Annotated in this window: 55 protein-coding genes, 1 tRNA gene and 1 pseudogene (1 of these 57 running past the window's edge); 29 read left to right on the top strand and 28 right to left on the bottom strand. The window is 68.9% G+C overall.

Features of this window, described 5'->3' with window-relative positions; translation table 11 throughout:
* Together ACO1BU_RS18160 and ACO1BU_RS18155 are read right to left on the bottom strand one after the other, a co-directional pair.
* On the bottom strand, positions 1-2,008 hold the 5' portion of the coding sequence (locus tag ACO1BU_RS18160; RefSeq protein ID WP_424137381.1) for an MHYT domain-containing protein. 308 nt of this gene lie to the left of the window's left edge; the window shows 2,008 of its 2,316 coding nt (coding positions 1-2,008); its start codon is at positions 2,006-2,008; its stop codon lies off the left edge, out of view.
* Positions 2,009-2,178: 170 nt separating this feature from the next.
* The gene (locus tag ACO1BU_RS18155; RefSeq protein ID WP_424137380.1) at positions 2,179-3,384 is read right to left on the bottom strand and encodes an MFS transporter; all 1,206 of its coding nucleotides are present in this window, start codon (positions 3,382-3,384) and stop codon (positions 2,179-2,181) included.
* Between the two features lie 71 nt (positions 3,385-3,455).
* On the opposite strand from ACO1BU_RS18155, the gene ACO1BU_RS18150 reads away from it, so the two are divergent.
* The 4 genes from ACO1BU_RS18150 to ACO1BU_RS18135 all read left to right on the top strand — a co-directional run bounded on the left by ACO1BU_RS18150 (position 3,456) and on the right by ACO1BU_RS18135 (position 8,363).
* The gene (locus ACO1BU_RS18150) at positions 3,456-6,395 is read left to right on the top strand and encodes a helicase-related protein (RefSeq protein ID WP_424137379.1); all 2,940 of its coding nucleotides are present in this window, start codon (positions 3,456-3,458) and stop codon (positions 6,393-6,395) included.
* Between the two features lie 10 nt (positions 6,396-6,405).
* Positions 6,406-6,699, top strand: coding sequence for an RNA-binding S4 domain-containing protein (locus ACO1BU_RS18145; RefSeq protein ID WP_424137378.1), 294 nt, complete (start codon positions 6,406-6,408; stop codon positions 6,697-6,699).
* 165 nt (positions 6,700-6,864) lie between these two features.
* Positions 6,865-7,197, top strand: a complete 333-nt coding sequence (fdxA, locus tag ACO1BU_RS18140; RefSeq protein WP_424137423.1) for a ferredoxin FdxA — start codon at positions 6,865-6,867, stop codon at positions 7,195-7,197.
* 260 nt (positions 7,198-7,457) lie between these two features.
* Positions 7,458-8,363: a CarD family transcriptional regulator gene (locus ACO1BU_RS18135; protein ID WP_424137377.1), complete on the top strand. Its 906-nt coding sequence runs from the start codon at positions 7,458-7,460 to the stop codon at positions 8,361-8,363.
* Between the two features lie 139 nt (positions 8,364-8,502).
* On the opposite strand, the gene ACO1BU_RS18130 is transcribed toward ACO1BU_RS18135, so the two are convergent.
* From ACO1BU_RS18130 to ACO1BU_RS18120, 3 genes are all read right to left on the bottom strand, one after another.
* Entirely contained in the window at positions 8,503-9,300 is a 798-nt protein-coding gene (locus ACO1BU_RS18130) for a Bax inhibitor-1/YccA family protein (protein WP_424137376.1), read from the bottom strand.
* Between the two features lie 316 nt (positions 9,301-9,616).
* Positions 9,617-12,133, bottom strand: a complete 2,517-nt coding sequence (locus tag ACO1BU_RS18125; RefSeq protein ID WP_424137375.1) for an ABC transporter permease — start codon at positions 12,131-12,133, stop codon at positions 9,617-9,619.
* On the bottom strand, positions 12,130-12,873 hold the full coding sequence (locus tag ACO1BU_RS18120; RefSeq protein ID WP_424137374.1) for an ABC transporter ATP-binding protein: 744 nt from the start codon (positions 12,871-12,873) through the stop codon (positions 12,130-12,132). Before ACO1BU_RS18120 ends, ACO1BU_RS18125 begins: the two co-directional genes overlap by 4 nt.
* Positions 12,874-12,952: 79 nt before the next feature.
* Here ACO1BU_RS18120 and ACO1BU_RS18115 point away from each other — a divergent pair, with 79 nt between their 5' ends.
* The 4 genes from ACO1BU_RS18115 to ACO1BU_RS18100 are packed head-to-tail and all read left to right on the top strand — an operon-like array spanning position 12,953 to position 15,482.
* Positions 12,953-13,552, top strand: a complete 600-nt coding sequence (locus ACO1BU_RS18115; protein WP_424137373.1) for an arylesterase — start codon at positions 12,953-12,955, stop codon at positions 13,550-13,552.
* A 17-nt stretch (positions 13,553-13,569) separates the two neighbouring features.
* Positions 13,570-14,106: an RNA 2',3'-cyclic phosphodiesterase gene (thpR, locus tag ACO1BU_RS18110; RefSeq protein ID WP_424137372.1), complete on the top strand. Its 537-nt coding sequence runs from the start codon at positions 13,570-13,572 to the stop codon at positions 14,104-14,106.
* A gap of 18 nt (positions 14,107-14,124) precedes the next feature.
* Entirely contained in the window at positions 14,125-14,847 is a 723-nt protein-coding gene (gene cobB / locus ACO1BU_RS18105) for a Sir2 family NAD+-dependent deacetylase (protein WP_424137422.1), read from the top strand.
* Complete coding sequence (locus tag ACO1BU_RS18100; RefSeq protein WP_424137371.1) at positions 14,844-15,482, top strand: uracil-DNA glycosylase family protein; 639 nt, start codon at positions 14,844-14,846, stop codon at positions 15,480-15,482. Before cobB ends, ACO1BU_RS18100 begins: the two co-directional genes overlap by 4 nt.
* On the opposite strand, the gene ACO1BU_RS18095 is transcribed toward ACO1BU_RS18100, so the two are convergent.
* The 4 genes from ACO1BU_RS18095 to ACO1BU_RS18080 all read right to left on the bottom strand — a co-directional run bounded on the left by ACO1BU_RS18095 (position 15,479) and on the right by ACO1BU_RS18080 (position 20,289).
* A complete protein-coding gene (locus ACO1BU_RS18095; RefSeq protein WP_424137370.1) occupies positions 15,479-16,366 on the bottom strand; it encodes an NAD(P)H-hydrate dehydratase in 888 nt (295 codons plus the stop codon). The genes ACO1BU_RS18100 and ACO1BU_RS18095 overlap by 4 nt on opposite strands.
* Positions 16,363-17,136 carry a histidine phosphatase family protein gene (locus ACO1BU_RS18090; protein WP_424137369.1) on the bottom strand — a complete coding sequence of 258 codons (774 nt, stop codon included), beginning with the start codon at positions 17,134-17,136 and terminating at the stop codon, positions 16,363-16,365. The genes ACO1BU_RS18095 and ACO1BU_RS18090 overlap by 4 nt, the downstream gene beginning before the upstream one ends.
* A 95-nt stretch (positions 17,137-17,231) precedes the next feature.
* Positions 17,232-19,589 (bottom strand): hybrid sensor histidine kinase/response regulator, encoded by a 2,358-nt coding sequence (locus ACO1BU_RS18085; protein ID WP_424137368.1) that lies wholly within the window; start codon positions 19,587-19,589, stop codon positions 17,232-17,234.
* A 292-nt stretch (positions 19,590-19,881) separates the two neighbouring features.
* Positions 19,882-20,289: a metallopeptidase family protein gene (locus ACO1BU_RS18080; RefSeq protein ID WP_424137367.1), complete on the bottom strand. Its 408-nt coding sequence runs from the start codon at positions 20,287-20,289 to the stop codon at positions 19,882-19,884.
* Between the two features lie 62 nt (positions 20,290-20,351).
* On the opposite strand from ACO1BU_RS18080, the gene ACO1BU_RS18075 reads away from it, so the two are divergent.
* From ACO1BU_RS18075 to ACO1BU_RS18050, 6 genes are all read left to right on the top strand, one after another.
* Positions 20,352-20,642 carry a 4a-hydroxytetrahydrobiopterin dehydratase gene (locus tag ACO1BU_RS18075; protein WP_424137366.1) on the top strand — a complete coding sequence of 97 codons (291 nt, stop codon included), beginning with the start codon at positions 20,352-20,354 and terminating at the stop codon, positions 20,640-20,642.
* Between the two features lie 193 nt (positions 20,643-20,835).
* On the top strand, positions 20,836-21,903 hold the full coding sequence (locus ACO1BU_RS18070) for a M42 family metallopeptidase (protein WP_424137365.1): 1,068 nt from the start codon (positions 20,836-20,838) through the stop codon (positions 21,901-21,903).
* Positions 21,904-22,015: 112 nt separating this feature from the next.
* A complete protein-coding gene (locus tag ACO1BU_RS18065) occupies positions 22,016-23,002 on the top strand; it encodes a tripartite tricarboxylate transporter substrate binding protein (RefSeq protein ID WP_424137364.1) in 987 nt (328 codons plus the stop codon).
* A gap of 46 nt (positions 23,003-23,048) precedes the next feature.
* On the top strand, positions 23,049-23,849 hold the full coding sequence (locus ACO1BU_RS18060; RefSeq protein WP_424137363.1) for an ABC transporter substrate-binding protein: 801 nt from the start codon (positions 23,049-23,051) through the stop codon (positions 23,847-23,849).
* A gap of 39 nt (positions 23,850-23,888) precedes the next feature.
* Complete coding sequence (locus ACO1BU_RS18055) at positions 23,889-24,776, top strand: PhzF family phenazine biosynthesis protein (protein WP_424137362.1); 888 nt, start codon at positions 23,889-23,891, stop codon at positions 24,774-24,776.
* A 72-nt stretch (positions 24,777-24,848) separates the two neighbouring features.
* Entirely contained in the window at positions 24,849-26,942 is a 2,094-nt protein-coding gene (locus ACO1BU_RS18050) for a PAS domain S-box protein (protein WP_424137361.1), read from the top strand.
* Between the two features lie 17 nt (positions 26,943-26,959).
* Here the strand turns inward: ACO1BU_RS18050 and gluQRS are convergent, their stop codons facing one another.
* Positions 26,960-27,820, bottom strand: coding sequence for a tRNA glutamyl-Q(34) synthetase GluQRS (gene gluQRS / locus ACO1BU_RS18045; RefSeq protein ID WP_424137360.1), 861 nt, complete (start codon positions 27,818-27,820; stop codon positions 26,960-26,962).
* Positions 27,821-27,864: 44 nt separating this feature from the next.
* Between gluQRS and ACO1BU_RS18040 the strand changes: the two genes are divergently transcribed.
* The 4 genes from ACO1BU_RS18040 (at position 27,865) to ACO1BU_RS18025 (ending at position 30,257) form a co-directional block, all read left to right on the top strand.
* Entirely contained in the window at positions 27,865-28,530 is a 666-nt protein-coding gene (locus tag ACO1BU_RS18040; RefSeq protein ID WP_424137359.1) for an alpha/beta hydrolase, read from the top strand.
* Between the two features lie 165 nt (positions 28,531-28,695).
* On the top strand, positions 28,696-29,307 hold the full coding sequence (locus tag ACO1BU_RS18035; RefSeq protein WP_424137358.1) for an HNH endonuclease: 612 nt from the start codon (positions 28,696-28,698) through the stop codon (positions 29,305-29,307).
* Between the two features lie 7 nt (positions 29,308-29,314).
* Entirely contained in the window at positions 29,315-29,506 is a 192-nt protein-coding gene (locus ACO1BU_RS18030; protein WP_424137357.1) for a hypothetical protein, read from the top strand.
* A gap of 46 nt (positions 29,507-29,552) precedes the next feature.
* Positions 29,553-30,257, top strand: coding sequence for a hypothetical protein (locus ACO1BU_RS18025; RefSeq protein ID WP_424137356.1), 705 nt, complete (start codon positions 29,553-29,555; stop codon positions 30,255-30,257).
* A 33-nt stretch (positions 30,258-30,290) separates the two neighbouring features.
* Here ACO1BU_RS18025 and ACO1BU_RS18020 read toward each other — a convergent pair whose 3' ends face one another.
* Positions 30,291-30,878, bottom strand: a complete 588-nt coding sequence (locus ACO1BU_RS18020; RefSeq protein WP_424137355.1) for a demethoxyubiquinone hydroxylase family protein — start codon at positions 30,876-30,878, stop codon at positions 30,291-30,293.
* Complete coding sequence (locus ACO1BU_RS18015) at positions 30,875-31,354, bottom strand: disulfide bond formation protein B (protein ID WP_424137354.1); 480 nt, start codon at positions 31,352-31,354, stop codon at positions 30,875-30,877. Before ACO1BU_RS18015 ends, ACO1BU_RS18020 begins: the two co-directional genes overlap by 4 nt.
* 232 nt (positions 31,355-31,586) lie before the next feature.
* Between ACO1BU_RS18015 and ACO1BU_RS18010 the strand changes: the two genes are divergently transcribed.
* The 3 genes from ACO1BU_RS18010 (at position 31,587) to ACO1BU_RS18000 (ending at position 33,056) form a co-directional block, all read left to right on the top strand.
* Positions 31,587-32,405 (top strand): DUF2189 domain-containing protein, encoded by an 819-nt coding sequence (locus tag ACO1BU_RS18010; RefSeq protein ID WP_424137353.1) that lies wholly within the window; start codon positions 31,587-31,589, stop codon positions 32,403-32,405.
* 93 nt (positions 32,406-32,498) lie between these two features.
* Entirely contained in the window at positions 32,499-32,900 is a 402-nt protein-coding gene (locus ACO1BU_RS18005) for a cupin domain-containing protein (protein ID WP_424137352.1), read from the top strand.
* A 70-nt stretch (positions 32,901-32,970) separates the two neighbouring features.
* Positions 32,971-33,056, top strand: a tRNA-Leu gene (locus tag ACO1BU_RS18000).
* A gap of 65 nt (positions 33,057-33,121) precedes the next feature.
* Here the strand turns inward: ACO1BU_RS18000 and ACO1BU_RS17995 are convergent.
* The gene (locus tag ACO1BU_RS17995) at positions 33,122-33,775 is read right to left on the bottom strand and encodes a hypothetical protein (protein ID WP_424137351.1); all 654 of its coding nucleotides are present in this window, start codon (positions 33,773-33,775) and stop codon (positions 33,122-33,124) included.
* Positions 33,776-34,168: 393 nt separating this feature from the next.
* Here ACO1BU_RS17995 and ACO1BU_RS17990 point away from each other — a divergent pair, with 393 nt between their 5' ends.
* The 6 genes from ACO1BU_RS17990 to ACO1BU_RS17965 are packed head-to-tail and all read left to right on the top strand — an operon-like array spanning position 34,169 to position 39,279.
* Positions 34,169-34,462 (top strand): acyl carrier protein, encoded by a 294-nt coding sequence (locus ACO1BU_RS17990; protein WP_424137350.1) that lies wholly within the window; start codon positions 34,169-34,171, stop codon positions 34,460-34,462.
* A 12-nt stretch (positions 34,463-34,474) separates the two neighbouring features.
* The gene (locus ACO1BU_RS17985) at positions 34,475-34,933 is read left to right on the top strand and encodes a 3-hydroxyacyl-ACP dehydratase FabZ family protein (protein ID WP_424137349.1); all 459 of its coding nucleotides are present in this window, start codon (positions 34,475-34,477) and stop codon (positions 34,931-34,933) included.
* The gene (locus ACO1BU_RS17980) at positions 34,930-36,096 is read left to right on the top strand and encodes a beta-ketoacyl-ACP synthase (RefSeq protein WP_424137348.1); all 1,167 of its coding nucleotides are present in this window, start codon (positions 34,930-34,932) and stop codon (positions 36,094-36,096) included. The genes ACO1BU_RS17985 and ACO1BU_RS17980 overlap by 4 nt, the downstream gene beginning before the upstream one ends.
* Positions 36,096-37,358 (top strand): beta-ketoacyl-ACP synthase, encoded by a 1,263-nt coding sequence (locus ACO1BU_RS17975; protein ID WP_424137347.1) that lies wholly within the window; start codon positions 36,096-36,098, stop codon positions 37,356-37,358. The genes ACO1BU_RS17980 and ACO1BU_RS17975 overlap by 1 nt, the downstream gene beginning before the upstream one ends.
* Positions 37,358-38,380 (top strand): zinc-binding dehydrogenase, encoded by a 1,023-nt coding sequence (locus ACO1BU_RS17970; RefSeq protein WP_424137346.1) that lies wholly within the window; start codon positions 37,358-37,360, stop codon positions 38,378-38,380. Before ACO1BU_RS17975 ends, ACO1BU_RS17970 begins: the two co-directional genes overlap by 1 nt.
* Before the next feature lie 2 nt (positions 38,381-38,382).
* Positions 38,383-39,279 (top strand): lipid A biosynthesis lauroyl acyltransferase, encoded by an 897-nt coding sequence (locus tag ACO1BU_RS17965; RefSeq protein WP_424137345.1) that lies wholly within the window; start codon positions 38,383-38,385, stop codon positions 39,277-39,279.
* Between the two features lie 18 nt (positions 39,280-39,297).
* Here ACO1BU_RS17965 and ACO1BU_RS17960 read toward each other — a convergent pair whose 3' ends face one another.
* The 4 genes from ACO1BU_RS17960 to ACO1BU_RS17945 all read right to left on the bottom strand — a co-directional run bounded on the left by ACO1BU_RS17960 (position 39,298) and on the right by ACO1BU_RS17945 (position 42,763).
* Positions 39,298-39,492, bottom strand: coding sequence for a hypothetical protein (locus tag ACO1BU_RS17960; protein WP_424137344.1), 195 nt, complete (start codon positions 39,490-39,492; stop codon positions 39,298-39,300).
* Positions 39,493-39,707: 215 nt separating this feature from the next.
* Entirely contained in the window at positions 39,708-40,598 is an 891-nt protein-coding gene (gene mmsB / locus ACO1BU_RS17955) for a 3-hydroxyisobutyrate dehydrogenase (RefSeq protein ID WP_424137343.1), read from the bottom strand.
* An 83-nt stretch (positions 40,599-40,681) separates the two neighbouring features.
* Positions 40,682-42,277, bottom strand: coding sequence for an alkaline phosphatase D family protein (locus ACO1BU_RS17950; protein ID WP_424137342.1), 1,596 nt, complete (start codon positions 42,275-42,277; stop codon positions 40,682-40,684).
* 15 nt (positions 42,278-42,292) lie between these two features.
* A complete protein-coding gene (locus ACO1BU_RS17945; protein WP_424137341.1) occupies positions 42,293-42,763 on the bottom strand; it encodes an Lrp/AsnC family transcriptional regulator in 471 nt (156 codons plus the stop codon).
* 121 nt (positions 42,764-42,884) lie between these two features.
* Here ACO1BU_RS17945 and phhA point away from each other — a divergent pair, with 121 nt between their 5' ends.
* Complete coding sequence (phhA, locus tag ACO1BU_RS17940) at positions 42,885-43,745, top strand: phenylalanine 4-monooxygenase (protein ID WP_424137340.1); 861 nt, start codon at positions 42,885-42,887, stop codon at positions 43,743-43,745.
* Between the two features lie 3 nt (positions 43,746-43,748).
* Here phhA and ACO1BU_RS17935 read toward each other — a convergent pair whose 3' ends face one another.
* Complete coding sequence (locus tag ACO1BU_RS17935; protein WP_424137339.1) at positions 43,749-44,162, bottom strand: flagellar FliJ family protein; 414 nt, start codon at positions 44,160-44,162, stop codon at positions 43,749-43,751.
* A complete protein-coding gene (locus ACO1BU_RS17930) occupies positions 44,159-45,478 on the bottom strand; it encodes a FliI/YscN family ATPase (RefSeq protein WP_424137338.1) in 1,320 nt (439 codons plus the stop codon). The genes ACO1BU_RS17935 and ACO1BU_RS17930 overlap by 4 nt, the downstream gene beginning before the upstream one ends.
* A 140-nt stretch (positions 45,479-45,618) precedes the next feature.
* Between ACO1BU_RS17930 and ctrA the strand changes: the two genes are divergently transcribed.
* Complete coding sequence (gene ctrA, locus ACO1BU_RS17925) at positions 45,619-46,356, top strand: response regulator transcription factor CtrA (protein WP_424137337.1); 738 nt, start codon at positions 45,619-45,621, stop codon at positions 46,354-46,356.
* 176 nt (positions 46,357-46,532) lie between these two features.
* Here the strand turns inward: ctrA and ACO1BU_RS17920 are convergent, their stop codons facing one another.
* The 9 genes and pseudogenes from ACO1BU_RS17920 to ACO1BU_RS17880 form a co-directional block, all read right to left on the bottom strand.
* A complete protein-coding gene (locus ACO1BU_RS17920) occupies positions 46,533-47,351 on the bottom strand; it encodes a CheR family methyltransferase (protein WP_424137336.1) in 819 nt (272 codons plus the stop codon).
* Entirely contained in the window at positions 47,348-48,436 is a 1,089-nt protein-coding gene (gene cheB, locus ACO1BU_RS17915) for a chemotaxis-specific protein-glutamate methyltransferase CheB (protein ID WP_424137335.1), read from the bottom strand. The genes ACO1BU_RS17920 and cheB overlap by 4 nt, the downstream gene beginning before the upstream one ends.
* Positions 48,433-48,813 (bottom strand): response regulator, encoded by a 381-nt coding sequence (locus tag ACO1BU_RS17910; protein WP_424137334.1) that lies wholly within the window; start codon positions 48,811-48,813, stop codon positions 48,433-48,435. The genes cheB and ACO1BU_RS17910 overlap by 4 nt, the downstream gene beginning before the upstream one ends.
* A 14-nt stretch (positions 48,814-48,827) precedes the next feature.
* On the bottom strand, positions 48,828-49,319 hold the full coding sequence (locus tag ACO1BU_RS17905) for a chemotaxis protein CheW (protein WP_424137333.1): 492 nt from the start codon (positions 49,317-49,319) through the stop codon (positions 48,828-48,830).
* 10 nt (positions 49,320-49,329) lie between these two features.
* Positions 49,330-51,969: a hybrid sensor histidine kinase/response regulator gene (locus tag ACO1BU_RS17900; protein WP_424137332.1), complete on the bottom strand. Its 2,640-nt coding sequence runs from the start codon at positions 51,967-51,969 to the stop codon at positions 49,330-49,332.
* 73 nt (positions 51,970-52,042) lie between these two features.
* The gene (locus tag ACO1BU_RS17895; RefSeq protein WP_424137331.1) at positions 52,043-52,642 is read right to left on the bottom strand and encodes a histidine phosphotransferase family protein; all 600 of its coding nucleotides are present in this window, start codon (positions 52,640-52,642) and stop codon (positions 52,043-52,045) included.
* A gap of 723 nt (positions 52,643-53,365) precedes the next feature.
* Entirely contained in the window at positions 53,366-53,875 is a 510-nt protein-coding gene (locus tag ACO1BU_RS17890) for a hypothetical protein (protein ID WP_424137330.1), read from the bottom strand.
* Positions 53,872-54,102, bottom strand: a complete 231-nt coding sequence (locus tag ACO1BU_RS17885) for a hypothetical protein (RefSeq protein ID WP_424137329.1) — start codon at positions 54,100-54,102, stop codon at positions 53,872-53,874. The genes ACO1BU_RS17890 and ACO1BU_RS17885 overlap by 4 nt, the downstream gene beginning before the upstream one ends.
* A pseudogene (locus tag ACO1BU_RS17880) lies at positions 54,102-54,530 on the bottom strand (hypothetical protein); the annotation flags it as partial. The pseudogene ACO1BU_RS17880 and the gene ACO1BU_RS17885, both read right to left, overlap by 1 nt.

Below are 54,530 nucleotides of genomic sequence, written 5' to 3'. Positions count from 1 at the left end.
GCCCCGAGGAAGCTGCCAGAACCCGGTGCCCGAGATCTTCCAGCATGGCCACCGTATTGGCCAGCACCAGCGGATCGTCATCGACTGCCAGGATCAGGAACGACGCCGACTGGGGCATGGCTGGCGCAGTGCCAGCACCGGCTTCCATGGGCTGCCCCAGCAATTCCTCCTTCCCCACGGGCAGCCACAGCTCCGCGGTCGTCCCTTGTCCCGGCCGGCTCCGCAGCACCAGCCGTCCACCCGACTGCGCCGCCAGGCCCTGCACCATGGGAAGTCCGAGCCCCGTTCCCTGGCCCACCCCCTTCGTGGTGAAAAAGGGCTCCGTCGCGCGGCCCAGGGTGGCGGCGTCCATTCCGGACCCGGTATCCGTTATGGACAGGCAGACATACCGTCCGGGCTTGAGGCCTTCCGCGGCGCCGGGCATGAGCTCCTGCTCGGTGGCCGAGATGCTGAGCGTGCCGCCCTCCGGCATGGCGTCGCGTGCGTTCACCGCAAGGTTGAGCAGCGCGAGTTCCAGCTGGTTCGCATCCACATGCGCGAGCGGCAGGCCCAGCGGAAAATGCGTGTCGATCCGCACCATCGGCCCGATCGAGCGTTGCAGCAGCTCCGCCATGCCCCGCACCAGTTCCGGCACATCCACGGCCCGCGGCTTCAGGTCCTGCTTGCGCGCGAAGGCCAGCAGGCGCTGCGTCAGTCCCGCGCCGCGCCGTACCGCCTGCAACGCGTTCTCCACCAGCCGCAGGGCCTTCGCATTATCGGGCACCTGCTTGCGCAGCAGCTCCAGATTGCCCATCACCACGGCCAGCAGATTATTAAAGTCATGCGCCACGCCGCCTGTGAGCAGGCCGATGGCCTCGATTTTCTGTGACTGGCGCAGCGCCTCCTCCGTTCGCCGGCGCTGCGTCACATCGGTCAGCCCACCCAGCACCCGCAACACGGTCCCGTCCTCGGCCCGTTCCACCCGCGCGGAGGCCAGGACATCCAGGAACTCGCCCTGCCGGGTCACGACCCGGTATTCCACGTTCTTCAGCTCGCCTTCCCGCAGCAGATCGGGCCAGTCGGATTGCAGGAGCTGGCGGGCGGAAGCCTCGGTCATGAAGTTGATCAGTGGCCGGCCGATCACCTCCTCGCGCCCGTAGCCCAGCAGATCCTGCCAGGCCTCGGTCACGTTCTCGATGCGCCTTTCGGCATCCAGCGAATGAAGGGGCAGCGGCGTCCGTTGATAAAGCGAACGGAAGCGCTCCTCGCTCTCGCGCAACGCCATGGCCTCGCGTTCGGAAAGCAGGGCGAAGCGCCGGTCGAACATGGCGGCAACCAGCGTGAAGAACAGGATCAGGAAGGTCGAGGCCGCGACCGCCAACGCAAGGGTGACCTGGCTCAGGCTGCTCCAGTCCTCCCCCATGTCCACATACGAATGGGCGGTGAATACGGCCCCCCGCATGCTCGCGTAGTGCATGCCCGCAATGGCGAAGCCCATGACGACGGCTGCGACCAGCCTGGCCCCCATCCGGCTTGCCTGCATGGACAGCCACAGTGCCACCGTCGCCGCGCCGATCGCGATCAGCACCGACGCTGCCACCCAGAAGCGGGCAAAGTTCAGGTCGGCCTGCATCCTCATCGCGGCCATGCCGGTGTAGTGCATGACCACAATCCCGAAGCCCATGAACAGCCCGCTCGCCAAGAGCCGCAGCGGCGTCGGGTGGCGGTGGCTCACTGCCCTGAAGCTGATCCCGGTGACCACGATCGGAACGATCAGGGAAAGCAAGGTCAGGCCAGGGTCGTAGTTCACCTCCATCCCCGGCACGCTGAAGGCAAGCATGGCTACGAAATGCATGGCCCAGATGCCGCCCCCCATGGCGACCGCCGCCGTGGCCAGCCAAACATGCCGCGCCCAGCCTGTGGACGCCCGGATGCGGCTGGCCAGGTCGAGCGCCGTATAGGACGCCGCGATCGCGATCAGCACCGAGAGAAGCATCAGCGCGCTGTCATGCGTCCCGACTAGGGTCATCTCGGCCGTCCGCCTCCTGAAGAGCCTTTATGTTTCGAACGCCGTAACGCGCCACAGGCTCCATTGAGACCAAAACCGGACGGAGCCAAGTCGTCGGAAAAAGATTACGATCCTGACACCACGGGGATCAGATGCTGATGACGCCTTGGGGCCGTCTTGGGCCCACGTCCTTAACGTCCTGCCCGCCACCGCCAAGCCACCGGGAGGGCAACGGCGCAAAGCACCGCCATGGCCATGAAGGCCCCGCTGCCGAAGCGGGCATAGAGCCACCCCGCCAGCAGGATGGCGCAGGCCTGCGCTCCGGTGGTGCCGAGTGCGGCATGCAGGCTTTGCGCAGCCAGCGCCTCGCCAGGCGGTGGATTGCCCGAGAGCCAGCGCATGGCGCCCATGTACTGAACCCCGAAGGTCAGGGCGTGCACCGCCTGAAGCGGAACCAGCGCCCAGAGTTCCGTCGTGGTGGATAGGGCGGTCCAACGGAGGATCCCCGCCCCGGCGGCAAGGAGCATGTGGCCGCGCGGCGAAAGCCGCCCGAGCAGCGGCCGCGCCCAGTAGAAGAGCAGCACCTCGGCCAGCACGCCTTCCGCCCAGAGCAGGCCGATGGTCTCGGCCGAATGCCCGGCACGGGACCAATGGATGCTGGAGAAGCCATAATAGGCGCCGTGGCTTCCCTGGATCAGTGCGCTGATGCAGATCAGCCGGCCGAAGCCGGGCCGGCGCAGCAGGTGCAGGGCGAAAAACCCGCGCAGCCCGCCGCGCCCCGCCCTCACCGGCGGAGGCCCGACACGTTCCGGGCGCGGCAGGGCCCAGGCGGCCAACAAGACGCCGCAATAACACCCGGCCAGAAGCCAGGGCACCGCGGCATAGCCCGCCCAGGAAGCCATCATTCCGGCGGCAACCGCGCCCAGGATGAAAGAGGCTGACCCCGCGGCCCGGATCCGCCCGTAATCCACCCCCGCGCGCCGCGTGGCGGCCAGTGTCATTGCCTCCCCCACCGGGCTGAGCGGCGACATGGCGGCGGCAAAGAGGAGTTGCACTGCCAGGACGGACCAGAAGCCCTGGGCGGGCAGGAGCAGGGGCGCAGCCAGGGCAGCGAGGCCGGCACAGGGGATCAGAAGCAGCCGCGCATCGCCCATCCGGTCCGCCAGCCGCCCCAGGGCGGGGCTGACAACAAAGCGGATCAGCGAGCCCGCGAAGAGGATCTGCGAAACCGCCTCCGCCCCCAGCCCCTTCCCAGCCAGGAAGGGCGGCAGGAAGGGCAGGGTCACGCCGACGCCGAGGAAGCTGGCGGCCAGCAGCAGGGCGAAGCGGGCCAGGGAAGAGGCGGGCGGAGGAGCGGGCGAGGCGGAAGGTGAATGGTCGGCGGAGGGCGCGGGCATGGGGTGCCCCTACCCTCCCTTTCGCCTCCGTGCTTGCCAAGCCCGGTCGGGGGCGCCACACGTGCGCGCCAATGAGCCCCCTCTCAGACCGCCAGATGTTCGCGTCCAGGGTGAAGGCCGTTCTCGGCCCCACCAACACCGGCAAGACGCATCTGGCCATCACGCGCCTGCTGGCCCATTCCAGCGGTATTATCGGCTTCCCGCTGCGCCTTCTGGCCCGCGAGAACTATGACCGCATGGTCGCTGCCAAGGGTGAGAAGAACGTCGCCCTGATCACCGGCGAGGAGAAGATCGTTCCGCCTGGCGCCAAGTGGTATGCCTGCACGGTGGAAGCGATGCCGCTGGACCGGCAGGCCGAATTCGTGGCCGTGGACGAGATCCAGCTCTGCGCCGATGCCGATCGCGGCCATGTGTTCACCGATCGCCTGCTGAACGCGCGCGGCCTCGTCGAAACCATGTTCCTCGGCGCCGAGACCATCCGCCCGCTCCTCCAGCGCCTCGTTCCCCAGGCCGAGATCGACAGCCGTCCGCGCCTCTCCCAGCTCACTTATGCCGGCCCGGCGCGCCTTACCCGCCTGCCGCCCCGCAGCGCTGTCGTCGCCTTTTCCGCCGGGGAGGTCTACGCGATCGCCGAAGCCATCCGCCGCCGCCGCGGTGGCTGCGCCGTGGTGATGGGCCGCCTCTCCCCCCGCACGCGGAACGCCCAGGTCGCGCTCTACCAGAACCGCGAAGTGGACTTCCTGGTGGCCACCGACGCCATCGGGATGGGGCTGAACATGGATGTGGACCATGTCGCCTTCGCCGGGCTGCAGAAGTTCGACGGCCACCGCCCCCGCCTCCTCACCCCCCAGGAAGCCGCCCAGATCGCCGGGCGCGCCGGCCGCGGCATGCGCGACGGCACCTTTGGCGTGACAGCTGACTGCCCGCCACTCGCCGATGACTTCGTGCAGAAGATCGAGGGGCACCATTTCGAGCCGCTGACCACCCTGGCCTGGCGCAACAGCAACCTGGACATGACGAGCCTGGACACGCTGCTGGACAGCCTCGCCCAGCCGCCGCCTTTCCAGGGCCTGGCCCGTGGCAATGACGCGACCGACCACATCGCGCTGGAGCATCTCTCCCGCGATCCCGAGCTACGGAAGCTGGCCCAGGGCCGCGCCCGTGTGCGCCTGCTCTGGGAGGCCTGTCAGATTCCGGATTTCCGTAAGCTGGCCGACGAGAGTCACACACGATTCTGCGCGCGCGTCTTCCGGCATCTCGTGGAGGATGGCAGTCTGCCCACGGATTGGGTTTCATCCCAGATCCGCTACCTCGATAACACCGAGGGCGATCTCGACACGCTGATGGCCCGGCTTGCCGGCATCCGCACCTGGACCTATGTCGCCGCCCGCTCCGACTGGCTGAAGGACGCTACCGCCATGCAGGAGGCCGCACGCGCCGCCGAAGATCATGTCTCCGACGCGCTGCATGAACGCCTGACCGCCCGCTTCGTGGACCGCCGCGCGGCCCACCTGATCCGCAAGCTCGACGAAGGGGAGGAGAACCTCCTCTCGGCCGTCGGCCGGAACGGGGAGGTCACCGTGGAAGGCCATGTCGTCGGCCATGTGAAGGGCTTTCTCTTCGAGACCGCGGCTGATGCCGAGGATGAGGAGGAGCGCCGCGTCATGCTCCGCGCCGCCCGCCGGGCCCTGCGTGAGGAGATGCCGCGCCGCATCGCCGCATTGGAGGCCGCACCGGACGACGCCCTCAGCCTCACCAAGTTCCAGCGCATCGCCTGGAAGGCCGAGGGTGACGAGGAGGCGCATGAGGTCGCCAAGCTCAAGCCCGGCACCACCCCCGAGAAGCCGGTGATCGAGCCCATCGATTCCGAGTTCGTGGACGGCGCCGACCGCGAGCGCATCCGCGCCAAGCTGGCGACCTGGTTCGACGCCCTGGTGGCCCGCGACTTCGCCCCGCTGATCGAGGCCGAGACCAAGGCCGCCGAGGATGCCGAGTTGCGCGGTCATCTTTTCCGCCTGCGCGAGTTCCTGGGCCTGCTGCCCGGTGGCACGGAGCGCGACGTGACGCCGGAGATCCGGGCCAAGCTGAAGGCCATCGGTGTCCGCGCGGGCCGTTTCGCCCTTTACATCCCGGAGATGCTGAAGCCGCGCCCGATGAAGCTGCGCGCGCAGCTCTGGGCGCTGAAGGCGAATTCAGCGGTGCCGGATCTGCCCGGTGGCGGCCTCGTCTCCATCATGCCGCCGCGCGAATGGCCGCGTGGCTTCGCCGCCACCATGGGCTGGGTCCAGGCCGGCCCTGCGCTGGTGCGGCTGGATGTCGCGGAACGCATCGCGGGCGAGCTGGGCCATCTGACGCGTCGCGGCCCCGCCGCCCTGCCGGTGGATGTCGCCAGCCGCCTGGGCGCCAAGGCGGACACCTTGCCGGCCGTGCTGAACGCGCTCGGCTTCCGGCTGCTTCCGCCTGAACCGCTGGAGGAAGGCCAGTTCGGCCCGCCCGCGCCGCAGCTCGTTGCCGCACGGCGGGAAGAGCACCACCGTCAGCGCGGCGGCGGCCAGGACCGCCGCGACCGCCACCGCCCGCGCCGTGATGGCGCGCCCGCCGAGGCGAAGCCCGCTGAGGCCGCGCCTGCCGAGGGCGCGGAGGCCACCCCCACCGAGGGTGCCGCCGCCCCGGCCGAGACCGCGCCGGATACCGCCCGGCAGGCCCGCGGCCCGCGCGGCCCGCGCCGTGATGACCGCCAGGGCAACCGCCACCAAGGCGGCGACCGCGGCCAGAATCGCCAGGGCGATCGCGGCAACCGCCAGGGCGATGATCGCGGCCCGCCCCGCAACGCTCAGCGTGCCGATGGCCCCCGTGGTCACGGCGGCGGCTATGGCAACGGCCCGCGCCGCGACCGTCGCGACGACGGCCCGGCCCAGCCGCGCCCGGTCTTCGAACCCAGCCGTGGCAAGGGCCCGGACCCCGACAGCCCCTTCGCCGTGCTGGCGAAGCTGAAGCTCGGGAAGACCTGACCGCACCGCCATGGTGGAGGCGGAGGACAAGGACTGGCAGCGGCTGGACAAGTGGCTCTGGTGCGCGCGCCTGGCCAAGACGCGCTCTGCCTGCACCGCGTTGGTCGAGCGCGGTGCCGTCCGGCTGAACCGCCAACCCGTGGACAAGGCCCATGCCCGGCTCCGCCCCGGCGACGTGCTGACCCTGGCGGTCGGCGGGCCGGAGCGTGGCGTCGTGAAGGTCTGGCGCGTCCAGGCGCTGGCCGAGCGGCGAGGCCCGCCGGCCGAGGCGCGGACGCTTTACGAGGAAATCGGGGCCGGCTGATCGCGCGCGCGCCCGGACTGGGCGGATCCAGCGCCCTGCCCCGCCGCGCCAGGACCGAGACGCGGCCCTGATCACGAAAACCACGGCTTGCATGCTGCGCCTGCTCGGTCCATCAGCGGCGCGTCGGGGGCCGCTTGCGCCCCATGCGCCGTGAAGGGGCTGACTGTGACCTACGTCGTCACCGAGAACTGCATCCGCTGCAAATACATGGACTGCGTCGAGGTCTGTCCCGTGGACTGCTTCTACGTCGGCGCGAATATGCTCGTGATCCACCCGGACGAATGCATCGACTGCGGCGTCTGCGAGCCGGAATGCCCGGCCGAGGCCATCCTCCCTGACAGCGATGACCGTGCCACGCCATGGGCCGAGCTGAACCGCACCTATTCCGCGCAATGGCCCAACATTTCCCGCAAGGGCGAGCCGCCGGCCGACGCCAAGGAGTGGGATGGAAAGCCGGATAAGGAAAAGCTTTTCGATCCGGCGCCCGGCGAACCCTGATCGACACAATCCGCTACAACCCTTCCGCCCGCACCGCGTTCCCCGGTGACGGGTGCGGCAGGCGTGACCGCATGGACATTTTGTGGTAGGGCTGGCCCCGAAACACGCACCCCGTACCGGACCGTGAAGGCCCGGCGCGGGGCCTGCCGCGCCGCACGCTATAAGGCTCCGCCCGGCGAGATGCCGGGACACGGGGGCCTGTTGCTCCGGCCCCGCGGTGCGGGAGCCGGAAGGGCGCCAATGGGATCGCGGAGAGCAGCATGAAGGCACCCGCGGGGGAGCAGACCCCCAACAAGCAGAGCGCGCCCAAGGCCGCGGCCAAGACTGCGCAGGCCAAGCCTATGGCAACCGCGCGCAAGACCGAAACGAAGGCGGAAGCCCGGAAGGATGAGGCAGCGGCCGTGCCGGCCGAAGCGCCCGAAGCCGCGGCAAAGCCAGCGGCGCCCCGGCCCAAGGCCGCGGCGGCCCGCACCGCCACCAGCAGCAGATCCGAGGCGCCGCCGATGCCCGAAGCCGAATCCGCCCCCTTGCGCCCCGGCCTTGCCGAGGCCCAGGCCGCCTCCCCTAGCATGTCCAGCAACAGTGCTGAGCCTGTCATCCAGGCTCCCATCCGCCCCGCTCCGCCACCCAAGCCTCTCGGCAATGCCGGGAAGGATTTCAAGGCGGGCGATTTCGTCGTCTACCCCACCCATGGTGTCGGCCAGGTACAGGGGATCGAGGAGGTCCCGGTTGCTGGGGTGACCCTCAAGGTGATCGTCGTCACCTTCGAGGAGAACCGCATGACCCTGAAGGTGCCGATGGCCAAGGCGGCCTCCTCGGGCCTGCGCAAGCTCGCCTCCGAGAAGGTGATGGGCGAGGCGCTGGAGACGCTCCGTGGCCGCGCCCGCATCAAGCGCACGATGTGGTCCCGCCGCGCCCAGGAATACGAGCAGAAGATCAACAGCGGCGACCCGATCGCGATCGCCGAGGTGGTGCGCGACCTGCACCGCAATGCCGGGCAGCCCGACCAATCCTTCTCCGAGCGGCAGATCTACGAGCTGGCACTGGACCGCCTCGCGGCCGAGGTCGCGGCACTCGACCGGACGGACAAGGCGGCCGCCACTCAAAAGCTGCTCGATCACCTGAAAACGGCGGAGAAGGCCGAGAAGACCGACAAGGAAAAGTAGGTTCTACCGCGTTCCACCAGCCCGGCCCTGGAAACGGCGCCGGGTTTTTTCATGCCGTGGCCACGGCGGAAGAGGCCCAGGCAAAGAAAAACCCCGGGGATTGCTCCCCGGGGTCTCTCGCTTCAGGCTGTCTGCCCGATCAGTCGTTGGACTGACGGACGCCCATGAACTGCAGCAGCAGCTGGAAGAGATTCACGAAGTTCAGGTACAGGCCCAGCGCATCGAAGACCGAACGCTTGGCCGCCTCATCGGAACCCTCCGCATAGGCGTACTCGACATAGTCGTTCTTGATCCGCTGCGTGTCATAAGCGGTGAGGCCGGTGAAGACCACCACGCCAATCACGCTAATCGCGAACTGCAGCGCCGAGCTGCCAATGAAGGCGTTGACCAGGCCCGCGATGAGGATGCCGATCAGGCCCATCATCAGGAACCCGCCCATCCGCGTCAGGTCGGCATTCGTGGTGTAGCCGTAGAGGCTAACAGCCGCGAACATGCCGGCGGTGACGAGGAAGGTGCTGGCGATCGAGGTGCCCACATAGACGGCGAAGATGTTCGCCATGCTGGCGCCCATCGCCACGCAGAAGGCCCAGAACAGCGCCTGGGTCGCGCCCTTGGACAGCCGGTTGATGCCGAAGGACAGCACCATCACGAAGGCCAGCGGCGCGAAGATCGCGACGAAGCCGAGGATGGTCGGCTGCGTCGCCAGGCCGCGCGGCGTGCGCACCACCTGGAAGAACAGCTCGGCCAGGCCGGTGTTCGCGATGACGTAAGCGGTGATGGCCGTCAGGGCGAGGCCGGACGCCATCCAGTTGTACACGCGCAGCATATAGGCGCGCAGACCGGCATCGAGCGTCGCGGCATCGGTGGCGGCGCGGCCCATCGGCTGCGTCCAGGCGGACGTACCGCGCTGGAATCGGTTGTCAGGACCGAAAGCCATGGGTTTCAGAACTCCTCCCGGGGCTGCCGAATGCTGAGTGCCCCTCACAGGCGATATATGGACTTCTTGTAATCCAAATCAAGCGGCAACCCCTGCGTAAGCCTTCCGTAAGGTCGGGGCAGCCCATCAATTCCGGGCAGGGTTCTTCCATCGACACACCGCCAGGCCATCCAATAGCGCCTGGACGGGAAAGTAAGAGGCCAGCCCCCACCCCGGATGTCCCGCCAATGCGGAGTCGCCCGGCCCCGCAAAGCCTACACCCCCCTCCCGAGTCCGCCTAGCCGACACCGCCGGGCCGGCCTCGCCGCTGCCCGTCCTACTCATTCCGCAGCAGCGGCGCCGCCTTGGCCCGTAGCGCCAGCGCGGTGCCGGCATAGCCCATGGCCAGTGTCAGCACGACGCAGAGAATAATAGTCAGAGCCAGCGTGCCCGGCAGGAAGATCCAATCCGTCCGCATGACGTAACGCGTCACGCCCCAGGAAGCCGCCGTGCCGGCTGCCGCCGCCACCAGCCCCGCCACCAGCCCGAGCAGCCCGAACTCCACCAGCCAGGCTCGCCGGATCTGGGCGCGGGTGGCCCCGAGCGTCTTCAGCACCACAGCATCCCGAATGCGCCGCCTTTGCCCCGCCATGACCGCCCCCGCCAGCACCAGAAGCCCGGAAATCAGCGTCAGCGCCGCCGTGGAGGAAAGCGCGCCGCCCAGCCGCCGCAGCAGATCGCCCAACGTGTCCAGCACATCCCGCACCCGGATGCCCGTGACATTGGGGAAGGCGTCGGTCACAGCCCGCAGCAGGGTGGCGTCCTGCGCCGGATCGCCCCGCACCGTCGCGATATGCGTGTGCGGCGCCGCCTCCAGCAGCCCGGGCGAGGCGATCATGGCGAAGTTCAGCCCCAGTCCTCGCCACTCGATATCCCGGGTGGAGGTGACACGGAGCGGGATGTCGCGCCCCAGCACATTCACCGTGATGGTGGAACCCGGCCCGGCATTCCAGCCGCGGGCCAGCCGGTCATCGATCGAGACCAGCGGCTCCCCCCGGTAATCCGGCTCCCACCACTGGCCCTGGATGATCCGCGTGCCCTCCGGTGGGGTGGCGGCATAGGTCAGGCCCCGGTCGCCGCGCAGCGCCCAGCGTGTCTCCTCAGTCGCCTGCACCTGATCAGCGGGCACGCCGTTCACTGAAACGATGCGGGCACGGAGCGACGGCACGCGCTTCACCTCACTGACCCCCCGCACACCCTGCGCGATGCGGTCGAACTGCTCGGCCTGATCCGACTGGATGTCGATGAAGTAGAAGGAGGGCGCGTTGTCCGGCAGGCTCTCCGTGATCTGCTCCCGCAGATTGCCCTGGATCAGGGTGATGGCCGCCAGGGTGGTCAGGCCGATGCCGAGCGAGACCAGCATCAGCGCGGTCGGCGCTCCGGGCCGGTGCAGATTGGCCAGCCCCAGCCGCACGGAGGGCCGCCGCTGCGCCGGGATCCGCCGCGCCACGGCCTGCAGCCCCGCCGCCGCCAGCCGGAACAGCGCCAGCGTGCCCAGCGCGGCACCGCAGAATGACAGCGCGAAAAGCGGCCGCTCTGCCGTTGCCACCACCAGGGCCACCAGCACCGCGACCACCGCCGCATTCACCGCCAGCAGCCCCATCCGCGGCCGCGCGCCAGGCTGGGGCTGCACATTGTCCCGGAACAGGGCGGCACCGGGGATGTCCCGCGCGCGGCCCAGCGGCCAAAGGGCGAAGGCCAGCGCCGTCAGCAGCCCATAGGCGGCGGCCAGGGCAAGCGGCAGCGGATAGAAGCCCAGCCGCGGCGGCACGGGCAGCGCGCCCGCCAGGGCCGAAGCCGCCGCCCAGGTCAGCGCATAGCCCGCGACCAGCCCGATGAGGATGCCCAGCAGCGCCAGCGCCAGAACCTGGATGAGATAGGTCGCGAAGATCGCCCCTGCCGGCGCGCCCAGGCAGCGCAGCGTCGCGATGGTCCGCCCGCGCTGCTCCAGCCAGGAGCGCACGCCGGTGGCCACCCCGATCCCGCCGACCAGCAGCGCCGTCAGCCCGGCCAGGACGAGGAAGGAGGCCGCCTGGTCCAGGAATCTGCTCACCCCCGGCTGCCCCTGGGAGGCCTCGCGCAGGCGCCAGCCGCCATCGGCAAAGGGCTGATTCCGCAGGGTGGCGATAAAGGCCGTGGTATCCGTCCCGGCTGGCAGGGCGGCGCGAAGCTCATAGGTGATCAGGCTGCCCGGCTGCACCAGTCCCGTCGCTTCCAGCGCGGAAAGCGGGATCAGCGCGCGGGGCCCGAAGACCGCCGCGCCGGAAACCTTGTCCGGCTCCTCCACCAGGGCACCGCGATAGGTGAACCGCCCCTCGCCGATGCGGATTTCCGCCCCCGGTGCAAGGTTCAGGCGCTGCGCCACGACCGGGTCCATGGCAACCGGCGGGCGGTTCGCTGCCCCCTCTTCCATCGGCCCGGCCGGATCGAGGATCAGTTCACCATAAAGTGGATAGGCCGCATCCGCCGCCTTCAGCTCCACCAGCGTGCGCTCGCCCGAAGGGGCAACGGCCATGGCGCGCATCCGCACCAGGTCGGCCACCCGCCCGCCCCGCGCCTCGATCCAGGCCCGCGCCTCCGGCGGGAAGGGCCGGGAATTGCTGGCCACCACGTCACCGCCCAGCAGCTTCGCGCCATCCGCCGCCAGACCCGCTTCCACCCCGGCCCGCAGCGTGCCCACCGCCGCGATGGCCGCGACGCCCAGGGCGAGGCAGGCCAGCACGATCCGCAGCCCCCGAATGCCCCCGCGTAGCTCACGCCGCGCGAGGCGCCAGCCCATCCGCCAGTTGCTCATGCGGGCACGGCCGCGCCGGTATCCGAGACGATCCGGCCATCCTCCACCCGGACCTGCCGCTCGCAGCGGGCGGCCAGGGTGGGGTCATGGGTGATCAGGACGAGGGTGGTGGAGAAGCGCTCCCGCATGCTGAACAGCAGGTTCATCACCATCTCGCCCGTCGCGCGGTCCAGATTGCCCGTGGGCTCGTCGGCTAGCAGCAGGGCCGGCTCCGCCACGAAGGCGCGGGCCAGCGCCACGCGCTGCTGCTCGCCGCCCGAAAGCTGGCCGGGATAGTGGGAGAGCCGGTGGCCGAGCCCGACGGCGCGCAGCGCCTCCTCCGCCCGCCCAAAGGCATCCGGCCGGCCCGCGAATTCCAGCGGGATGGCCACATTCTCCAGCGCCGACATGGTCGGGATCAGGTGGAAGGCCTGGAAGACAATGCCCAGGCTGTCCCGCCGGAAGCGGGCCAGCGCATCCTCATCCAGCACCGCCAGATCCTCCCCCGCCACCCGCAGCGTTCCGCCCGTCGGGCGCTCCAGCCCGGCCAGCAGCATCAGCAGGGAGGTCTTGCCGGAGCCCGAGGGCCCGACGATCCCGACCGCCTCCCCCGGCGCCACCTGCAAATCCACGCCGCGGAGGATGTTGACCTCACCCCCGGCCCCCACCACCCTGAAGGCCAGTGAGCGAGCATCGATCAGAAGCGCGCCCGCGTTTTCATTTCGGGCCGCCACCGCGGTGGCGGCCTGGGTCTGGGTCAAGGAATCCGGCATGAGGGCGAGATTGGGGCGCCGACGGCTCCTGGGTAGGGGCGCCGCCGGTTTCGTTCTGTGTCTGGGCATGACCCAGCCCAGCCGCGCCCAGGGCCAGCGCCCCGTGAAGCTGCTGATGCTGGGCGACAGCATCACCGCCGCTTATGGCCTTTCCCGCGGCGAAGGCCTGCCGGCGAAGCTGGAGGCGGCGCTGAAGGCCAAGGGGCGCCAGGTTACGGTGATCGATGCGGGCGTTTCCGGCGACACCACCGCCGGCGGCCGGTCCCGCCTGGAATGGTCGCTCGCGGAGAAGCCAGACGCGGTGATCGTGGCGCTGGGCGGCAATGACGGGCTGCGCGCCGTGGAGCCCCGCAGCATGGAGGCGAATCTCAAGGCCATCCTGGATACGCTGAAGGCGCGGAAGATCCCGACGATGCTGGCCGGAATGCTGGCGCCGCCCAATCTTGGCGCGAATTACGGGCGTGAGTTCGCCAAGGTCTTCCAGACCCTGGCGCGCGAGAACCCGGATGTCGTCTTCTACCCCTTCCTGCTGGATGGCGTGGCAGGCGACCCCGCGCTGAACCAGCCGGACCGCATCCATCCGAACCCCCAGGGCGTTGAGGAGATGGTCCGTCGCATAACGCCGGCCGTCGAGATGCTGCTGGACAAGATCCAACCCGCCGGCTGACGCCTACTGGAACGACCATGGTTCGCCTTTTCGTCGCACTTGCCCTGCCCGAGCTGCTGCGCACGCAGCTCTCCATGCTGGCAGGAGGCATCCAAGGTGCCCGCTGGGTGCCTCCCGAGAACTACCACCTGACCCTCCGCTTCATCGGCGAGGTCGAAGGATGGCGCGCGGATGAGGTGGACGAGGCCCTCTCGACCATCCGCTGCAAGCCGTTTGAACTATCCCTGCGGGGTGTCGGCACTTTCGAAAAGGCAGGAAAGATCCAGACCCTCTGGGTCGGTGTCGAGAAATCCGAGGGCCTGACCCATCTGCAATCAAAGATCGAGACAGCCTTGCAGCGCACCGGCCTGGAGCCGGAGCGCCGCCGCTTCGCGCCGCATGTGACGCTGGCGCGGACGGATAAGGCGCAGGCAGGCAAGCTGGCGGAATGGGTGCAGTCCCATAATCTCTTTCGTGCCCCACCGGTCGCGATGGAACACTTCACCCTCTTCTCCTCCCGCCTGGGCAAGGAGAGCCCGGTCTATATCCCGGAGGTGGAGTACGAGCTTGCCTGAGGCGCGCGGGATGACGATCTGATCGGGGACATGAAGCCGCCCAATATCGTCATCCTCACCGGCGCCGGGATTTCGAAGGAATCCGGCCTGCACACCTTCCGCGACGGCGACGGCCTCTGGGCAAAGCACCGCATCGAGGATGTGGCGACCCCCGAGGCCTTCGCGCGCAATCCGGCCCTGGTGCAGGGCTTCTATAACGCCCGACGTGCGCAGCTCCGCGACCCGACCGTGCAGCCGAATGTTGCGCACAGGGCGCTGGCGGAGCTGGAAGCGAACTGGCCGGGCGGCTTCCTGCTGGTGACGCAGAATATCGACGACCTGCATGACCGCGCGGGTTCGCGCCGCCTGATCCACATGCATGGGGAGCTGATGAAGGCGCGCTGCCTGCGCTGTGGTGCCGTCAGCGAGGCCGGGGGCGACCTCTCTCCCGAAACGCCCTGCCCGGCCTGCGAGGCCGCGGGAGGAATGCGCCCGCATGTCGTCTGGTTCGGCGAGATGCCGCTGGAGATGGAGCGGATCGGCGCTGCCCTCGATGCCTGCGACCTTTTTGTCTCCATCGGCACCAGCGGCGCTGTCTATCCCGCTGCCGGCTTCGTGCAGGAGGTGCGGCACCGTGCCGACACGCTGGAGCTGAACCTGGAGCCGAGCGAGGGCAGCCATCTTTTCGATGAGGCCCGCCACGGCCCCGCCACCCGGCTTGTTCCCGCCTTCGTGAGGGAGATGCTGGCGAAGTGGGCGTGACCTCCGCGACCGTAAACGCCCGCGACCCTGGAATCCCGGCAGACGCGACCATGCTGGAGGTGGCGAGCGCCGCCCGGGCCTGCACGCTTTGCGCCCCCGACCTGCCGCTCGGGCCGCGCCCGATTCATCAGCTGCACGAGCAGGCGCGGATCGTCATCACCAGCCAGGCGCCGGGCACCAAAGCACATCTCTCCGGCATCCCCTTCGAGGATGCCTCGGGCGAGCGGCTGCGGGACTGGCTGGGCCTGGGCCGGGACCGGTTTTATGATCCGAGCCTCGTTGCCATCATGCCTATGGGCATGTGCTATCCGGGCCGCCTGCCCCGGGGCGGCGACGCTCCGCCACGCCCCGAATGCGCGCCGCTCTGGCATCCGCGGATCCTGCCGCGCTTCGAGAATGTCCGGCTTCGACTCCTGGTAGGAGCCTACGCCATCCGCTTCGTGCTGGGCCCGGGCATGCCTCTGGCGGAGCGGGTGGCGCGCTATGCCGAGACCCTGCCGACGCACTTCCCCCTGCCGCATCCCTCCTGGCGCACCCTTGTCTGGGCCAAGAGAAACGCCTGGTTCGACACGACAGTCATTCCAGCTCTGCGGCGGGAGGTCGCGAGAGCGCTGGAGGGGGCCGGGGCGCCTTAGCGGCTTCCTGCCGTCAGATCCGCCATGATCGTCGGTACCTCGGCCAGCAGCTCCCGCGCCAGGAACCCCAGCGGCCCAACGCGCCGGGCCAGGCGGTGTCCGGCCTCGGCATGCAGCCACACCGCCCAGGCTGTCGCCTGGAGCGCCGGCGTGCCCCGCGCCAGCAGCCCGGCCACGATTCCGCCCAGCGTGTCGCCCGATCCGGAGGTGGCCAGGCCGACATGCCCGTGGCTGCAGAGCAGCGCCTCGCCATCCGGGCCCACGACCCAGGTTTGGGCACCCTTCATCGCGACCACGGTACCCAGCACCTCCGCCGCGCGCCGGGCGGCAGCCAGGGGATCGGCCGACACCTCCTCCTTCGGGATGCCGAGCAGGCTGGCCATTTCCCCCGCATGGGGTGTGACCACGCTGTGCCCGGCATGGCGGCGCAGCAACTCGGGCCGCGACACCAGATCGCAGAGCGCGCCGGCATCGAGCACCAGCCCGCGCCCGGTCTCTAGCCTCTCCAGCAACGTGCTGACCAGGGGCTCCGCACCATCGGAGGGAAGGCCCGGGCCGAGCAGAAGGGCGGCACAATTGTTGAGGCGCGGCAGCAGGGCCTGGGCCGCGCCGGGCGCGATGATGCCTTCCGGCGTCTCGTCCAGCGCGATCACCAGCGCCTCCGGCATCGCCATGGCCAGATGCGGCGCCAGGCTCCGGACGGTCGCCATCCGCAGCTTCCCCGCCCCGGCACGCAGCGCGGCCTCCCCGGCCAGCAGCACGGCACCCGGCACCTCCGAGCAGCCGCCCACCACCTGGACCGTGCCGCGCTGCGTCTTGTCGTCATCCGCCGCGGGAACCGGCAGGGGATGCGCGCGCAGCCAGGAAGGATCGACCGCGGTCATGGCGCCACCGCCTTCTCGTCCGGCTCGGCCGTAACCGGCGTGCCCTCGCGCTCCAGCGGAGCGACGAAGTTGTAGCGCCGCAACGCCAGCGCCCCCGCCTTCCCCGCGCCCGGATCGAAGCGGTACTCGGTGATGCCGCAATTCGGCACGTCGCCCTGCCGGTCAATCGCCAGGATCTGCTCCTCCGTCATATTCTCCAGCAGGTAGCGCAGGCAGAGCACGACCACCTGGTGCCCCACGATCATCACGCGCCGCCCGCTATGGTGAAGGCTGATTGTATCCAGCGCGGAGCGAAGCCGCAGGATCACATCGCACCAGGACTCGCCGCCGGGCGGCCGGTGATAGAACTTTCCGAGGATGCGGCGGAACTCCGCCTGATCCGGATGCACCTCGCGGATGCCGAAGCTGGTCAGCCCGTCCAGCACCCCGAACTCCTTTTCCCGCAGCCGCTCGTCGATGACGAAATCCTCTGGCGCCACGGGCAGGCCGCCGGCCTCATGCAGCAGCGCCGCCGTCTGCCGGGCGCGGCGATAGGGGGAACAGAGCACCACCTCGGGCCGTTCCTCCTGCGGCATGGCGGCGAACCAGCGGCCGAGCGAAAGGGATTGCTCCCGGCCCAGCGCGCTCAGGGGCACGTCCACATCGCGTCCCTCCAGCGCGATCCGGGCGGCGTTGCTCCGATGGGCTTCGTCGCGCGCGACATTCCCCGCACTCTCGCCATGGCGGACGATCCAGAGCGTGTCGGGCCATCGCTGGGCGGCATTGGGCATGGGGTGCGGGTCTCCTCGCCAGGCCCAACGCCCGGCTGCCGGGCCGGTTGTGCCGTGCGGGATAAGCCGGACGGGAGCGCTGGGGCAGCGCTCCCTTACTGTTCCGGGCGCAACACCTTCGAAAGTCCCTCAACCGAATAGGGCTTCCGCAGCAGCTCGAAACCCTGGGCCCCGCCATTCGCGAGCACGTGGCTGTAGCCGCTGGTCAGGATCACCCGGAGGTCAGGCCATCGACGCCGGATCTCCTGCCCCAGTTCCACCCCGTTCATCCCGGGCATGACAACATCGGAGAACACCACGTCGAAATGCGCGGCATCCTCCTCCAGAAGCCGGAGCGCCGCCTGTGCATTCGGCGCCCATGTCGGCTCATAGCCCAGATCCTCCAGCAACTGCTGGGCGAATTCCCCGACCTGGGTGTTATCCTCGACCAGCAGCACGTTCCGGCGCCCCGCTTCCACGGCGATCACCTCGGCGCCGGGCGCGGTGGGCGAGACGACGGATCTCGCCTCGGCCTTCGGAAGAAAGAGCGTGAAGGTCGTGCCCCGGCCAGGCTCGCTCTCCACCTGGAGTTCACCCCCGGACTGCTTGGCGAAGCCATAGACCTGCGACAAGCCGAGCCCCGTGCCCTTGCCCACCTCCTTGGTTGTGAAGAAGGGTTCGAAGATCCGGCCGAGCAGATCCGGCTTGATGCCGGAACCCGTATCGGAAACCGAAACCGCCACGAACTCACCGCGGCTGCCCGCATGACCACGGATCGGCGGCACCTCATGGGCCAGCCGGGTCCTGAAGGTCAGGTGCCCCTCTCCGTCCATCGCATCGCGGGCGTTCACCGCCAGGTTGATCAGAGCCGTCTCGAATTGATTCGGGTCGGCCTCCACGGCGCAGCCCTCGCATTCGATGGCGATCTCGATGCTGATGCGCGCGCCCACCAGCGGGCGGATCAGGCCCGAGATGGCCTGAACCTTCTCGCCAACCACAAAGACCTCGGGCTGCAGCGGCTGGCGGCGCGCGAAGGCCAGGAGTTGCCCCGTAAGCCGGGCGGCCCGGTTGGCCGTGTCCGAGATCGCCTCGACATAGCGCTGCCGCCGCTCGGCCGGCAGATCGGGGCGGCGGAGAAAATCGGCCGAGGAGCGGATGATCGTCAGCAGGTTGTTGAAGTCATGCGCCACACCGCCAGTCAGTTGGCCCACCGCCTCCAGCTTCTGGCTCTGCCGCAGGGCATCCTCATGCAGCTTCAACTGCTCCGTGCGCCGGGAGACCTCCATCTCCAGATGCTCGTTGAGCTTTCGCACTTCCTGTTCGGCCATTTTACGGTCGGTGACGTCCAGGATGAACTCAACCACCTCATCCTTCAGCAACCGTGGCGCGAAGAGGCCCCACCAGCGCGACCCGTCCTTGCGGTAATATTGCTTCTCGTAGGGTCTGGCCTCGCCGAGCGTCGTCACCTCCCTCACCGCCTGCCGCGAGACCGGATGAAACTCGGGTGGAGTCAGCTCCTGCCAGGTCAGGCCGATCGCTTCCTCACGGCTGAAGCCGGTCATCGTGAGGAAGGCGTCATTCACCTCCATCAACCTGAAGTCGGCACCCCAGAACAACACGGCGACCGTCCGGATGGCGAGCGCGGTGCGCAGCCGCTCCTCACTGTGGCGCAGCGCCGCAAGGGCGCGCTCCTGCTCCGTGATATCGCGGGAGGAGACCAGGAAAAACTCCGGTCCGTCCTGGCTGCCCGGCACCGCCGTGACCTGGACATCCCACTGCTTCTCGGTGCCGCTGGCGGTCGGGAGAATGCCGCGAAAGCGCCCCACACGCCGGGCCGCCGCCTCGGCCAGGGCCGCCCAGACCTTGCCTCGCTCCGCCTCCGGCCACAGGGAGGCCCATTCCCTGCCCCGGACCGTCTCGAGCGCGTCGATCTCGAGCAGCGCCAGGCCAGGGCCGTTCATGAAGGTCAACCGCCCATCGGCGGAGAGCACCTTCAGGCAATCGGCGCTGCTCTCGAAAACATTCTGCAGCAGGACCTCGTGCGCCACGCGTTGCTCCCGCGAAACATGCTCCACCGTGCGGTCGCAAACGATCTTGACGTAGCCGAGATGCTCCCCCGCTTCCTGATCCCTGAGGCAGCTTAATGAGCCCGAGGCCCAGAATCGGGATCCATCCTTACGCAGAAGCCAATGCTCATCCGCGGCGCGTCCGCTGTTCCGGGCAGCCGTCCTCTCCTGCTCGCAGACACCCGCTGCGCGGTCCTCAGGCATATAGAGCATACGGCAGTCCTGACCGACCGCCTCCGCCGCCGTCCAGCCCATGATCCGCTCGGCGGCCGCGTTCCAACTGGTGATGATTCCGTCGAGATCGGTCGTGAGAATCGCGAAATCGGCCGCGCTCTCCAGGATGAGTTCCGCAAGACTCTCGCGGCTCAGCCGTCCTCGACCGATCGAACTGGCTCCGGGGCGGCTCACTGAACGCCCTTACCTGGACAATGCAGCATCGGTGCGCGAAAGCTTGCTCCGTCCCGACCCGCCGAGGCGATGGCGGAGCGTTGCACAGGAACCTCGCTGAAATTCGGATGGCGGCCCGGGATGGCGCGGCGATGAGGATGGCGATGCGCTGACACTGGGCCTTTGTAACTTGCCACTCAGGGGACGTCGCCCGGCTGATTGCAGGCTCGCGTCATTGTGGGCCGCCGCCCCAGGCAAAAAAATCTGGATCCCGACGAAACCGCGTGAAGACGCCGCATGCGGGACGCCTGATCTATTCCTCATCCTCCAACCGCGCGATTCCCTCCTCCGAATAGCCGAAGTGATGGGCAATCTCATGGATCAGCACATTGCGGACGAGGCGGAACAGATCCTCCCCCGTCTCCACCCACTCCACCAGGATCGGCTCGCGGTAAAGCAGGATGGTGTCGGGGCCGCTGGGCACATCCAGTACGGATTTCTCTGTCAGTGGCGTGCCCCGGTAAAGGCCGGTCAACTCCCAGGGATGCTCGAGGCCAAGTGCCTCCAGCGTTTCGTCGTCCGGCAGCTCCTCCACCAGGATGGCGGCGCCCTCCACGGCCTGACGCAGCGGCGCCGGGATGGCGGAGAAGGCGATCTCGGCCAACTCCGTCAGGTCCTCTACGCTCGGGGGGGCGCCCCATTTCGTTCCTGTGTTCGGCATATCCGAAGGGGGCCATAAAGAGGGCACCGGTCAAGTCAAACTCCCGGCAGGAGGCGCCCGCCATGGTCGAACCCCTCTCCCCCCCACGCCGCGCGGCCCTGGCCACGCTGCTGCCGCACTGGTCGGCGGTGGAAGGCCGCGACGCGATCCGGCGCGAGTTCCGGTTCCGCGACTTTTCCGAGGCTTTCGGCTTCATGAGCCGCGTCGCCCTGCTGGCCGAGGCGCAGGACCACCACCCCGAATGGTTCAATGTCTGGAACCGGGTGGAGATCATCCTGACCACCCATGACGCCGGAGGCCTGAGCGAGCGGGACATCCGCATGGCTACCGCTATTGATGCGCTGCTTCCCTGACGCCCTGGACGATCCCGCCCCGGGGCGACCCGCGCGACGAAGCATGCAGCCCTGCGGCCGTCTGCCCCGTTGAACCGGCACGCAGCGCCAGCCCCGGCCCGGAACGGCCGGCAGCGGGCCCGAACACCAATCCCGGCAAGGATCGAGACCGGCGCGCTGAACCCATCGGCGCCGGCCAGGAGAACGCCCCCGCATGCGCACAGAGTCGCTCGAATTCCTCAAATCGCTCGTTGAAGCCCCATCGCCGAGCGGGTTCGAGCACCCGGTGGCCAGGCTCTACCGGGACCATGCTGGACGCCTTGCCGACAAGGTCACGACCGACGTGCATGGAAATGTCACGGCCATCCTCAATCCCGATGCCCCGATGCGGATCATGCTGGCCGGGCACATGGATGAGATCGGCTTCGTCATCCACCATATCAGCGAGGAAGGCCTCCTCCACTTCAGCACGATCGGGGGGCATGACAGCGTCATCCCCGTGGGCCAGATGGTCTGGGTGCATGGGCGGCAGCGCGTGCCCGGGGCGATTGGCCGCAAAGCGATCCACCTGTTCAGCAGCGAGGAAGGGAAGAAGAAGCCCGCGATCAAGGATCTGTGGATCGATATCGGCGCCGGCTCCCGCGCTGAGGCGGAAGAAGTTGTCGGAATTGGCGACGTCGCCACGTTCCAGTTCGGCTTCCAGCAGCTTCTCGGGGATCGCGCGGTGGGGCGCGGCTTCGACAACAGGGCGGGCCTGTTCATCGTCGCCGAGACCCTGCGGCTTCTCAAGGAGGAGGGAGGCCTTTCCCCCGGGGTCGGGGTCTACGCGCTTGGAACCGTACAGGAGGAGATCGGCTCCCGCGGCGCGCGGACCGCGGCCTTCGGCATCGACGCGCAGACGGGACTCGCCGTCGATATGGAGCATGCCATCGACTATCCCGGCGTGAGCAAGACCGAGCACGGGCAACTCGACCTCGGAAAGGGCCCTAGCGTCTCCCGCGGTGCCAATACCAATCCTGTCCTTTTCGAACTCGTCTGCCGGGCCGCGCGGGAAGAGGGCATCCCCTACCAGGTGCAGGTCACGCCGGGCAGCACGCCGACCGACGCGAACGCCATGCAACTCAACCGGGCGGGCATGGCCACCGGGCTGCTCGGCGTCCCGCTACGATACATGCACACGCCCTGTGAGGTGCTGAGCCTCAAGGATGTGGAAAATTGCGCCCGGCTGATGGCTGCCTTCTGCCGGCGCGTCACGCCCGAGACCGACTTCACCCCCTGGTAGCGGGACCGGGGCGGCGCCTGGACCGGACGCCGCCAGATCCCGGTTGCGCCCACACCCGGCTACAGGCAGCCTCCCTCCAACCGCCGCGAACCGGCGGATCGGAGGAGCATCCATGTCCATCACCCGCCGCGCGGCGCTGGCCGCACCCGCCCTGCTTCTCGCGCGCCCCGTCCTGGCCCAGGGCAGCAACGCCAGCACCTTTCCCAGCCGCGCCGTGCGGATGATCGTGCCCTACACCCCCGGCGGCGTCTCCGACATCACCGCGCGGCTGATCGCCGACCCCCTCGCGGCGCAATGGGGCCAGCCCGTGCCGGTGGAGAATCGGGCGGGCGCCGACGGCATCATCGGCACCGATGTCGTCGCGAAATCCTCCCCGGATGGCCACATCCTCGGCCTCGTCTCCGTCGGACATCCCGTGAACGCGGCCTTCTACCGCCTGCCCTATGACACGATGCGCGACTTCTCCTTCATCACGCTGACGACGAAGACGCCGCTCGTGCTCATCGCAGGCAAGAACTTCCCTGCTTCCACCCCGGCGGAACTGGTCCAGCGCGCGAAGGAGGCCGGGTCCTCGCGGCAGCTCACCTTCGCCGGCACCTCCGGCGTGGTCCGCCTTGCGCCGCTGCTCTTCGCCCAGCGCGCGGGGATCGAGATGACCTATGTCCCCTATCGCGGCTCCACCCAGGCGCATCCCGACCTGATGGCCGGCCGCGTGGACATCATGTTCGACACGGTACCGGCCGCGCTCTCCCATATCCAATCCGGCAGCTTCAAGGCGCTGGCCACCACGGGCGCCGCCCGCGCGCCACAGCTTCCCGATGTGCCCACGCTGGGCGAGGCCTTCATGCCGGGCTTCGAGGCCTCGACCTGGGGCATGGTTATCGGCCCCGCCGGGATTCCCGAACCGATCCTGGCAAAGCTTTCCGCCGATTGCGGCGCGGCGGTGATGCGCCCCGATGTCGCCGCCCGCCATGCGAGCCTGGGCGCGGAAGTCGTGCGCTCCACGCCCGAGGAAACGCGGCGCTACGTGCAGGCCGAGATGGAGAAATGGGGCGACGCGGCGCGCAAGGCCGGCATCCAGCCCCAGTCGGCAGGATGAGGCGCATGGGATCCAGGAAGCCCCACGAGATATGGAGCCCCAACCCATGCTCCGCCGCCGCCATACCACTCTCGGCTTCGCGGGGCTGGCATTGATGTCCGGCGCAGCCGCGCAGGCCCAGCCCGCAGAGACCGCCCACACCCTCGCCCCCGGCGGCACGCTCCGGGTGGCGATCAACTTCGGCAACCCTGTCCTCGCGCAGCGCGACCCGGCCACGGGCGCGCCGCGCGGCGTCTCGGCGGAACTGGCCGCCGAACTGGCCCGCCGCCTCGGCCTGTCCATCCAGTTCGTCACCTATGACAGCGCGGGCAAGGTGACCGATGCCGGCAAGCAGGGCGCCTGGGATTTGTGCTTCCTGGCCATCGATCCCGTGCGTGCCGCCGGCATCCTGTTCACCGCCCCCTATGTGGTGATCGAAGGCACCTACATGGTCCGCGCCGACTCCCCTCTTCAGGCCACCGAGGAGGTGGACCGCCCGGGCCATCGCATAGCGGTCGGCCGCGGCAGTGCCTATGACCTCTATCTTACCCGCGCGCTGAAGAATGCCGAGTTGATCCGCGCGCCCAGTTCCCCGGAGGCGATCGAGGTTTTCCTGCGGGACCGGCTGGAGGCCGCCGCCGGGGTGAAGCAGCCCCTGGTGGACTATGCGCGCAGCCATCCTGGCATGCGCGTGATTCCCGGCCGCTTCATGGTGATCGAACAGGCTATGGGCATCCCGCAGGGCCGGGACGCCGCCCTGCCCTGGCTCCGCGCCTTCGTGGAGGAGATGAAGTCCACCGGCTTCGTCGCCCGCGCCCTGGCGGCCAGCGGCCAGGCCGATGCGGAAGTGGCGCCGCCTGCGAACTGACCCCGCGCGGAACGACGGGAACTGTCCTATGCTGGGTTGATGCGCGCCTATCGCTTCGTCACCGTCGACGTCTTCACCGACCGCCGCTTCGGCGGCAACCCGCTCGCCGTCTTTCCGGACGCGCGCGGGTTGTCGGATGCCGAGATGCAGGCGCTAGCCGCCGAGTTCAATCTGAGCGAGACGACCTTCGTCCTGCCGCCCGAGGACCCCGCCCACACGGCCCGCGTCCGCATCTTCACGCGCCAGTATGAGATGCCCTTCGCCGGCCATCCGAATGTCGGCACCGGCTTTGTGCTGGCGCAGGAAGGCTGCGACCGCGACGGCCGCCTGGCTTTCGAGGAGATCGCGGGGCTGGTGGAGATCGGCGTGGAGCGCGACGCCACGGGCGCGGTCACCGGCGCCACCATCGCGGCACCGCAGCCTCTCTCCCTCGGCCCACGCTTCGAGGTCGCGCCCATCGCTGCCTGCGCGGGGCTGGCGCCCGCCGAAATCCTCACCAGCGCCCATTCCCCTGTCCATGCCGGCACCGGCAACCCCTTCGTGATCGCCGAGGTCGCGCCCGAGGCCCTGTCCCGGGCCCGGCCCGATCTGGCCGCCTTCCGGCAGATCGCGGCCAGCCAGCCAGCCCTGAACGGGCGCGTTGCCCTCTATCTCTATACCCGCGACGGGACCGGGGTCCGCGCCCGCATGTTCGCCCCGCTCGGCGGCACGATCGAGGATGCGGCAACCGGCAGCGCCGCCACCCCGCTCGCCGCCTTGCTCCTCTCCCTCTCCGGCCAGTCCGAGGCGCGGCTGGACATCGTGCAGGGTGTGGAGATGGGCCGCCCGAGCCTGCTCCGCACCACTGCCCGCCATGCGCCGGACGGCATCCGCGCCACGGTCGGCGGCGGCTGCGTACCGGTGCTACGCGGCGAAGCCATGCTCTGATGCATCAAAGCCGGGCATTTTCGTCGCGAAGCTCTTATTGACACCTACAGGGCAACGGGCCCGTTTGAGGGGATGGGCGACCTGATCCGAACCTTGATCCTGACCCAGGAGCTTGAAACCGCCCTTGAGCGTCGCCTGGCCACGGGCCTGTACCGCGACCGGGACGACGTGATCGGGGCCGCCCTGCGCGTCCTGGAGGAGGCCGAACACCGCAGTACCTCCCCGAGGAAGGAGTCCAGCCCGGTCGCGGACATGCCCATCGTCCGGGCCAACCCCGCCTTCCGCAAGGCCGACCGGCTCATCGCCTTCCGCATCGGGCTGAATGCGGCCCTGCGCGACCTGGACGACCCCGCCGCGACGATGACCGCCGTTACCCGCATGCTCGGCGAAACGCTCGAGCTGGCCCGCGCGGGGTATGGCGAAGTGGACGCCCTGCACGGCACCATACGATGCATAGGCGACTGGACCAACGGAACGGTCGCCAGCTTCACCGGCCGGCTGATCCGGCTGGACTTCCTTGGCGCCGCGTTGGCGGATGAGCTGCGCTCCGGCCGGCTGGTCGTGATCGAGGATGGGCTGACGGATCCGCGCGGTGCGGGAACGGCTGAAGCCTGGGCAGGGCTCGGCATCCGCTCGCTGGTCGCGGCACCGGTCCTGAAGGCAGGCACGCTGGCCGCCCTGCTCTTCGTGCATGATGCCGCGCCGCGGCACTGGTCCGACGAGGAGGTGGCGTTGGTGCGCGAGGTCGCAGAGCGCGGTTGGGACGCTATAGGCCGCGCCCGTGCCGAGGCCGCATTGCGTGAGAGCGAGGCGCGCCACCGTACCCTGTTCGAGGCGGCCCCCTTCGGCGTCATCATTCTCGATCCCACCACGCACGAAATCCTGGATGTCAACGACTTCGTCTGCGCCGCCTATGGCTATGCGCGGGAGGAGTTGGTCGGCCACTCCATCACCCAGATCGACGCCTTGGGCGATTCCGGGGCGATCCGGGCCAGGGGACGGGCGCACAAGGTCCGGCCTGGCGTGCAGGAGTTCGAGGCACGGCACCGCACCCGCTCCGGCCAGATCCGGGACGTGCTGGTGCGCTCGCAGGGAATCAGCCTGGGTGGGCGGGACGTGACCTATGGCGCCCATATCGACATCACTGACCGCAAGGCCATAGAGGTGGCGCTGCGTGCCAGCACGGCACGGCTGCGGCTCGCGATCGAAGCAGCGCGGCTAAGCAGCTGGGAATTCGACATCGTCGCCGGCACCGGCATGCGGGACGGCCCCCTGACCAGAGCGCTGCCAGGCATTCCGACCGAGGGCTTCGACTTCGATACCTGGCTGGATGCGGTTCATCCCGAGGACCGCGATGAGGTGGAGCGCCGGTTCTGGGAGGTCGCGCAAGGCGGGGCGCCACGCTTCGAGGCGGAGTTCCGCGTCAGGCGGCCCGATGGCGGCTGGGCCTGGATCTCTTCCTTCGGCACGGTGGTCGAGCGGGATCCGGTCACGGACCGGCCCCTTCGCATCGCGGGGGTCGCGCAGGACATCAGCGACCGCCGGGCGGCTGAGGAGCGACGCAGCCTGCTGATGCGCGAGGTGGACCACCGTGCCAAGAACGTGCTTGCTGTGTTGCAGGCCGCGCTGCGGCTGACGCGGGCGGAGGACGTGGAGGGGTACCGGCGGGCGATCGAGGGGCGGGTGGCGGCGATGGCCCGGGCCCAGACCCTGCTTGCGGAAGACCGCTGGTCCGGCGCCAATCTCCGCGCCCTGCTGGTGGGCGAGGTCGAGCCTTTCCTGGGCGGCGACCGGAACCGCGTGGTGCTGGAGGGCCCGCCGGTCATGCTGCCGGCCCGCGCCGCGCAGCCCCTGGCCATGGCGGTGCACGAGCTGGCGACGAATGCGACGAAGCACGGGTCCCTTTCCCTGCCAGCCGGACGAGTCTCCATCACTTGGCACCTGGAAGGGGAAAAGGCGGGACGGCTCCGCCTGCGGTGGGCGGAAACCGGGGGGCCGGCACTGACGAAAATACCAGATCGTCGCGGCTTCGGCTCGCGCGTGCTGGAAGGCACGGTCCGCGGCCAGCTCGGCGGGAAGGTTCTGCTGGACTGGGCCGCCCCGGGGCTGGTCTGCGAAATCGAGATCCCGCTGGCGCGCATGGTGGGCATGGAGGGGGCGGCCTGAACGCCCCGGCGGCCGGTTCAGACCAGCGCTACGAGGACCTCCGCCGCGCTCCGCCCCGCCGTCCGTAGCGCCCGCAGAGCCGGCGCGCCGTCGCGCTTGGACAGCCGCTTGCCATCCGGGCCAAGCAGCAAGCTGTGATGCCGGTAGGCCGGGGCCGGCCAGCCCATCAGTGCCTGAAGCAGCCGGTGAAGGTCGGTTGCCGGCTTCAGGTCCTCACCCCGCGTTACCAACGTCACGCCCTGCAGCGCGTCGTCATGGGTGACGCAGAGATGGTAGGAGGCGGGCGTATCCTTGCGGGCCAGCACCACATCGCCGAAGCGAGCGGGATCGCAGCGCAGCCGTCCTTCTCCTACCTCCTCGAAGAACAGCGGCCCATCCAGCGTCGTCAGCGCCGCCGCCATGTCCAGCCGCAGCGCATAGGGCTCCCCCGCAGCGATCCGCGTCGCCCGCGTTTTGGCGGAAAGTCGCCGGCAGGTGCCGGGATAGAGCGGTCCGTCCGGCCCATGCGGCGCGGCCCCGATGGCCCCCACCTCCCGCGCGATCTCCGCCCGGGTGCAGAAGCAGGGATAGAGCAGCCCGCGCGCCGAAAGCTTGTCCAACACCGCCCGGTACTCCGGGAAGTGCTCCGACTGCACCCGCACCGGCCCGTCCCAGTCCAGGCCGAGCCAGGACAGATCCTCCAGGATCGCTTCCGTGTATTCGGGCCGGCAGCGCGTCCGGTCGATATCCTCGATCCGCAGCAGGAAGCGTCCGCCCGCCTGCCGCGCGGCGCGCCAGGCGATCAGGGCCGAATGCGCGTGCCCCAGATGCAGGAAGCCGGTCGGGCTCGGCGCGAAGCGGGTCGTGCAGGGGCTTTCATGAACAGGGCTTGCTGCCATCCTGCCGGGCGGGTTAGCCGGGCGGGAGAGCGAAGGAAAGCATCATGGCAGAGCTGGACGGACCGCGCTGGGGGCCCGCCTCGAAGGGCAAGGTGAAGCAGATTGTCTTCCTCCTGCATGGCGTGGGGGCGGACGGGAATGATCTGATCGACCTCGCCCCACGCTGGTCGCGGGCCGTGCCGGATGCGCTTTTCATTTCCCCGCATGCGCCGACCCCCTATCAGGGCGCGCCCTTTGGCCGGCAGTGGTTTGACCTGACCGACCGGACCCCTGCCCGGCTGAAGGCCGGAGTCCGGGCCGTGGCGCCAGTGCTGGACGTCGCCATCTCTCGCGAATGCGCCGCCGCTGGCCTGCCCGAGACGCATGTGATGCTGATGGGCTTCAGCCAGGGCGCCATGACCGCCCTGTTCTGCGGCCTCCGCCGCGCCACACCACCGGCCGCGATCCTCGCCTATTCCGGCCTTCTCCTGGGCCCCGATTCGCTGAGCACGGAGCTGCGCGGCAAGCCTCCGGTGCTGCTGGTGCATGGAGAGGTGGACGAAGTCGTGCCTGTCGCCGGTAGCCGGGCGGCGGAGCGCCAGCTCCGCGATGCGGGCGTGCCGGTGGAGGCCGTCTACTCCCCACGACTCGGCCACGGCATTGACGATGCAGGGCTTGCGGCTGGCGCCCTTTTCCTCCAGCGCGCGGCAGCGGGGCTGCCGGCGGCCTGACACGCTCCGTGACGGTCACGTGAAGCTGCGCGGGGGTTGTGTTGCGCCCCCCGCGTCGCGCTGTCATCCTCCGCGCAGTTCGGGGCGGCGCCACTTGATCTGGGGCCCGACCGCCCGGCCGAGCCCCAGCGATGGTGGTCCCGCGCCTCCGGTAAGGAGCAGCGCGTGCCAGACGGTTCGACAATCGGCGGCGACTTCGGTGACCTTCCTGCTTTCGGTTCCCCGGGCAACCGGTCCTATCCTGCCCTGGTCCTGAACGCCGATTTCCGGCCGCTCTCCTATTTCCCGCTTTCCATTTGGTCCTGGCAGGACGCGGTGAAGGCAGTCTTCCTCGACCGGGTCTCGGTGCTGAACGAGTATGAAACCGAGGTCCACTCCACCAGCCTGACCATGCGGCTGCCCAGCGTGATCGCGCTGAAGGAATACATCCCCGCCGCCCGCCGCCCGGCTTTCACCCGCTTCAACGTCTTCCTGCGGGATCGCTTCGCCTGCCAGTACTGCGGCGCCGAGCGCCCCGCCCCGGACCTCACCTTCGACCATGTCATCCCGCGCAGCCGGGGCGGGCGCACCACCTGGGAGAACGTCGTCGCGGCTTGCGGCCCCTGCAATCTCCGCAAGGGCTCCCGGCTGCCGCGCGAGATCGGGATGCACCCGCGCCAGCTACCCCGCCAGCCCACAAGCTGGGAATTGCAGGAGAACGGCCGCGCCTTCCCGCCAAACCACCTGCATGAGAGCTGGCGCGACTACCTTTACTGGGATTCCGAGCTGGAGAGCTGAACGGGTTTTGGATCCCGTTACCCGCCTTCTCGTGCTGCTCGCCCGGCTCTGGCGGAACCCACCCTCCCGCAAGAAGCTGGCCGTGATGTTAGGGGCGCTCGCCCTCGCGCTTGGCTTGGTGCTGGTGGAGCGCTTCCTGGGATGGCCGGACTGGCTGAGGGCCAATCCTGTGCCCATGCGCCGCCTGCCTCATCTGTGACGGCGCGCTTGCTATCGACATGCGGAAGAGAGGGCTAGAAGGGGGCATGCTTTGTCGGGCTGCACCGCTTTTTGCACTTCTCCTCCCCCTGCTTGCCGCCTGTACCGGCCGCTCCGCGCCGGAACTCACGCCAGCAGAGGCCTTCGCCCGCCTGCCCGAGGAAATCGGGGGCTTCCACAAAGCGCCCCCTGAGGGCGGCCGCGCGGAGACCGCCATTGCTTCCTACACCCACCCGAACCGCTCGGCCGGGTCGATCCATGCCCTCCCCCCCACCGGCCATTCCAATGCGCGGGACGGTGAGGACGTGCCGGAGATCAGCGCTGCGGTGCAGAGCATCGCCCGCGCAACCGTGGCGGAGGCCACGGCCCGCCGGGAGAACGTGACCTTGCGCCATATCGGCGCCCGGGTGTCCGAAACCGGACCGATCGCGCGCTGTCTAGACGTGCAGTTCCGAGGGGAGCAACCCCGCCGTCAGCTCGGCTGTGCCACCCTGCTGGACCGGCGCGTCTTCGTCGTGATGATGGTCGAGCCAGAAGCGGCGGAAGGACGGCGCGGGGCGCGCGATCCACTGTTGGCCCTCACGCTGCGGCTGATCGGAACCCTTTCCGGCCTGCCGCTCGAACCCGTTCCTGCGGAGGAGCCGCTTCCCTTGCCGCCCCAGGCAGCCCCGCCTGCGCCGGCACCCGCGCCAAAGCGGCCCGCCCCGGCCCGGCCGCGACTGCCCGCGCTCGGCCCGGCATGGAAGACGTGACGGCACAAGGCCGGGAAGGCCTCCGGGCCTTCCTCAGACCCGCTCGCTGACCTTGATGGCCACCTTGCAGCCCGCCTTGATCACGCGGGCCAGCAGCTTGTAGGCAGGCGCCAGTTCTGCCTCGTTCTCCAGCCCGATATCGCGGTGCTCCAGCTCCTCCTGGCGGAACTTCTCGATATGGTCCCGCAGGGGCTTCTCATCCTCCCCGAGCGTGGCGTGCTGGGCGGCGTAGTGTTCGTCGATCGCCTCTTCCACTGCCACGGTGCAGGCCATGGCGCCGCGATGTCCGATCAGGGCCGTGGCGGCGCCCAGCGCGAAGCCCGCCACATGCCAGACCGGCAGAAGCGCCGTCGGGCGCACCCGCCGCTCCCCGATCAGGCGGGAGAAGGTGTCGAGATGCACCTGCTCCTGCGCCTTCATATGCTCCAGCAGCGGCCCGTATTTCGTCCGGCCGAGCACGGCGAGCTGCCCCTCATAGATCCGCTTCGCCCCATATTCCCCCGCATGGTCCACGCGGATCGTACGCGCCACATAGTCGCGCGGGGTCAGGTCCCCCGGCAGGCGGTTGCCCAAGGTATCGGGGCTGGTGTTGCGGCGGGCGCCGCGGGTGGCCTCACTCATGCACTGGCTCCTCTGCGAGCCCAGTTAAGCGTCAGGGCGCCCAGCACAAGCGCGTAAATCAGGTTCAGGGCGGGAATGGAAAGCGGCAGGCCCGGAGTCAGGTAGGTGGCGGCATCGCAGGGCTTGTCCGGCTTCGGTGCTAGGCTGCGCATCAGCTCGTCCACGCTCATCGCCGCCCCGGCGGTGGGCGCGGCGCAGGAGGGCAGCGGGCTGGGCCACCAGCCCTGCTCAACCCCGATATGCAGCCCCGCAATGCCCCCTGAAACCAGGATGGCCAGCCCCGCCAGGGCCAGAAGAGCGCGGGACCGCAGCCCGGCCGCCAGCGCCGCCAGCACCGCCGCCACCCAATAGGGCCAACGCTGCCAGAGGCAGAGGGCGCAGGGGGCCAGACCCAGAAGTGGCTCCGACGCCGCGGCCAGCGCCGGGGCGGCGGCGGCCAGAACCGTCACGAGCGCGGCGCGGGAGCGGAGAGTCATGTAGCGGAAGCTGCGCCAGCCACCCGGGCGCCGCAAGGCTCAACCCCGGTCATTACGACCTTGTCCCGCGAGGCCTTGCCGCCCCTCCGGCCACGCCCCAGATGCCCCCATGGATGACCCGGCTCTTCCTAGCGTGCTGGTCTTTCCGCCCTCATGGCCGCCGCTCGCCGGGCCTCCGCACCGCGTCCACAACGCAGCCGTCCCGCAAGACGGATGGCCAGGAGGAATCGTGATGGCCATTGCCCCGGGCTATGACAGGCTCCCGCGCGACAAGATCGCCGGGCAGGCTGCTTCCCACAGCGAACCGGCAGTCCGCCGGATCAGCTCCAGCCATGTCTGGAGTGCCCTGCGAGAGGGCTGGGAGGATTTCCTCACCCACCCGACGCAGCTGATCTTCCTTGCGATCATCTACCCTGTCATCGGGCTGGTCGCCGCGCAGATCGCCTCGGACGGAGATCTCATGCCGCTGATGTGGCCACTGATCTCCGGCTTCGCCCTGGTCGGCCCGATCGCCGCCATGGGCATCTATGAGCTGAGCCGGCGGCGGGAAAAGGGCCAGCCCGCGACTTGGCTGCACGCCTTCGCCGTACTGCGCTCGCCCAATCTCGGCGCCATCTTCATCTTGGCGGTGATGCTGCTGGCGATTTTCGTCGCCTGGATGTTCACGGCCCAGGCCATCTATGACGCGATTTTCCAGGGTGCCCGCCCGGCTTCGGTCTCGGACTTCACCCAGCAGGTCTTCCGCACGCGCGAAGGGTGGCGGCTGATGCTGGTGGGCAATGGCGTGGGCCTGCTCTTCGCTATCCTTGTGCTGGCTCTGTCCGTTGTTTCCTTCCCATTGTTGCTGGACCGGCCGGTGGGGCCGTTGACGGCGCTGCGGACCTCCTTGCGCGCTGTCATGACCAATCCCGGCCCGATGGCGCTTTGGGGGCTGATCGTGGCCGTCCTGCTCTTCGCCGGCAGCCTGCCCCTTTTCGTTGGGCTTGCGGTGGCCCTGCCCGTGCTCGGCCATGGCACCTGGCGGCTCTACCGGAAGGTCGTGACCGCCTGACCGCCGGCGGGGCATCATGACGCCCCATCTGGGCCCCGGGGGGCGGGTGCAATGGCATTCGCCCCGCCAGGAGCCTGCCGAGCGGAGGAAACCATGCGAACAACCGTCAGCAAGGCGGCCGGCGCGGCCTATGATTCCGGCCTGCGCGCCTTCTTCGCCTATCGCGACCTCGGCGCGCGGGAGGCGACCGGCGGCACCCATGCCGCCCATATCATCCGCGCCGTTCCCGGCGAGGGCCCGAAGCCGCGATGGCACACCCATGAGCTGGACTTTCAGCTCGTCCTGGTTCTGCGGGGCTGGGTCCGCTTCGAATACGAGGATATCGGCGAAGTCCTGCTGGAGCCGGGCGACAGCGTTCTCCAGCCCCCGCGCATCCGCCACCGGGAGGTCGCGCATTCCGACGATCTGGAAATGCTGGAGGTAACCTCCCCCGCCCAGTTCCACACGGCGGAGGTGACAGCGCCCGAGGCTGCCACAGCATCGGCCGGAACCTGACGTCCACCTGAACGCCATGGCTGGACGAAACCCGGCCCGCCATGGCATCCAGGGGCTGGCCATGACCAGCGCGGGTGTGGCGGAACGGTAGACGCGACGGACTCAAAATCCGTTTCTGGCAACAGAGTGTCGGTTCGAAACCGACCACCCGCACCATGACATCCCCAGGGCATCCTCGGGCCGCCCCCGTTGGGGAGCACACTGGGGCAGCCCCGTCGTGGCTATCCGCGATCCATGGCTCTTTGCCAGACCGTCCGGGCGGCTTGATGCAGATCCGGCGGGCCCAGTTCCCGCGGCCCCTCCTGTTCCCGCTTTCCGTCCTGGGCGGCCCAGGCCAGCAGCGGCTCATGCAGCCGGGCGCTGGCCACCAGATCCCGTATGCAGGCCAGCCGCACCTCCTTGTAGCGCCCTGGCGGCTTGCCGAGTTCGGCGAAGAGCGCCTCGAAGTAGTCGCGCGCGGCCAATACGATCCGAGCCTGCTCCTCCGTCCAGCCCGTCGCATCGAAGCCCATAGCCTGCATGGCGGAGAGCATCCGCCGCGTGATCGGGGTGGACCCGACCGGCGGCAACCGGGGGATCAGATAGGACGGCGCCACCCATTTCGGGGGCGGCAAGGGCTCCATGGGCGGCTCGGGCTGGGGTGCCGGATCCGGCGCCAGCTCGGGATCAGCCATGGTCCGGGAATCCTCAGCGACCGGCTCGGGCGCCTGCTCCGGTAGGAAAGGCGTGTCCTCGGCCGCCCTGGGCGGGGCGGCGGGATAGGCGGGTTCGTCAGGATAGGGCTGGGCGGAATGGGGCGGCGGCGCCAGCCGGGGTTCTTCCGCCCGCCGGGCGGGCTCCTGCCGCGAACCGAAAAGCCAGGACCAGATCCCCATGGCCTAGCAGGCCTTCCGCGAGAAAGCACAGGTGAGGAGGGCCGGGGCGAATCGGCGGCACAGACTGGAATGAAGCATAGCGGCACGCTGTACCCCGGGATGACAACCTGTCCAGGCAAGGCGCCGTCACATCCGCGAGCACGCGGAACCACGGCGTCGCCGGGAAGAATACTTGATCCGCGTTCGTAACAGATCGGCACCGCCGAACCAACCCGGCGTTCCGTCCGCGCCATGCAGGGCCATCACGGAACTGAGAGGCTACGGCCAGCCCGGCCCGCGCCGCCCCTGGACTTCCCCCCCCATTCCGGTCCATCACGCGCGCCGATCATCAAAGACCCCGCCCCTGCCCGGCCCTTGAGGCCGCGCCCGGCGTGCCTGACCAGGAGCCGCCCCATGGCTGCCGAAACCACCCCCACCTTCGACAAGGTGGCAGACATCATCGCTGAGAACAGCGAAGTCGCCCGCGACAGCATCACCCCGGACAGCCATGTGACCGAGGATCTGGGCATCGACAGCCTCGACTTCCTCGACATCGTCTTCGCCATCGACAAGGCCTTCGGCATCAAGGTGCCGGTCGAGAAGTGGACGCAGGAGGTGAATGCGGGCGAGAAGCCGGCGGAGCATTACTTCGTCATGAAGAACCTCGCGGCCCGCATCGATGAGCTGGTCGCCGCCAAGCACGGCTGAGGCGGCGCGGCCATGCGCCTGGAATACTTCCAGATGATCGACCGGGTGGTGTCGCTTGAAGGCGACGCCATCATGGTGGAGAGCCGCGTGCCCGAGGCCAGCCCGGTCTTTGAGGGGCATTTCCCCGGCCATCCGCTGGTGCCCGGCGTGCTGCTGGTGGAGACCATGGCCCAGGCCAGCGGATGGCTCATCCTGGGACGCAACGGCTTCGCGCAGATGCCCTTCCTGATGTCGGTGAAGGAGGCGAAGTTCCGCAACTTCGTCGGACCGGACGCCTTGCTCGATGTCAGCTCCAAGGTCACGCATGATGGCTCCGGCTTCACCGCCTGCGAGGCGCGCGTGATGAGTGGCGGCAAGCGCATCGCGGATGCGGAAATCCTGCTTCGCTCCATGCCCTTCCCCCATCCTGATCTGGAGGCCGCCATGCGCGCCAATGCCGTGCGGATCGGTCTGCCAGGCTTCGCCGCATGACCAGGAACGACGTGGTCATCACCGGGATCGGGCTGGTCTCCGCCCTTGGCGAGGGACCGGACGCGCATTGGCAGGCGCTTTCCGCCGGCACGAAGCCCGTGGTGGACGAGACGAGCTATGCGCCCTGGACGGTGCATCCCCTCCCCACCCTGAGCCTGGACACGCAAATCCCGAAGAAGGGCGACCAGCGGCAGATGGAGCCTTGGCAGCGCCTGGGCACCTATGCGGCCGGCCTCGCCATCGACGACGCCGATGCACGCGGCCTGGTGGAGGACATGGATCTGATCGTCGCCGCCGGGGGCGGCGAGCGTGACCTGGCGCTGGACGAGCAGGTGACGGCCGAGTTGGCCAACAGCAATGACGGCGGCGGCGCGCGGCTAAACGAGATGCTGGCAACGGGACTGCGGCCGACGCTGTTCCTGGCGCAGCTTTCCAACCTCCTGGCCGGCAACATCTCCATCGTGCACGGCGTCACGGGCTCCTCCCGCACCTTCATGGGCGAGGAAAGCGCGGCGGCGGACGCGGTGCGGATTGCCCATGCCCGCCTTTCCGAAGGGCGCGGCAGCATCGCGCTGGTAGGCGGGGCGATGACCGCCCAGCGCTGGGATCTGTTGCTGCTCTACCGCGCCGGCGACGGGATGCATGAGGGGCCGCATGAGGCGCTGTCCCGGCGCCAGGGCATGATCCTCGGCGGCATGGCGGGTTTCCTGGTGCTGGAAACCGCGGAGCACGCCAGGGCGCGCGGCGCGCGGGTTCTGGCACGGCTGGACGCGGTGGCGAGCGATGCCACCCGCCGCGCCTTGCCGGGCGAGAGCGCCGCGGCCGCACGTGCGCTGCTGTCACGCGTGGCGCCGGGAGGCGCTGATGCGGTGATCTCCGGCGCCTCCGGCGCGCCGGAGGCGTGGCGCGAGGAGGAGAGCTTCCTGAGCGAGCTGGGCCTTCCCGTGCGCCGCCCGGCTAACCTGATCGGCCATGGCGTGGAAGGCGCCTTCCCCGCCCATGTGGCGCTGGCGGCGCTGGCCCTTTCACACGGCGGCTTCTACGCCCCCATGGACCCGGCGGATGTGGGCGAGGCGGTGGCGCCGTCCCGCATCCTCGTCACGGGCTTCGGGCAGTGGCGCGGCGAGGCGCTGGCGGCGCTCTCCCACGCGGAGAAGATCTGATGCGCGACCATCTTGGGCGTCCCCTGGTGGCGGTGACGGGCATCGGCACCATCACCTCCCTTGGCTTCGGCGTGAAGGATAACTGGTCCCGGCTGCTGGCCGGGCAGTCCGGCATCCGTCGCATCACGCGCTTTCCAGCCGAGCACCTGAAGACCACCATCGCCGGCACGGTTGACCTGCCGGGCGACCGTGCCGGCGAGGATGCGATTCCCAGCCCCGTGCGGGCCGAGCGCATGGCCGAGATGGCGATCGAGGAGGCGGTGACGGAAGCCGCCATCGGCAGCAGGGGCAACTTCCCCGGCCCGCTCTTCCTTGGCATGCCGCCGGTAGAGGTGGAGTGGCCGAACCGCTTCGAGCTCGCACGCCATGCGGGCGAACCCTCCTACGCCGCCATGACCCGGGCGACGCGCGGCCGGCACGACATCTATGAAACCTTCCTCTTCGGCGGCGTGGGCGAACGCCTGGCGGCACGCTTCGGCACGCGCGGCGCGCCCATCTCCCTCACCACCGCCTGCGCCACCGGCGCTTCCGCCATCCAGCTTGGCGTCGAGGCGATCCAGCGGGGCGAATGCGAGGCCTGCATCGCCGTCGGCGCGGATGGCTCCGTGCATGCCGAGGCGCTGATCCGCTTCTCCTTGCTCTCCGCCCTCTCCACCCGGAACGAGGAGCCGGAAAAGGCATCCCGCCCGTTTGAGAAGAACCGCGGCGGCTTCGTGATGAGCGAGGGGGCGGCGGCCCTGGTGCTGGAAGATTACGACACGGCGAAGGCGCGCGGCGCGACCATCATCGGCCTGGTTTCCGGCGCTGGTGAGCGCGCGGACAATTTCCATCGCACCCGCTCCAACCCGGATGGCAGCGCTATCGTCGGCGCGATGAAGAACGCGCTGTCCGATGCCGGCCTGGAACCGGGCCAGATCTCCTATGTGAACGGCCACGGCACGGGCACGCCGGAGAACGACAAGATGGAGAATTTCGGCATGCGTGCCGTCTTCGGTGAGAACGCGCCGCCGATCTCCTCCAACAAGAGCATGATCGGGCACACGCTCTCCGCCGCCGGCGCGCTGGAAGCGGCCTTTTCGCTGCTGACCATCCGCGACCAGCGGCTTCCGCCCACTATCAACTATGACGAGCCGGACCCGACCATCACGCTGGACGTGGTGCCGAATGTGGCGCGCGATGCTTCGGTGAAGCACGTGCTCTCCAACTCCTTCGGCTTCGGCGGGCAGAATGTCTGCCTTGTTCTCTCAGGAGAGCCCGCCTGATGCGTGCCCTGCGCCTTCATGGCGACCGTGACCTGCGCCTCGAGGACATCCCTGCTCCCCCGCCACCCGCCCCTGGCGAGGTGCAGTTGCGGATGCATGGCATCGCCTTGAACCACATCGATGTCTGGGGCTGGCGCGGCATGGCCTTCACCCAGCGCAAGCTGCCGATCTGCGTCGGCGCCGAGGCTGTGGGCGAGATCGTGGCGCTCGGGCAGGGCGTGCAGGGCTGGAAGATCGGTGACCGCGTGGCGCCCTATGGCGCCCAGACCTGCGGTCATTGCCGCGCCTGCGTCGAGGGCCGCGATAATCTTTGTGAGAATGTCGCGGGGGTAAAGGGCTTCCATCTGGACGGCTTCGCGCAGGAACTGGTGAACCAGCAGGCCCGTCTGCTCGTGCGCGTGCCAGAGGGCGTCAGCGACAACGACGCCGCCTGCGCTTCCATCACCTTCTCCACGGTCGAGCACATGCTGTTCGACAATGCGAAGCTGCAGCCAGGCGAGACGATCCTGATTCACGCCGCCGGCTCCGGCATCGGCACCGTTGCGATCAAGGAGGCCAAGGCCCTCGGATGCACCGTCATCGCCACCGCCGGTGATGACGAGAAATGCGCCAAGGCCCAGGCGCTCGGCGCTGACCATGTCGTGAACTACAATGAGAAGAACTTCGCCTCGATCGCCCGCCGCCTGACGAATAAGGTGGGCGTGGACGTGGTGTTCGAGCATGTCGGCGCCAGCACCTGGTCCGGTTCGCTGCTCGCGCTGAAAATGGGCGGGCGCCTGGTCACCTGCGGCAGCACCTCGGGCGTCTCGGCCGAGACCAACCTGATGATGATCTTCCAGCGCCAGCTCCGCATTTTCGGCAGCTTCGGTGCCTCCATGCGCAATGTCGCGGACGGGCTGGCGAAAATGGCCGGCGGCATGACGCCCGTGCTGGATCGCGTGATCCCACTGGAGAACTTCGCCGAAGGGCTGGATCGGCTGGAAAGCCGCCGCGTCTTCGGCAAGATCGTGGTGACCATCTGACCATGGCAAAAGGCGGTGGCGCTGCGGACGCTGCGCTGTCCGCCCTGACCAGCCTGGGCTTCGCCATCCCGCGTACGCTGGGCCCGGATCTCGGCCCGCGCTTCGGCGCTGCGCTGGCGCGGCGGCTGGGGCCGCTGACCTCCGCCCATCGCATCGCGATGGAGAACATCGCCGCCGCCTTCCCCGAGAAGGATGCGGCCTGGCACCGGAAGATCGCGGACGAGGCCTGGGACAATCTCGGCCGCGTTGCCTTTGAATATGGCCACATCAATACGGTCTGGGATCTGACCGAGGACCGCGACCCCAGGGCGCGAATCCAGATCGATGATGCGACCTTCGCGCGCTTCCAGGAGGTGCGCGAGACAGGTGGTCCGCTACTGGTCTTTGCCGCCCATCTCGCGAATTGGGAACTGCCCGCGGTCGCTGCCGCGAAGCACGGGCTGGATGCGGCGGTGCTCTACCGCACCCCCAACAGCCGCCCGGTAGCCGAAGCCATCCTCAGGCTACGTCAGGGCGTGATGGGAGAGCTGATCCCGGCGGGGCTGACCGCGCCAACCAAGCTGGCCAAGGCCCTGCAGCGCGGCGCGGTGGTCGGGATGGTAGTGGACCAGCGCTTTGGCCGCGGCCCGCGCATCGATTTCCTGGGCCGCCCGGCGCAGGCCAACCCGTTACTTGCCAATCTCGCCCGCCGCTTCGACTGCCCGGTGCGCGGGGCCCGCGCCATTCGCCTGCCGGGGGGACGCTTCCAACTGGAACTGACCGATCCGATCCCGCTGCCCCGGGATGCCGAGGGGTTGATCGATGTGCAGGCCGCTACCCAGGCGGTGAACGATGTCATCGCCGGCTGGGTGCGGGAGCATCCGGGGCAATGGCTTTGGATGCATCGCCGCTGGCGCTAAGGCACCTCCGGCCGGAATTTACGACCGCCTGGCCGACAGGCTGGCCCAGATCAGACGCAAGGCCTCATCCGCCAGGGTGAGTCCCTGCGCGCTCGCGTAATCCGCCAGATCGGCGATAAGGGCCCGGTCCTCAGCCTCTCGCTGCGTTTGCTCCTCCGGTTGCTCGCCCTCAGGAAGCTTGTCGCCGGGATCCGTCGGCTGAACCGCCGTCATGAAATGAAGTCTGCCATGATCCTCTCCAGGCCAGCCTTTCCTAGAAGGACAAGGGCCGCATGGGATCAACATACTCACAAAATTGTGCACTCACCACGGCGCCTTGACCTTTTTGAGTCAAAGTAGCTTTTTTGCGTCTTGGGGCCGTGGCAGCCCCTCTCCGCCAGAGGAGCCGCCTGTTCCCGGCGTCCCGCTTCTGTGGATCGTGCGTCGGCTCAGGCCGATGCGGACGGCGGAAGCGATCGGAGCATGCGGATAATGCCGGAGAAATCACTCTCCGCCCCGCCTTCCTCCACGAAGCGGCAATACAATTCCAGCGCCCGCGCACCCATGGGTGTAGCGGCGCCGGTTTGCTGTGCCGCCTGTTGGGCCAGGCCGACATCCTTCATCATCAACGCGGCGGCAAAGCCCGGCGCGTAGTCCCGGTTGGCCGGGCTGCCCGGCACCGGCCCGGGCACGGGGCAGTAAGTGGTCAGGGACCAGCACTGGCCCGAGGATTTCGACGCCACCTCGAACAGCGCCTCGTGCGACAGGCCAAGCTTCTCCGCCAGCACGAAGGCCTCGCAGGTGCCGATCATGCTGATGGCCAGCAGCATGTTGTTGCAGGCCTTGGCCGCCTGCCCCGCGCCCGCCCCGCCGCAATGGACGATGGTGCGGCCCATGGCGCGCAGAATCGGCTCGGCGCGGGCGAAGGCGTCCTCCGGGCCACCGACCATGAAGGTGAGGGTTCCGGCTTCGGCCCCCATCACCCCGCCTGAGACCGGCGCGTCAAGGAAGGGCCGCCCGCATGCCGCCGCCACCTCACGCGCCGTCGCGACGTCGATGGTAGAGCAATCCAGCAGCACCGCATCCGGCGCCGATGCCGCCGCCATTCCACCTGCGCCAAGCCAGGCATCCCGCACATGCGGCCCGGCGGGCAGCATGGTGATAACGAACTCTGCCCCCGCTGCGGCCTCGGCGCTGGATGCTGCTGGACGGGCACCTTCAACACGCGCCATCGCGACGGCGGAAAGGTCGAAGACCCCGACCTCATGCCCCGCCTTCACCAAGTTGCGGGCCATGGGGGCACCCATATTGCCCAACCCTACGAAGCCGATCCTGGCCACATGTTCCTCCATGCCTTGTTGGCAAGGAGGCTAGGACGAGGTCGGCAGTGGGTCCATGGTGATGCGGCCTCAGCAGCCGAGCCTCAGGCGCGCAGCAGCGCCGCCCGCCCGGCCTCAACGACGAAACACGCCTTGTCCTCGACCGGCGCACCGGGACGGGAGACATAGGGCACGGCGCGGAAACGCGTCTGCATCTCCCGCGCATCGGCTTCGTGCAGGGTATAGCCGCGCCGGCCGTTGAAGAAGGCGATATGCGGGTTGCGGTCCAGCGCCCGCCGGCCGGTCGCTGACATCTCCGCGCCATCGCCCGCCGAGGACATGGAGGAGGCCACGAACTCCACCCCAACCGCCGGGCCCTCCCGGTCGTAGTCCGGGCGCAGCGTGCCGGCCCAGGCCGTGTGCACATCGCCCGTCAGCACCGTCAGGTTCTGCACGCGCGCCCGCCGTACATGGTTCAGCAGCCGCGTGCGTGCCGCGGGATAGGCATCCCATTTGTCCATGTCGTAGCGCGGCGTGTCATCGCCGTTCAGCCCGCCAACATCGCGCCGCATCATCACCACCTGCTGCGCGAGAATGTTCCACACCGCCTCCGCCCCTGCCAGCCGCCCGAACAGCCAGCCCTCCTGCGCCGGCCCCAGCACATGCGCCGCTGGGTTCAGCGCGGCCTCGCAAACCGGTTTTACGAAGTCGCCGCAAGGCTGGTCATCGCGGAAGCTACGTGTATCGAGCACGGAGATGGAGGCGAGCGTACCCCAATCGACGCCGCGATACGCCACGATATCCGGCCCGTTCGGGATCTGCGCGCGACGCAGCGGCATTGCCTCGTACCAGGCCTGGAAGGCGGCCGCCTTGCGCAGTGCGAAAACCTCCGGCGCAACTCCCGAGTGTCCGGCCACCGCAGCGGCCCAGTTGTTGTCCACCTCATGATCGTCGAAGGACATGATGAAGGGATGCGCGTGATGGGCGGCGCGCAGATCGGGATCGAGTTGGTAGAGCGCGTAGCGTCGCCGATACGCTTCCAGAGTTTCCACGGCCGGCGAATTGTGATGCCGGATCGCCGGAAAATTGCCGCTGCGTTCCCCGCTCGCGCGGCCCTCATAGATGTAATCGCCGTAATGGAAGACGAAGTCGAGATCAGCCTCCGCCGCAACATGCCGCCAACAGGTGAAAAGCCCCTGCTCGTAATGCTGGCATCCCGCGCTCACGAAGCGCAGCCGCTCCGGGCGCGTATTCTTCGCCGGCGCCGTGCGCGTGCGTCCCACCGGGCTGGCCACGCCGCCCGCGATAAAGCGATAGAAATAGGTGGCGGCCGGGCGCAGCCCCGTCACCTCCACGCGCAGTGAATGGTCCTGCTCCGGCCGCGCGATCGCCGTGCCGCGCGTGGCGACGCGGCTGAAGCCCTCATCTTCTGCCACCTCCCATCGCAACTCCAGCGGCGCCGGCGGCAGCCCTCCATCGCCGAGCGGGTCCTGCGAAAGCCGGGTCCAGATGACCACCCCATCTGGCCAGGGATCGCCCGAGGCGACCCCCAGCGGAAAGGGATCGGACTGAAAGACCGGCATGGGCGCGACATTCTGCGCGAAGGCTGGCCGGATCGCGGCCAGGGCCGCCATGGCGGTGCCGCCGCGCAGCAGCCCGCGCCGCGACAGATCAAGGATATGGCGCGCGACGCTATTCATGAGGCGTTTCCGTGTTCAGACGGGAACCTCTCCCGGCGGCTTGAGGGCGGTCAAGACGAAGGAGGATTTCGTTTCCTTTACCCCTGGCATCCGCAGCAGCGCCTTCATGGCGAATTCGGCATAGGCCTCGAAGTCGGCCGCCAGCACATGCAGCAGGTAGTCCATCTCGCCGCTCATGGCATAGGCCGCCAGGACCTCCGGCCTGGCCGAAAGCGCCTTCTGGAAGCCCTCCACCACCTCCTCCGCATGGCTGGAAAGGGCGACCAGGACGAAGGCCTGCAAGGGCAACCCCACCCGTGCCGGGTCCAGTACCGCGGCGTAACGGGCGATCACGCCCTCCTCCTCCAGCCGCCGCAGCCGGCGTTGGCAGGGCGTGGCGGAAAGCCCGACCTGCTCGGCCAATGATACCACCGGCAGTCTGCCGTCCCGCTGCAGCGCACGCAGGATGCGACGGTCGGTCACATCAAGGGCAGGAGTGTTTCTCACCATTTTTCTCCTCGATTTCGGAGATTCTCACTCATTGCAGCATACAGAATGCCGCATTTCGCCGATTCTCACCGTCGGGACGAGGCTATCCTCTCCTGCAACGAACATGGGAGGCGAAGTCATGGAAGGCACCATCCAGCCGACGGGCGTCATTGGCACCGCCACCCTGCCCAGCGGCCTGCGCGGCGATTATCACCGTGCCTTGCCCGACGGCACCCTGCCCGAAGGCACGGTCACACGCTCCGAGGCCGACCACGCGACCTGGCGCACCCTTGTCACCCGCCAGCGCACCATCTTTCCGGGCCGCGCCGCCTCGGCCTGGCTCGAAGGGCTGGACCGACTAGGCTGCAACGAGGCCGTGCCGAGCCTGCAATCCGCCTCCGCCATCCTCCGTGCCGCGACGGGTTGGAGCCTTGTCCCCTGCCCCGGCCTGCTGCCGGACGCCCAGTTTTTCGCCCTGCTCGCGAAGCGCCGCTTTCCCGTTACGGAATGGATCCGCCGTCCGGAGGAGCTGGACTACATCGTCGAGCCCGACATCTTTCACGACTTCCTCGGCCATGTGCCGCTGCTGACCCAGCCCGACTACGCCGATTTCCTTGAAGCCTATGGCCGTCTCGGCCTGCGCGCGGAAAGGCGTGGCCAGCTTGCGCCGCTCGCCCGCTTCTACTGGTTCATGGTGGAGTTTGGCCTGATTGCCGAGCATGACGGGCTCCGCGCCTATGGCGCCGGCATCCTCTCTTCCCGCACGGAAACGCTGCACGCGCTCTCCGCCGCGCCGAAACGCCTGCGCTTCGACATGGCGCGTGTTCTGCGCAGCACCTATCGAATCGACGATTTGCAGCCCGTCTACTTCGTGATCCGCGACTATGCTGAACTCTTTACGGCCATCGAGCAGGCGCCCACCCTGCTGGATGCCGCCATGCAGGCCGAACCGCTTCCCCCAGGCGGAAGCACGCCAGAGGACCGGGAGTGGACCGGCTGATCTTTAGCTGGCCGCCACACCACCGCGGCACGCCGTTCTCGCTCCCGCCTCGTCCAGCATGCGCTGCTCGGCGCGTTGGGCTTCCCTTCGGGCCTCAGCGGCGTGGACTTCCGCCAGCCGCTCCACGGCCCGCTCCGCCGCGCGCGTCGCGGCCAGGGCGGCGGCGGCCTGTGTCACGCGCCCTTCCGCCTGCCGTGCGGCCTCGGTCGCCTTGTCACGCTGGTTGATTCCACGAGGCAACCAAGCGGCATAGGCCGGTCCACCCTGCCGCCCTTCCTCCACCAGCGCCGCGGCGGCGTCCTGGGCCCGCGCCTCGGCCATCTCACGCGCAGCGGTCGCTTCCGCTAGGTCGCGCCGGGCCAGCATCACCTCCGCGCCGCGCAGCCGTGCCAGCACCTCCAGCGGATCCCGTCTCACGCCGCCGGCCCCATTGCCAGGGACAGTGCGGCGAAGGCGCCCGCCACGCTCCCCGCCTCCTCCTTGCCCTGGCGCAGCACGTCCTCGATCAATGGCGCCAGCCGCACAGCCTCGTCCAGCGCCGGGTCGCTACCGGCGCGGTAGGCACCCAGCCGCACCATGTCCGCCATGTCCCGGTGCAGCGCCAGGATGCGCCGCGCGCGCGCCAGGATCGCCCGCTCCGCCGGTTCCAGGCAGCCTGGCACGGTGCGGGACAGGCTACGGAGCACATCTACCGCCGGGTAGCGCCCGCCTTCCCCGATGCGGCGGTCCAGCACGACATGCCCGTCCAGGATACCGCGCACCGCATCGGCCACCGGCTCGTCATGGTCATCTCCCTCCACCAGCACGGTGAAGAGCCCGGTGATCGAGCCCGCACAGCCCTCCGCCCCTGGCCCCGCGCGCTCCAGCAGCCGTGGCAGCTCGGCGAAGACGCTGGGGGGGAAGCCGCGCGTGGCCGGCGGCTCCCCCGCGGAAAGACCGATCTCCCGCAGTGCCATGGCGAAGCGGGTCACGCTGTCCATCATCAACAGCACGCGCTTCCCCTGGTCTCGGAAATGTTCGGCGACGGTCATGGCGGCCAGCGCCGCGTCCCGCCGCATGAGTGGCGCCGAATCGGATGTCGCACAGATGACCACGCTGCGCGCGAGTCCCGCGGGCCCGAGATCGTCCTCGATGAATTCGCGCAGCTCCCGCCCACGTTCCCCAACCAGCCCGATCACCGCCACATCGCAATCCGCGTGACGCGCCAGCATGGACATCAGGCTGGACTTTCCCACGCCCGAGGCCGCGAAAAGCCCGAGGCGCTGCCCGCGCCGGCAGGTGGCGAAAGCATCCAGAGCCCGCACGCCGAGATCGATTCGCGGCCCTAGCCGAGCCCGCGTGCCTGCCGCAGGGGGGGCCGCGCGCAGCGGGCGGGCAACAGGACCGCGGGGTACGGCGCCACGTCCGTCCAGAGCATGGCCCATCGGGTCGAGCACCCGGCCCAGCCAAGCCTCGGCGGGGTGCAGGAGAACGGGCCCTGCATCTTCCACCCGTGCCCCAGCCGAAAAGCCGTCGAGTCCGTCGCGGCCCATAGCGGTCGCGCTGCCCCCGCCCACCGCCACAACCTGAGCGTGTATAGATTCACGTAACATATTTACAATTTTGATACTGTTTCCGACTGCAGGAGCGGGGTGCAGGCCTACCACTTCCAGTGCCAGCCCACTCACGCCACGCACCCGGCCGTACCCCGAAATCGCGGCTAAATTCCTGAAATTTCCGGACAAATCCTTCATCCGATCAGAGAATCGCGTCTGGACGCGCATCATTTTTGATCCTGAGTTCCAATTCTTTATACAACCCAGATGTGAAAAACCCCTTTCCTTACTCGCGCAAAAGTTGTCCTACTTTGTCAGGAACGAGAGAGGAACAATCAATGCGTGTCCTTCTGGTCGAAGACGATCTGACCACCGCCCGGGGCGTCACTCTCATGCTCAAGAGCCAAGGGATGATCGTTGAGAGCGCCGACACCGGAGAGGAAGCGTTGGAGCTTGCGCGCCTCTACGACTACGACATCGTGGTGCTCGATCTCATGCTTCCGGATATGGAGGGCTATGAGGTCGTGCGGCGGCTGCGGGCCGCACGCTGCACGACCCCCGTGCTGATCCTTTCCGGCCTGTCGCGCCCGGGGGCAAAGGTGAAGGGCTTCGGCCTGGGCGCTGATGACTTCATTATGAAGCCTTTCGACGGGCAGGAACTGATCGCCCGCATCCAGGCCATCGTCCGCCGGGCCAAGGGCTTCGCCCAGCCCAGCATCACCGTCGGCCGCCTTACCCTCGACCTCGGCGCGCGGGAGGCCAGCGTCGCCGGACGCCCCGTCCACCTCACCGGCAAGGAATACGCGATCCTTGAGTTGCTGACGCTGCGCAAGGGCATGGTGATGACCAAGGAAGCTTTCCTGAACCACCTTTATGGCGGGATGGACGAGCCGGAGGTGAAGATCATCGACGTTTTCGTCTGCAAGCTCCGGAAGAAGCTGCACCAAGCCGGATGTGAAGAGCTGATCGGTACGGTCTGGGGACGTGGCTATGTGCTGCGCGATCCCGCGCAGGGCACCATCCGCACGAGCGGACCGCAGGAGTTTAAGGATCTCAGCGCAATGGCGGTCGCCTAGCGCCCTGGCACGAGAAGTGGAGCGGCTCGCCGACGAACGCCCGGCGAGCCACCCCCTCGTTGCAGGGATGGAGCAGATCGGTCTGATGGCCCAGTCCTGTTCCTGAGCCAGGCAGATGCGGCTCAACGGCCCTGGCGGCCGACATGGATCCCCCCGCAGGCACTCCGACGTGTCAGCTACCCGGCCAGAGCCACTCGCCGGGCCGGCGCATAGACGCCCCGCTCCCCCTCAATCGCGATGAAGCGATCGCTAAGGCCCAGCACCGTTTCCGCGCCGCCAAGATACAGCACGCCGTCGGGCGCGAGCCTGTCCGCGAGGGCCGAGAGAACCCGCGTTTTGGTTGGTGCATCAAAATAGATCAGCACGTTGCGGCAGAAAATCACGTCGAACGTGCCGAGCGGCCTCAGGTCGCCCAGCAGGTTTCCGGTTTCGAAGCGTGCCATGGCGCGCAAGGCCGAAGAGATGCGCCACTGCCCGCCTTCCTGCCGGAAATGCTTCACCAGCATCTGCACAGGCAGGCCGCGCTGTACCTCAAACTGGGAATAAACCCCCTCCCGCGCGCGGCGCACCACCTCGCTGCTCAGATCGGTACCCAGCACCTCCAGCCGGGATGACAGCCCCAGTCCTTCCGCTACCATTGCCACCGAATAGGCTTCCTGCCCGGTCGAGCAGGCAGCGGACAACACGCGCAGGCGCTGTGTCGCCGCGCGCGTGGCGGCAATCCGGGGCAGCATGCGGCGCAGATGCTCGAAGGGCTTGCCGTCGCGGAAGAAGAAAGACTCATTCGTTGTCAGGGCCTCGGTCACGGCGGCGGCCAGCCGTTCGCTTCCCGGGGCGCGCAGCCGCGCGGCCAACGCGTCCAGCCCGGCCAAGCCATTCTCCCGCATCAGCCCGCCCAGACGCGTGTCCAACATGTAGGACTTGTCCGCACCCAGCACGATGCCGGACCGGGCGCGAACGAGCCCCGCAATCGTGTCGAAGGCTGTTGCGATCACGACGCCATCCTCCCCGGTCCTGCCGCCATCGCTGCCACCCGGGCCGCCAGCCGGTCCGGCGGCAGCACTTCCCGCGCCAGCCCGGCCCGGGCTACCGCCCCCGGCATGCCCCAAACCACCGAGGACGCCTCGTCCTGCGCCAACACCAACCCGCCGGCGCCAGCCAGCTCCCGGCAACCTGCCAGCCCATCCTGCCCCATGCCGGTCAGGATCACGGCCAGCACCCGCCCATTGCAGGCGCCCTGGGCGCTGCGCAGCATCGGGTCCACCGCCGGGCGGCAGAAATGCTCCGGCGGATCATCCCGTAGCCGCGCCACCAGCCCGGAGGTTCCACGCTCCACCAGCAGATGGCGGTCGCCAGGGGCCAGGTAGGCATGGCCGGGGCGCAGCACCTCACCATCCACAGCCTCGGACACGCGCAGCGCCCCGACCCGGTTCAGGTGGTCGGCCAGCATGGTGGTGAACCCCGCCGGCATGTGCTGCACGATCACCAGCGGCACGGCGGGCACGGGCGTCAGGGCGCGCAGGAAGGTCGCCAAGGCCTGCGGCCCGCCCGTGGAGGATCCCACCGCCACGAGATCCGGTGGCAACTGGAGGGCCACCGGCACGGGCGCCGCGATATGCGGCCGCGGCATAGGGCGCGTGACCGGTGCGCGGCGCATCCGCGCCCAACCCTTCACCTTTTCCAGCAGTTCCGCCCGGAAGACCGGGTCCATCGCCCCGCCCCCGCCTGCCCCTGGCTTTGGGATATAATCCGAGGCCCCGGCCCGCAGCGCCGCCATGGCCGCCGCCGCACCACGCTGCGTCAGCGCGCTGGCCACGATGACGACGGGCCGCGGTTCGGCGCGCAGCAACAGCGGCAGCGCCGTCATCCCGTCCATCACCGGCATCTCGAGATCCAGCAGCACCACGTCGGGTCTCGCGGCCGGCAGCGCGTTCAGCGCCTGTCGCCCATCGCCCACGCGCGCCACCACCTCGATCTCGGGATCGGCGCCCAGCAAGCGGGCGAGCACGCCACGCACCGTCACGCTGTCGTCGCAAAGCATCACGCGCACGGGCCGCGCGCCCGGCGAGGCGCCGCTCACGCGTCCTCGTCGGGCAGCAGCCCCAGCACAATCAGCTTCCCGGCAAGGATATCCTCGTCAAAGGGCTTCATGATGTATTCCTGCGCACCGAGTTCCAGCGCCTCCACGATGCGGGAAAAGTCGCTTTCGGTGGTGCAGAGCATGATCTTCGGGTGATCCGGCCCGAACTCCGTCCGTGCCAGGCGCAGAAAGGTGATGCCGTCCATCACGGGCATGTTCCAGTCGAGCAGCACCAGATCCGGCGGCGCTGCGCGGCATGCCTCAAGCGCCTGCTGCCCGTCCTCGGCCTCACGCACAGAGAAGCCCTTCGCCTCCAGCATCCGCCGCGCGGCGCGGCGCACGGTGCGGCTATCATCCACCACCAGGCAGTCGGGCATCCCCTCGCCTCCCCCTAGCCGATATCCAGGACGCGCTCGACGTCCAGCATGATGAGCAGGCGCGTGACGCCGCCCTCGCCCGCGCTGCCCGGCACATCCTGGTGGATGCCAGCGCAGACATCTCGCCACAGCGCATCAAGTGTCGGCGGATTGGGCGCGAGACTTGCCTCCGGCAGGGCCAGCACATCACCGACGGAATCCGCCAGCAGCGCGTAAAGCTCGCCGCCAACCTCCACCACAACGCTCATCGGCGGCAGGACACCGGCCCCACGCGCGGGCAGGCCCAACCGGCGGCGCAGATCCACCGCCGTCACGATCCGACCGCGCAAGTTCAGCCCGCCCGCCACCTCCGGCGGGGCCAAGGGAATGGGCGTAATGGTTTGCGGCCCCAGGATGTCGCGCACCGACAGCACGGGCACGCCGCAAAGTTGTCCCGCCACTGTCAGGGTCAGCACCCCATGCTCCGTGGAGACAGGACGCCGGGCCGGAGCAAGTTCGGTTGTCATCGCATCCTCCTCAGTTCTGGCCGGCCTGGGCCCGGCTGGTGGCCAGCCGCGCACGCAGCGCGTCCAGCAGCGCGTCCCGGTCGAATTTCGGCACATAATCGTCGAAGCCCGCCTCCCGCCCGCGGCGCTCCGCCTCCAGCTCCGCCCGGGAGGTCAGGGCGATCAGCGGCGTTGCCTGCCAGGGCCCGCCATCGCGCGCCGCGCGCGCCAGCCCCAGCCCATCCAGATCCGGCATTTCGATATCGGAGATCACGGCATCGAAGACTTCACCGGCCTCACGCAGCTTCAGGGCCTGCGCGCCGTTTCCCGCCGCCACCACCTCATATCCGGCAGCCCCCAGCACGGGCACCAGCATATTGCGGAAGAAGGCGCTGTCCTCCACCACCAGCAACCGGGCGCGATGCGCCGCCTCACGGCGCCCGCCAAACCATCCCTCCCCGGCCTGGCGCAGCCACCAGGCGCAATCGATCACCTCTGTCGCGCGCCCGGCGATCACCGCCGTGCCGAGATAGCCCGGCCGGTCCTGCCCGCTCTCGATCTTCAGCCTCTCCTCGACCACGTCGAGGATTTCATCGACCGCCAGTCCCATGGCGCGCCCGCCATCATTGAAGACCAGCACGGCCTGACGCCCGCCGGCGGGTGGCGTCGTCCAGCCCTCAGCCATCGGAACGAGTGGCATCAGCGCGCCGCGATACTGCACGACGGGACGCCCATGGGAGATCTCGATCCGGTCGCCGGGCAAGTCCTCCAGCCGAGCCACCAGCCCGAGCGGCACCGCGCGCGGCGCTCCGTCCCCTGCACGGAACAGCAGCAGCGACATTCGTTCGGCCGAAGCCGAGCTGGCCACCGCGATCCCGCGCCGCGCCTCTTCCTGCGCGCCAACCGCGCCCACGCCTTCAGCGCCGACGCCGGTCGCGCGCGCGATGCCGTTCGGATCCAGGATCATGATGACCGACCCGTCGCCGAGAATCGTGTTCCCGCTGAACATGGTTACATGGCGCAGGATCGGCGCCACCGGCTTCACCACGATCTCCTCCGTGTCGAAGACGCGGTCCACGATGATGCCGAACAGGTTCTGGCCGACCTGGGTGACGACGACGAAGCCGCCATGTTCCACCTCCGGCCGCTCATCCAGCCGCAGGCTGCGTGACAGCGAGACGAGCGGCAGCAAACGGTCGCGCAGCCGCAGCACCGGCGCGTCCTTGATATGCGCCACGCCATCGCCAGCCCGCACCAGCTCCACCACACCGATCTGCGGAATGGCGAAGCGTTCCCCGCCCGCCTCCACGATCAGCGCGGAGACAATGGCCAGTGTCAGGGGGATCTTGATGAGGAAGGTCGTGCCCCTTCCCTCGCGCGATCGCAGGTCGATCGTGCCGCCGATCTTCTCGACATTCGTTTTCACCACATCCATTCCGACACCGCGGCCGGAAACAGAGGTGATGGCGGCGGCCGTGGAGAAGCCCGCGCGGAAGATGAAGCGCTGGATGTCGCGCTCTCCCATTCCTGCCAGTTCCTGTTCCGTGGCCAAGCCTTGAGACAGAGCCTTGGCGCGGATCTTCTCCACCGCCAGCCCGCGCCCGTCATCGCCCACCTCGATGATGATGTGCCCGCCTTCGTGATAGGCGTTCAGCGTGATGGTCCCGACCTCCGGCTTTCCCGCGGCGCGGCGCTCGGCCGGAGATTCCAGCCCATGGTCGCCGGAATTACGGACCATGTGGGTCAGCGGATCGCGGATTAGCTCCAGCACTTGCCGGTCCAGCTCCGTCTCGGCGCCGCGCATATCCAACTCGATCTTCTTGCCCAGCTCACGCGACAAGTCGCGGACCAGACGCGGCAATCCCTTCCAGGCATTGCCGATCGGCTGCATGCGCGTCTTCATCACCCCCTCCTGCAATTCGGAAGTGATGTGCGACAGCCGCTGCAGCGGCCCCGACAAGGCGCTGTCGTTCCGCGCGCGGGAGAGCTGGAGAAGCTGGTTGCGCGTCAGCACCAGCTCGCTGACCAGCGTCATCAGGCTTTCCAGCACATCCACGCTCACGCGCAATGTTTGAGCCACCGCCACGCCCTCTGCCGTTGGCGCCGGCTCGGCACCGGACTGGGGCGCCGTCGCCGTGAGCGCAGCCTCGCTTGGGCACTCCGGCCGGGATGGCACCGGCACCCTCTCCGGCACGGGCGGCGCCGCCGGCTCCTCAGCCAGAGTGGGTGGGGTTGCTTCGGCCGGAGCCTGCGGCAAGGGGGATGGGGCCGCGCTCCCCTCCTCCGGCGCGGCCTGTCCGGTGAAGACCGCATCCAGTTCAGCGATCAGGGCAGAATCATCGCCGGCCGGCTCGGCCCCCGTGGCCTCCAGGCCCGCCATGATTTCGCGAACCCGGTCCACCACACGCAGGATCAGCGACACCCCACCGGAGGTGACGGGCAGCGATCCGTCGCGGTAGCGGCCGAGCACATTCTCCCCGGCATGGGCCACCCTCTCCAGCCGGGGGAGGCCAAGGAAGCCGCAGGTGCCCTTGATCGTGTGGATCAGCCGAAAGATCTCGCCGATCGTCCGCGCATCCTCGGGCTGGCGCTCCAGCCGCAGCAGGGCGGCGTCCAGCCCGGCCAGTCCCTCGCCCGTCTCGGTCAGGAAATCGGCGATCAAGTCGTCCATCGGAGCCCCGCACCCGTTCTGCGGGAGGCAGCATCGCGGCGGCCGACGAAGATTTGGTAAAGCAGGCCGTGCCTTAGCCGCCCGCGCGCGGCCTCATTGTCAGGGCAGGCACCGTGCCTTCCCGGCCCATGGCCAGATCCAGCCGCATCCCCGCCGCGCCGCTCAGATGCAGCAGCAGCGGTGCCAACACGTCGCGTGGTCCGGGCCTCGCCTCCCCGGCCAGGGTCGCCGCCAGGGCGGCCGGCCAGGCCGCATTGCGTCCCTCCGGCCAGATCGCCAGTCCCGTCTCGTCCCCGGCCAGATGGACCACTCCACCCCGAGGCAGGGCCTCACCCCCCAGCATGGCCGCCGCCAGCACGGCCTGGGCCAGGGCGGCAGGCAGCGGCGCCTCAGGCAGGCCAGACAGTTCGGCCCTCGCCCGACCGCCTGCCAAGATGCCATCCAGCAGCGCCGCCATCTCCGCCCGCCCCAGCGGTCCGGCCCCGCCCCCCGCCGCAGCCCGCCAGAGCATCAACCGCCGGCGCAGGCTTTCCGCCCCGTCCCGCACGATGGGAAGCGCCTCCTCCGGCGCCTCCCCGACCAGGTCGAGCGCTCCGGAGAGCGCCCCCAGCGGGCCGCCGAAATCGTGACAGATCCGGGCACACAGATCCTGCGCCAGGGAAAGCATGTCCATTCAGGCGCTCCTGTAAGGGGCAGCCGGCTTGTGCCCCCGCCTTGCTTGATGGCTAGTCTAGATAATGTATTGAATTAACTCGTCTTTCCAGAACAATAATGCCTATTGCTTGGAATTCTGTTCCATGGGGGTTCCTGCGTTTGTCAGCCGCCAGACGCAAAACGCCGCCAGCCAGCACCCGCGATGGGCGCCGACTGGCGGCTTGTCTCACAGTTGTCGGAGAGATGTCGGAAGGATGTCGCATCCCACCCGCGCGCCCGGCGCCAGGGCTATGTGGGGCAACGAATGGAATGCTCGAGCATGCTCGAGTATCCTGTTCGTGACCCCCTCACCCCCGCCTCCTTCAATGCCGCCTTGTAGAGCGTGTCCCAAAATCCCGCCTCAGATGAGGGCGGGAAATGGGACAAACATCAGGCGGGGCGCTAAACTTGCGAACTTGCGCAAATCCGCAAACCGGCCTCCAGGCTGTTACAATCGGGGCTGCTTGCTGCACCAAGCAGGGCGCGGAATCTTCGTCACCCCAGCGCCTTCAACGCCGCCTTTGTGTATCGCCGTCCTTACACAAGGTGGTTTGTGTATACCGATCGGGCTTTTGCGATACACAAATCCCGGCCCCGCGCCCTCAAAACGCCCCCCGCACCAGCCACGCGACCGCCAGCACGAGCACCGTCACGGCCACGCCCGCGACCGTGAGGGCCGCAAAGACGAGGCGCTGGTCGGGGGTCATGAGACCAGGGCAGGCCCGTAGGTGGTCCCCACGGTCTGGCACGCTGCCTGCCAGTTCTCGGGCCACTCTCCAGGGCGGGGCTTACCCGGCCGCCAGTTCCGCCGGTAGTACAGCCAGGATTCCGATATCTGGTCGGGACCCGGCAGCGCCGCAGGGTCAGTCCAGAGCAGGAGCCGGGCGAAGGCGCAGGCGAGCACGTCGTTGTGCTCCAGCGCCGGATGGACCGCCTCCGGGGTGGCGGCCACCGCCAGTTGCTCGCACACGTCGAGGGCGAAGGGGCGGCTGGCGGCATGCTGGAGAACGCCGGCCACACCCCCGGCGCGCTCGAACTGCCAGAAGCCCATCGCATGCGCCACCGGCACCTGACGCCGAGCCCGGCAGCCACTCTCCTGAAGCGCAATCGCGAGCAGCATGACGCGGGCGCGGTCGTCTGACCGCACCCCCATTTCCTCCAGCCAGGACAGCGTCGGGTTGACCGTGAGGCGCAGAAGAAGGGCCGGGGTCATGGCGCCGCCTCCTGCACCATTGCTGCGAAGTCCGCGTCGGCCGGAGGCTCTGGCATTGGCTGCCAGAGATCCGGATGGGTCATACGCTCGTCAGCCCAGGCCCAAGCCTTGGCCCAGTCGTCATAGAACCCCTCGCCGACTTCGTAGGAGCCGTCCGTCCTCCGGCGTTTGCAGAGGATGACGTGCGTCCCGTTTCGGGGCGCCGTGCTGATCGGTTGCCAGTCCATCAGTCGTCACCCGCAAGCATCTTCACCGCCTGCTCGCGGCCGCGCTTCAGGTAGGAGAGGACCTCCTTCTTGTTCCCGTTCTTGCTGTCGGGCTTCCTTTCGGCGACTGCGGTCGCGGCATCGAACAGCGCCAGAAGGTCGTCCTCGCCAGCCGCCGGGGTTTGGTCCTGCTGGCCCGGTGCGGGCGTCAGGAACGGGCGCAGGGCCTGGAGGGATGCCACGGCCCGGTCGAGCAGTTCCCCAGCGCCGACAGGCTGCTCAGTCTCGGGCTGCTCAGGCTGGTCCGGCGTCTCGGGCTCGCTGGGCTGCTCCACCGGATCGGGCTCAGTCGCGGGCGGCTCCTCGATGGGCTGCTGCGGCTGCTCGGGCGCGGGCTGGTCCGAGGCGCCGGGCATGACCAGGGCCTTGCCGGGCGGGAGCAGGCCGGC

The organism is Roseomonas chloroacetimidivorans (assembly GCF_049629625.1).
Classification (GTDB): domain Bacteria; phylum Pseudomonadota; class Alphaproteobacteria; order Acetobacterales; family Acetobacteraceae; genus Roseomonas; species Roseomonas chloroacetimidivorans.
This window is presented reverse-complemented; position numbering and strand designations above follow the sequence as displayed.

Bases quoted from the DNA above. Each gene is read 5' to 3' on its own strand.
- ACO1BU_RS18155 (WP_424137380.1), bottom strand. From the start codon at position 3,384: ATGCCCGCGCCCTCCGCCGACCATTCACCTTCCGCCTCGCCCGCTCCT.
- ACO1BU_RS18150 (WP_424137379.1), top strand. From the start codon at position 3,456: ATGAGCCCCCTCTCAGACCGCCAGATGTTCGCGTCCAGGGTGAAGGCC.
- ACO1BU_RS18145 (WP_424137378.1), top strand. From the start codon at position 6,406: ATGGTGGAGGCGGAGGACAAGGACTGGCAGCGGCTGGACAAGTGGCTC.
- ACO1BU_RS18135 (WP_424137377.1), top strand. From the start codon at position 7,458: ATGAAGGCACCCGCGGGGGAGCAGACCCCCAACAAGCAGAGCGCGCCC.
- ACO1BU_RS18130 (WP_424137376.1), bottom strand. From the start codon at position 9,300: ATGGCTTTCGGTCCTGACAACCGATTCCAGCGCGGTACGTCCGCCTGG.
- ACO1BU_RS18125 (WP_424137375.1), bottom strand. From the start codon at position 12,133: ATGAGCAACTGGCGGATGGGCTGGCGCCTCGCGCGGCGTGAGCTACGC.
- ACO1BU_RS18115 (WP_424137373.1), top strand. From the start codon at position 12,953: ATGACCCAGCCCAGCCGCGCCCAGGGCCAGCGCCCCGTGAAGCTGCTG.
- thpR (WP_424137372.1), top strand. From the start codon at position 13,570: ATGGTTCGCCTTTTCGTCGCACTTGCCCTGCCCGAGCTGCTGCGCACG.
- ACO1BU_RS18095 (WP_424137370.1), bottom strand. From the start codon at position 16,366: ATGACCGCGGTCGATCCTTCCTGGCTGCGCGCGCATCCCCTGCCGGTT.
- ACO1BU_RS18090 (WP_424137369.1), bottom strand. From the start codon at position 17,136: ATGCCCAATGCCGCCCAGCGATGGCCCGACACGCTCTGGATCGTCCGC.
- ACO1BU_RS18080 (WP_424137367.1), bottom strand. From the start codon at position 20,289: ATGCCGAACACAGGAACGAAATGGGGCGCCCCCCCGAGCGTAGAGGAC.
- ACO1BU_RS18075 (WP_424137366.1), top strand. From the start codon at position 20,352: ATGGTCGAACCCCTCTCCCCCCCACGCCGCGCGGCCCTGGCCACGCTG.
- ACO1BU_RS18070 (WP_424137365.1), top strand. From the start codon at position 20,836: ATGCGCACAGAGTCGCTCGAATTCCTCAAATCGCTCGTTGAAGCCCCA.
- ACO1BU_RS18065 (WP_424137364.1), top strand. From the start codon at position 22,016: ATGTCCATCACCCGCCGCGCGGCGCTGGCCGCACCCGCCCTGCTTCTC.
- ACO1BU_RS18060 (WP_424137363.1), top strand. From the start codon at position 23,049: ATGCTCCGCCGCCGCCATACCACTCTCGGCTTCGCGGGGCTGGCATTG.
- ACO1BU_RS18055 (WP_424137362.1), top strand. From the start codon at position 23,889: ATGCGCGCCTATCGCTTCGTCACCGTCGACGTCTTCACCGACCGCCGC.
- ACO1BU_RS18050 (WP_424137361.1), top strand. From the start codon at position 24,849: ATGGGCGACCTGATCCGAACCTTGATCCTGACCCAGGAGCTTGAAACC.
- gluQRS (WP_424137360.1), bottom strand. From the start codon at position 27,820: ATGGCAGCAAGCCCTGTTCATGAAAGCCCCTGCACGACCCGCTTCGCG.
- ACO1BU_RS18040 (WP_424137359.1), top strand. From the start codon at position 27,865: ATGGCAGAGCTGGACGGACCGCGCTGGGGGCCCGCCTCGAAGGGCAAG.
- ACO1BU_RS18025 (WP_424137356.1), top strand. From the start codon at position 29,553: ATGCTTTGTCGGGCTGCACCGCTTTTTGCACTTCTCCTCCCCCTGCTT.
- ACO1BU_RS18020 (WP_424137355.1), bottom strand. From the start codon at position 30,878: ATGAGTGAGGCCACCCGCGGCGCCCGCCGCAACACCAGCCCCGATACC.
- ACO1BU_RS18015 (WP_424137354.1), bottom strand. From the start codon at position 31,354: ATGACTCTCCGCTCCCGCGCCGCGCTCGTGACGGTTCTGGCCGCCGCC.
- ACO1BU_RS18010 (WP_424137353.1), top strand. From the start codon at position 31,587: ATGGCCATTGCCCCGGGCTATGACAGGCTCCCGCGCGACAAGATCGCC.
- ACO1BU_RS18005 (WP_424137352.1), top strand. From the start codon at position 32,499: ATGCGAACAACCGTCAGCAAGGCGGCCGGCGCGGCCTATGATTCCGGC.
- ACO1BU_RS17995 (WP_424137351.1), bottom strand. From the start codon at position 33,775: ATGGGGATCTGGTCCTGGCTTTTCGGTTCGCGGCAGGAGCCCGCCCGG.
- ACO1BU_RS17990 (WP_424137350.1), top strand. From the start codon at position 34,169: ATGGCTGCCGAAACCACCCCCACCTTCGACAAGGTGGCAGACATCATC.
- ACO1BU_RS17985 (WP_424137349.1), top strand. From the start codon at position 34,475: ATGCGCCTGGAATACTTCCAGATGATCGACCGGGTGGTGTCGCTTGAA.
- ACO1BU_RS17980 (WP_424137348.1), top strand. From the start codon at position 34,930: ATGACCAGGAACGACGTGGTCATCACCGGGATCGGGCTGGTCTCCGCC.
- ACO1BU_RS17975 (WP_424137347.1), top strand. From the start codon at position 36,096: ATGCGCGACCATCTTGGGCGTCCCCTGGTGGCGGTGACGGGCATCGGC.
- ACO1BU_RS17970 (WP_424137346.1), top strand. From the start codon at position 37,358: ATGCGTGCCCTGCGCCTTCATGGCGACCGTGACCTGCGCCTCGAGGAC.
- ACO1BU_RS17965 (WP_424137345.1), top strand. From the start codon at position 38,383: ATGGCAAAAGGCGGTGGCGCTGCGGACGCTGCGCTGTCCGCCCTGACC.
- ACO1BU_RS17960 (WP_424137344.1), bottom strand. From the start codon at position 39,492: ATGACGGCGGTTCAGCCGACGGATCCCGGCGACAAGCTTCCTGAGGGC.
- ACO1BU_RS17950 (WP_424137342.1), bottom strand. From the start codon at position 42,277: ATGAATAGCGTCGCGCGCCATATCCTTGATCTGTCGCGGCGCGGGCTG.
- phhA (WP_424137340.1), top strand. From the start codon at position 42,885: ATGGAAGGCACCATCCAGCCGACGGGCGTCATTGGCACCGCCACCCTG.
- ACO1BU_RS17930 (WP_424137338.1), bottom strand. From the start codon at position 45,478: ATGAAGGATTTGTCCGGAAATTTCAGGAATTTAGCCGCGATTTCGGGG.
- ctrA (WP_424137337.1), top strand. From the start codon at position 45,619: ATGCGTGTCCTTCTGGTCGAAGACGATCTGACCACCGCCCGGGGCGTC.
- ACO1BU_RS17910 (WP_424137334.1), bottom strand. From the start codon at position 48,813: ATGCCCGACTGCCTGGTGGTGGATGATAGCCGCACCGTGCGCCGCGCC.
- ACO1BU_RS17905 (WP_424137333.1), bottom strand. From the start codon at position 49,319: ATGACAACCGAACTTGCTCCGGCCCGGCGTCCTGTCTCCACGGAGCAT.
- ACO1BU_RS17900 (WP_424137332.1), bottom strand. From the start codon at position 51,969: ATGGACGACTTGATCGCCGATTTCCTGACCGAGACGGGCGAGGGACTG.
- ACO1BU_RS17895 (WP_424137331.1), bottom strand. From the start codon at position 52,642: ATGGACATGCTTTCCCTGGCGCAGGATCTGTGTGCCCGGATCTGTCAC.
- ACO1BU_RS17890 (WP_424137330.1), bottom strand. From the start codon at position 53,875: ATGACCCCGGCCCTTCTTCTGCGCCTCACGGTCAACCCGACGCTGTCC.
- ACO1BU_RS17885 (WP_424137329.1), bottom strand. From the start codon at position 54,102: ATGGACTGGCAACCGATCAGCACGGCGCCCCGAAACGGGACGCACGTC.